This is a genomic window from Pauljensenia sp. C0170B4, from assembly GCF_056590235.1.
Genome location: NZ_JBWPVS010000008.1, coordinates 1 through 57,671 on the forward strand (window position 1 = coordinate 1; position 57,671 = coordinate 57,671).

At 59.2% G+C, this 57,671-nt stretch carries 57 protein-coding genes and 1 pseudogene (1 of these 58 running past the window's edge); 54 read left to right on the plus strand and 4 right to left on the minus strand.

The window, feature by feature from the left end; translation table 11 throughout:
* Positions 1-407 precede the first annotated feature (407 nt).
* From AC1EJ1_RS09460 to truA, 37 genes and pseudogenes are all read left to right on the plus strand, one after another.
* A complete protein-coding gene (locus AC1EJ1_RS09460; protein WP_285016242.1) occupies positions 408-1,361 on the plus strand; it encodes a cutinase family protein in 954 nt (317 codons plus the stop codon).
* A gap of 3,154 nt (positions 1,362-4,515) precedes the next feature.
* Positions 4,516-4,890 (plus strand): 30S ribosomal protein S12, encoded by a 375-nt coding sequence (gene rpsL / locus AC1EJ1_RS09465; RefSeq protein ID WP_058237858.1) that lies wholly within the window; start codon positions 4,516-4,518, stop codon positions 4,888-4,890.
* Positions 4,890-5,360, plus strand: a complete 471-nt coding sequence (rpsG, locus tag AC1EJ1_RS09470; RefSeq protein WP_058237171.1) for a 30S ribosomal protein S7 — start codon at positions 4,890-4,892, stop codon at positions 5,358-5,360. The genes rpsL and rpsG overlap by 1 nt, the downstream gene beginning before the upstream one ends.
* 149 nt (positions 5,361-5,509) lie before the next feature.
* A complete protein-coding gene (gene fusA / locus AC1EJ1_RS09475) occupies positions 5,510-7,633 on the plus strand; it encodes an elongation factor G (RefSeq protein WP_058237170.1) in 2,124 nt (707 codons plus the stop codon).
* Positions 7,634-7,982: 349 nt separating this feature from the next.
* Positions 7,983-9,173: an elongation factor Tu gene (gene tuf / locus AC1EJ1_RS09480; protein ID WP_058237169.1), complete on the plus strand. Its 1,191-nt coding sequence runs from the start codon at positions 7,983-7,985 to the stop codon at positions 9,171-9,173.
* A gap of 1,770 nt (positions 9,174-10,943) precedes the next feature.
* Positions 10,944-11,252, plus strand: coding sequence for a 30S ribosomal protein S10 (gene rpsJ / locus AC1EJ1_RS09485; RefSeq protein WP_058237857.1), 309 nt, complete (start codon positions 10,944-10,946; stop codon positions 11,250-11,252).
* Between the two features lie 11 nt (positions 11,253-11,263).
* Positions 11,264-11,932 carry a 50S ribosomal protein L3 gene (gene rplC / locus AC1EJ1_RS09490; RefSeq protein WP_058237167.1) on the plus strand — a complete coding sequence of 223 codons (669 nt, stop codon included), beginning with the start codon at positions 11,264-11,266 and terminating at the stop codon, positions 11,930-11,932.
* Position 11,933: 1 nt separating this feature from the next.
* Positions 11,934-12,590 carry a 50S ribosomal protein L4 gene (gene rplD / locus AC1EJ1_RS09495; protein WP_058237856.1) on the plus strand — a complete coding sequence of 219 codons (657 nt, stop codon included), beginning with the start codon at positions 11,934-11,936 and terminating at the stop codon, positions 12,588-12,590.
* Complete coding sequence (gene rplW / locus AC1EJ1_RS09500) at positions 12,587-12,892, plus strand: 50S ribosomal protein L23 (protein WP_058237166.1); 306 nt, start codon at positions 12,587-12,589, stop codon at positions 12,890-12,892. The genes rplD and rplW overlap by 4 nt, the downstream gene beginning before the upstream one ends.
* A gap of 27 nt (positions 12,893-12,919) precedes the next feature.
* Positions 12,920-13,756, plus strand: coding sequence for a 50S ribosomal protein L2 (gene rplB / locus AC1EJ1_RS09505; RefSeq protein WP_058237165.1), 837 nt, complete (start codon positions 12,920-12,922; stop codon positions 13,754-13,756).
* A gap of 15 nt (positions 13,757-13,771) precedes the next feature.
* Entirely contained in the window at positions 13,772-14,053 is a 282-nt protein-coding gene (rpsS, locus tag AC1EJ1_RS09510; RefSeq protein ID WP_058237164.1) for a 30S ribosomal protein S19, read from the plus strand.
* 31 nt (positions 14,054-14,084) lie between these two features.
* Positions 14,085-14,456, plus strand: a complete 372-nt coding sequence (gene rplV, locus AC1EJ1_RS09515; RefSeq protein WP_058237163.1) for a 50S ribosomal protein L22 — start codon at positions 14,085-14,087, stop codon at positions 14,454-14,456.
* Positions 14,456-15,304, plus strand: coding sequence for a 30S ribosomal protein S3 (rpsC, locus tag AC1EJ1_RS09520; protein ID WP_058237162.1), 849 nt, complete (start codon positions 14,456-14,458; stop codon positions 15,302-15,304). Before rplV ends, rpsC begins: the two co-directional genes overlap by 1 nt.
* A gap of 5 nt (positions 15,305-15,309) precedes the next feature.
* Positions 15,310-15,729, plus strand: a complete 420-nt coding sequence (rplP, locus tag AC1EJ1_RS09525) for a 50S ribosomal protein L16 (protein WP_058237161.1) — start codon at positions 15,310-15,312, stop codon at positions 15,727-15,729.
* Positions 15,729-15,962 (plus strand): 50S ribosomal protein L29, encoded by a 234-nt coding sequence (gene rpmC / locus AC1EJ1_RS09530; protein WP_058237160.1) that lies wholly within the window; start codon positions 15,729-15,731, stop codon positions 15,960-15,962. Before rplP ends, rpmC begins: the two co-directional genes overlap by 1 nt.
* A 5-nt stretch (positions 15,963-15,967) precedes the next feature.
* Positions 15,968-16,246 carry a 30S ribosomal protein S17 gene (gene rpsQ / locus AC1EJ1_RS09535; RefSeq protein ID WP_058237159.1) on the plus strand — a complete coding sequence of 93 codons (279 nt, stop codon included), beginning with the start codon at positions 15,968-15,970 and terminating at the stop codon, positions 16,244-16,246.
* Between the two features lie 92 nt (positions 16,247-16,338).
* Positions 16,339-16,707, plus strand: coding sequence for a 50S ribosomal protein L14 (gene rplN / locus AC1EJ1_RS09540; RefSeq protein WP_058237158.1), 369 nt, complete (start codon positions 16,339-16,341; stop codon positions 16,705-16,707).
* Positions 16,707-17,141 (plus strand): 50S ribosomal protein L24, encoded by a 435-nt coding sequence (rplX, locus tag AC1EJ1_RS09545; protein WP_058237157.1) that lies wholly within the window; start codon positions 16,707-16,709, stop codon positions 17,139-17,141. The genes rplN and rplX overlap by 1 nt, the downstream gene beginning before the upstream one ends.
* Before the next feature lie 2 nt (positions 17,142-17,143).
* Positions 17,144-17,689 (plus strand): 50S ribosomal protein L5, encoded by a 546-nt coding sequence (gene rplE, locus AC1EJ1_RS09550; protein WP_070726977.1) that lies wholly within the window; start codon positions 17,144-17,146, stop codon positions 17,687-17,689.
* Positions 17,690-17,691: 2 nt separating this feature from the next.
* Positions 17,692-17,877, plus strand: a complete 186-nt coding sequence (locus tag AC1EJ1_RS09555) for a type Z 30S ribosomal protein S14 (protein WP_058237155.1) — start codon at positions 17,692-17,694, stop codon at positions 17,875-17,877.
* A gap of 64 nt (positions 17,878-17,941) precedes the next feature.
* Entirely contained in the window at positions 17,942-18,340 is a 399-nt protein-coding gene (gene rpsH, locus AC1EJ1_RS09560; RefSeq protein ID WP_058237154.1) for a 30S ribosomal protein S8, read from the plus strand.
* A gap of 15 nt (positions 18,341-18,355) precedes the next feature.
* Positions 18,356-18,892 (plus strand): 50S ribosomal protein L6, encoded by a 537-nt coding sequence (gene rplF, locus AC1EJ1_RS09565; protein WP_285016234.1) that lies wholly within the window; start codon positions 18,356-18,358, stop codon positions 18,890-18,892.
* Positions 18,892-19,263, plus strand: a complete 372-nt coding sequence (gene rplR, locus AC1EJ1_RS09570; RefSeq protein WP_058237152.1) for a 50S ribosomal protein L18 — start codon at positions 18,892-18,894, stop codon at positions 19,261-19,263. The genes rplF and rplR overlap by 1 nt, the downstream gene beginning before the upstream one ends.
* 29 nt (positions 19,264-19,292) lie before the next feature.
* Entirely contained in the window at positions 19,293-19,994 is a 702-nt protein-coding gene (gene rpsE / locus AC1EJ1_RS09575; RefSeq protein ID WP_285016232.1) for a 30S ribosomal protein S5, read from the plus strand.
* Positions 19,994-20,176: a 50S ribosomal protein L30 gene (rpmD, locus tag AC1EJ1_RS09580; protein ID WP_058237150.1), complete on the plus strand. Its 183-nt coding sequence runs from the start codon at positions 19,994-19,996 to the stop codon at positions 20,174-20,176. The genes rpsE and rpmD overlap by 1 nt, the downstream gene beginning before the upstream one ends.
* 2 nt (positions 20,177-20,178) lie before the next feature.
* Entirely contained in the window at positions 20,179-20,664 is a 486-nt protein-coding gene (rplO, locus tag AC1EJ1_RS09585; protein ID WP_058237149.1) for a 50S ribosomal protein L15, read from the plus strand.
* A 234-nt stretch (positions 20,665-20,898) separates the two neighbouring features.
* Positions 20,899-22,191 carry a preprotein translocase subunit SecY gene (gene secY / locus AC1EJ1_RS09590; protein ID WP_058237148.1) on the plus strand — a complete coding sequence of 431 codons (1,293 nt, stop codon included), beginning with the start codon at positions 20,899-20,901 and terminating at the stop codon, positions 22,189-22,191.
* Positions 22,188-22,754: pseudogene (locus AC1EJ1_RS09595) on the plus strand (adenylate kinase); the annotation flags it as partial. The gene secY and the pseudogene AC1EJ1_RS09595, both read left to right, overlap by 4 nt.
* Positions 22,755-23,023: 269 nt before the next feature.
* Positions 23,024-23,875 carry a type I methionyl aminopeptidase gene (gene map, locus AC1EJ1_RS09600; protein WP_285016229.1) on the plus strand — a complete coding sequence of 284 codons (852 nt, stop codon included), beginning with the start codon at positions 23,024-23,026 and terminating at the stop codon, positions 23,873-23,875.
* A 242-nt stretch (positions 23,876-24,117) separates the two neighbouring features.
* On the plus strand, positions 24,118-24,339 hold the full coding sequence (gene infA / locus AC1EJ1_RS09605) for a translation initiation factor IF-1 (RefSeq protein WP_058237146.1): 222 nt from the start codon (positions 24,118-24,120) through the stop codon (positions 24,337-24,339).
* Between the two features lie 41 nt (positions 24,340-24,380).
* Positions 24,381-24,494: a 50S ribosomal protein L36 gene (gene rpmJ, locus AC1EJ1_RS09610; RefSeq protein WP_003790577.1), complete on the plus strand. Its 114-nt coding sequence runs from the start codon at positions 24,381-24,383 to the stop codon at positions 24,492-24,494.
* A 155-nt stretch (positions 24,495-24,649) separates the two neighbouring features.
* On the plus strand, positions 24,650-25,027 hold the full coding sequence (gene rpsM, locus AC1EJ1_RS09615) for a 30S ribosomal protein S13 (RefSeq protein ID WP_058237145.1): 378 nt from the start codon (positions 24,650-24,652) through the stop codon (positions 25,025-25,027).
* Between the two features lie 52 nt (positions 25,028-25,079).
* The gene (rpsK, locus tag AC1EJ1_RS09620; protein ID WP_058237144.1) at positions 25,080-25,487 is read left to right on the plus strand and encodes a 30S ribosomal protein S11; all 408 of its coding nucleotides are present in this window, start codon (positions 25,080-25,082) and stop codon (positions 25,485-25,487) included.
* Between the two features lie 161 nt (positions 25,488-25,648).
* Positions 25,649-26,650, plus strand: a complete 1,002-nt coding sequence (locus tag AC1EJ1_RS09625; RefSeq protein ID WP_058237143.1) for a DNA-directed RNA polymerase subunit alpha — start codon at positions 25,649-25,651, stop codon at positions 26,648-26,650.
* Between the two features lie 84 nt (positions 26,651-26,734).
* Positions 26,735-27,310, plus strand: coding sequence for a 50S ribosomal protein L17 (rplQ, locus tag AC1EJ1_RS09630; RefSeq protein ID WP_285016210.1), 576 nt, complete (start codon positions 26,735-26,737; stop codon positions 27,308-27,310).
* Positions 27,311-27,743: 433 nt separating this feature from the next.
* A complete protein-coding gene (locus AC1EJ1_RS09635) occupies positions 27,744-28,493 on the plus strand; it encodes an ROK family protein (RefSeq protein WP_058237141.1) in 750 nt (249 codons plus the stop codon).
* Positions 28,481-29,386, plus strand: a complete 906-nt coding sequence (gene truA, locus AC1EJ1_RS09640) for a tRNA pseudouridine(38-40) synthase TruA (protein WP_480295751.1) — start codon at positions 28,481-28,483, stop codon at positions 29,384-29,386. Before AC1EJ1_RS09635 ends, truA begins: the two co-directional genes overlap by 13 nt.
* A gap of 112 nt (positions 29,387-29,498) precedes the next feature.
* On the opposite strand, the gene AC1EJ1_RS09645 is transcribed toward truA, so the two are convergent.
* On the minus strand, positions 29,499-30,536 hold the full coding sequence (locus AC1EJ1_RS09645) for a LacI family DNA-binding transcriptional regulator (protein WP_092648780.1): 1,038 nt from the start codon (positions 30,534-30,536) through the stop codon (positions 29,499-29,501).
* Positions 30,537-31,073: 537 nt separating this feature from the next.
* Here AC1EJ1_RS09645 and AC1EJ1_RS09650 point away from each other — a divergent pair.
* The 3 genes from AC1EJ1_RS09650 to AC1EJ1_RS09660 all read left to right on the plus strand — a co-directional run bounded on the left by AC1EJ1_RS09650 (position 31,074) and on the right by AC1EJ1_RS09660 (position 34,458).
* Complete coding sequence (locus AC1EJ1_RS09650; RefSeq protein ID WP_480295752.1) at positions 31,074-32,471, plus strand: extracellular solute-binding protein; 1,398 nt, start codon at positions 31,074-31,076, stop codon at positions 32,469-32,471.
* A gap of 131 nt (positions 32,472-32,602) precedes the next feature.
* Positions 32,603-33,517: a carbohydrate ABC transporter permease gene (locus tag AC1EJ1_RS09655; protein ID WP_058237137.1), complete on the plus strand. Its 915-nt coding sequence runs from the start codon at positions 32,603-32,605 to the stop codon at positions 33,515-33,517.
* Positions 33,517-34,458, plus strand: coding sequence for a carbohydrate ABC transporter permease (locus tag AC1EJ1_RS09660; RefSeq protein ID WP_480295753.1), 942 nt, complete (start codon positions 33,517-33,519; stop codon positions 34,456-34,458). The genes AC1EJ1_RS09655 and AC1EJ1_RS09660 overlap by 1 nt, the downstream gene beginning before the upstream one ends.
* A 728-nt stretch (positions 34,459-35,186) precedes the next feature.
* Here the strand turns inward: AC1EJ1_RS09660 and AC1EJ1_RS09665 are convergent.
* The gene (locus AC1EJ1_RS09665; RefSeq protein ID WP_480295754.1) at positions 35,187-38,429 is read right to left on the minus strand and encodes a cadherin-like beta sandwich domain-containing protein; all 3,243 of its coding nucleotides are present in this window, start codon (positions 38,427-38,429) and stop codon (positions 35,187-35,189) included.
* A 486-nt stretch (positions 38,430-38,915) separates the two neighbouring features.
* Here AC1EJ1_RS09665 and rplM point away from each other — a divergent pair, with 486 nt between their 5' ends.
* The 3 genes from rplM (at position 38,916) to glmM (ending at position 41,657) form a co-directional block, all read left to right on the plus strand.
* Positions 38,916-39,359 (plus strand): 50S ribosomal protein L13, encoded by a 444-nt coding sequence (rplM, locus tag AC1EJ1_RS09670; RefSeq protein WP_058237133.1) that lies wholly within the window; start codon positions 38,916-38,918, stop codon positions 39,357-39,359.
* Positions 39,360-39,402: 43 nt separating this feature from the next.
* Positions 39,403-39,894: a 30S ribosomal protein S9 gene (rpsI, locus tag AC1EJ1_RS09675; RefSeq protein WP_058237132.1), complete on the plus strand. Its 492-nt coding sequence runs from the start codon at positions 39,403-39,405 to the stop codon at positions 39,892-39,894.
* 413 nt (positions 39,895-40,307) lie between these two features.
* Positions 40,308-41,657: a phosphoglucosamine mutase gene (gene glmM, locus AC1EJ1_RS09680; RefSeq protein ID WP_480295755.1), complete on the plus strand. Its 1,350-nt coding sequence runs from the start codon at positions 40,308-40,310 to the stop codon at positions 41,655-41,657.
* 531 nt (positions 41,658-42,188) lie between these two features.
* Here glmM and coaA read toward each other — a convergent pair.
* Positions 42,189-43,142: a type I pantothenate kinase gene (gene coaA / locus AC1EJ1_RS09685; RefSeq protein ID WP_070726995.1), complete on the minus strand. Its 954-nt coding sequence runs from the start codon at positions 43,140-43,142 to the stop codon at positions 42,189-42,191.
* 308 nt (positions 43,143-43,450) lie between these two features.
* Here coaA and glmS point away from each other — a divergent pair, with 308 nt between their 5' ends.
* The 11 genes from glmS to tsaD all read left to right on the plus strand — a co-directional run bounded on the left by glmS (position 43,451) and on the right by tsaD (position 57,463).
* Entirely contained in the window at positions 43,451-45,424 is a 1,974-nt protein-coding gene (gene glmS, locus AC1EJ1_RS09690; protein WP_480295766.1) for a glutamine--fructose-6-phosphate transaminase (isomerizing), read from the plus strand.
* Positions 45,424-47,220: an NAD(P)H-hydrate epimerase gene (locus tag AC1EJ1_RS09695; RefSeq protein ID WP_480295756.1), complete on the plus strand. Its 1,797-nt coding sequence runs from the start codon at positions 45,424-45,426 to the stop codon at positions 47,218-47,220. Before glmS ends, AC1EJ1_RS09695 begins: the two co-directional genes overlap by 1 nt.
* Before the next feature lie 75 nt (positions 47,221-47,295).
* The gene (gene alr, locus AC1EJ1_RS09700; protein WP_480295757.1) at positions 47,296-48,591 is read left to right on the plus strand and encodes an alanine racemase; all 1,296 of its coding nucleotides are present in this window, start codon (positions 47,296-47,298) and stop codon (positions 48,589-48,591) included.
* Between the two features lie 15 nt (positions 48,592-48,606).
* Complete coding sequence (gene tsaE / locus AC1EJ1_RS09705; protein WP_480295758.1) at positions 48,607-49,305, plus strand: tRNA (adenosine(37)-N6)-threonylcarbamoyltransferase complex ATPase subunit type 1 TsaE; 699 nt, start codon at positions 48,607-48,609, stop codon at positions 49,303-49,305.
* Entirely contained in the window at positions 49,298-49,993 is a 696-nt protein-coding gene (tsaB, locus tag AC1EJ1_RS09710) for a tRNA (adenosine(37)-N6)-threonylcarbamoyltransferase complex dimerization subunit type 1 TsaB (RefSeq protein WP_480295759.1), read from the plus strand. The genes tsaE and tsaB overlap by 8 nt, the downstream gene beginning before the upstream one ends.
* Complete coding sequence (rimI, locus tag AC1EJ1_RS09715; RefSeq protein WP_227469332.1) at positions 49,994-50,527, plus strand: ribosomal protein S18-alanine N-acetyltransferase; 534 nt, start codon at positions 49,994-49,996, stop codon at positions 50,525-50,527.
* A 199-nt stretch (positions 50,528-50,726) separates the two neighbouring features.
* Entirely contained in the window at positions 50,727-51,428 is a 702-nt protein-coding gene (locus AC1EJ1_RS09720; protein ID WP_058237127.1) for a succinate dehydrogenase cytochrome b subunit, read from the plus strand.
* 21 nt (positions 51,429-51,449) lie between these two features.
* Positions 51,450-53,429 (plus strand): fumarate reductase/succinate dehydrogenase flavoprotein subunit, encoded by a 1,980-nt coding sequence (locus AC1EJ1_RS09725; RefSeq protein WP_058237126.1) that lies wholly within the window; start codon positions 51,450-51,452, stop codon positions 53,427-53,429.
* Positions 53,426-54,169, plus strand: coding sequence for a succinate dehydrogenase/fumarate reductase iron-sulfur subunit (locus tag AC1EJ1_RS09730; RefSeq protein ID WP_058237125.1), 744 nt, complete (start codon positions 53,426-53,428; stop codon positions 54,167-54,169). Before AC1EJ1_RS09725 ends, AC1EJ1_RS09730 begins: the two co-directional genes overlap by 4 nt.
* 685 nt (positions 54,170-54,854) lie before the next feature.
* On the plus strand, positions 54,855-56,273 hold the full coding sequence (locus tag AC1EJ1_RS09735) for a D-alanyl-D-alanine carboxypeptidase family protein (protein WP_480295760.1): 1,419 nt from the start codon (positions 54,855-54,857) through the stop codon (positions 56,271-56,273).
* Between the two features lie 77 nt (positions 56,274-56,350).
* Entirely contained in the window at positions 56,351-57,463 is a 1,113-nt protein-coding gene (gene tsaD / locus AC1EJ1_RS09740; protein WP_227469331.1) for a tRNA (adenosine(37)-N6)-threonylcarbamoyltransferase complex transferase subunit TsaD, read from the plus strand.
* A 60-nt stretch (positions 57,464-57,523) separates the two neighbouring features.
* Here the strand turns inward: tsaD and AC1EJ1_RS09745 are convergent, their stop codons facing one another.
* A protein-coding gene (locus tag AC1EJ1_RS09745; protein ID WP_070726989.1) for a glutamate--cysteine ligase crosses the window boundary here: on the minus strand, positions 57,524-57,671 show its 3' end. The gene runs 1,061 nt beyond the window's last position; only the last 148 of its 1,209 coding nucleotides appear in the window; the start codon falls outside the window, past its right edge; the stop codon is at positions 57,524-57,526.

Sequence of the window (57,671 nt, forward strand, 5' to 3'; positions counted from 1 at the left end):
TCGTGTCATGTGCACCACACTACGGAACAGTACTGCTGCCCGTACAGACCCAATTCATAATTGTGGATCAAACTCTTTCTGCACCCACCTGTCGACCTGGAAGCCTCTCACTGGATTCATCACGGCTCTACCTCCCGTGAGGTTACTCCTGACCAGTGCAAATGCCTCGTCCGTGGGTGCGATTGCCGGTGACCTGCCCTTCAGATCGACAGACGGGGAAAGAGGGAAGGAGAGGGAGAAGGAAAGTACAGATCTGCCGACGATTCCCAGAATATGGATCGTCAAAGTCGGCCCGAAACATCGAGAAAACTCACTGATGCCGATCTGGAGCGTACTGCGTGTAGCAGTAGATGGGAGTCTCCCTCGTTAATGGGTAGAATTTGGGTGGAACCGAGAGGGAGTGACGGATGAGAAAGCTCGGACTACCTGCGCTGATTGCTGTGACGGCACTCACTGCAGCCGGGTGTGTGGCCGGTAACAGCCCTGCCGAGCCGGAGCAGTCTCTCGCTCAATCCGCCCTTTCGAATCAGTCAACCTCGTCGAACCAATCGGAAATCGAAACCGACAACCCCATCGAAGCTGCCCCCGACCAGTCCCAATCCAGCCATCCAGCCGAGCAGTCTTTCATGACCACCGGAGAATGCGTGGACGTCGTGGCGATTAATGCGCGTGGAACGAATGAGGAGACCGGCGGCGGTGGCCTCACTGATGCCGTAGCGGGCGAGATCGTTGAGAAATGGTCGAAAGACGCGCGTGCCATTGCGCTGGAATATCCCGCTAGTTTTGACGTTAATGCTTCCGTCGAAGACGGGGTTTTAGCTCTGACCGCGATGCTTGAAGATGGCGCGGCTCGGTGCCCGAATCAGAAATACGTGCTCGTGGGTTATTCGCAGGGCGCGATCGTTGTCGCTGAGACGCTGAGCAAGCCTGAAGACCGGCTGATCATGGGCGATGTCGAGCGACTGAGTGAGCCTGCGCGGAAGGCGATTGCTGCCGTCGAGCTATACGGTGATCCTGGTTTTGTTGGGTCGATGCCGTATAACCGCGGCGACTACGATCCGCGTTTTAACGGGATGTTGCCGCGACACTCGCAGGCTTTAGCTGAATTTGCCACCCGGATTCGTGACTTTTGCGTTGCGGAGGATCTATTTTGCCAGGGGAGCCGGCGCACAGGTATTCAGCGCTCGGCTCATTCGCTCTACTGGACGAACGGCATGCAGGCTGAAGGTGCAGCTCACGCGCTGGAGCGCCTTTACCGGAGGGCCGAGTTGGCTGGAGAGGATATCGGTGCCGAAGGCGCAGCGCCTGAGGAAACTGACAGTGGCGACGCCCAAAGTGGAGGGGCAAATAACGGGCACTAAGAGCGCCGTGATGTGGCCTTTTGGCTCTGACATCGAGTGCCGTGACGCTTCCGAGACCTCTGGCGATTTTGTGTCCGAGGTTTCTTCAGATCTTGGTTGCCACAGTCGCAAAATGGTGCTGTTTCCCTCCCCGCCGCCCTGTCCACCCAAGTGTCGATTTGGCTGCCGTATCCTCCCAATTGACGAGGGTGCCCCACGCATCGTCACTGGCCAGCAGGCATTTGTGGATCGAGATGCGTGGAGAGAACCGTCGGATGGGCCTTGAAATCGACAGTAGGGGAGAGAAGGAGGTGGGAATTGGAGACTATTAACGGCGGAAGAACAGTATCGAGTCTCTGCATTGGCGCAGAGAAGCACATAGAATTGACTACGTTGATCCACTAGTCAAATGGAGGAGACACCGTGATCAAGAAACTCTTCAAGCTCGTTCTTTTTGGCGCTCTCGCAGCGTTCGCCGGCCTCATTGCGATCCAATACGATGGCCCTCGCAACTTCCTGAAAGACCTTGGTGTGCCGCTGTAAGCAACTAATTCGCAGATCGAAGACCTGTCGGATTTGCACGCTTAGTCACGCCGATTAGTCTCTAGGTGCCGAGCTGTACCACCAAGGTAGAGCTCGGCACCTTCATGCAGTTTTCGGCAGTTCTTTCACGAAGCAAGCACATTCAACAGTGCACCACATTCAGGGCATCTGCATTCAACTCGTTGGCACCGATCTCGCGCGGGCGCTCGCGGCCTCCCTCGTCGATTCGGAGAACCAATACGTCGATCAGCGCTTTCCACGCGCGTCCCACGCAACCGGGCTTCGATCCGCGCAGCCGAATGCTCAGGGTGGTGCAAATCGTCCCAAATGAAGCGTTCGAAAACCCAGCCGCGCGCCTCCAAATCTCGCTGCCTCCTGCCCTCAGATTGGTAAGAGTGAGCGATCTGTGAGTGCGACACGCCTCGTTTGCTGCGGCCGTCAAATTCAAGTGCGACCTTCTCGCGCGGAAAAGCAATATCGATGAAGTACACGCTCGCCGGGCGCGCTCCAGCAAGGCTCTCAGCTGGGCGTTGGCGCACTTCAAACTGTGTGCGCACAGCGTGAAGCTTCCGACTGCGAACTATCCACAGCAGCATCGCCTCGCCAATTGATTCGCAGCCCGCATCCGCATGCTGTATGAGCCATCTCGCGCGAGCCACATTGCGATGCCCCCTCGGAAAGCGACTAAGCTGGCGGACCAGAGCAGCTCGCACACGCTCTTCAGCCTTGCGAGACCTGTCCTGATGGTGCTTGTTGAAGTGACTCAGCCGACGCATCCCGTCGCATAGCGTCACGAACGCGTGGCTCGCCGGCATCGTGAGAGCGCACAAAATGAGCGTGTCCTCAAGTGTCGCCACACGTAGCAGCATTCGACGGCGCGACCCCGACACGTCGCTTTCACGCCCGCGGTCGATGCTGGATCCGCGGATTCTGACCGTGCGTATCGGCCCGACAGCTGGTACCTGGTGTCGCATTATTCGGGCAGCTGGGATAGAAATTCTGCTTGCTCCGATGGGGGATCGCCGAGGGTGGCCGCAACGAATCTCAATCCGAGGCAAGGTCGGGGATTCGTTTCCTGGTCTGCCATGCGTAAGGATGTGAACGTCAGGCGAACGGTCCCAGCACCACAGGCCGTGGAGCAAAGCTGCAGATGGGCCTATGAATGTCGCGTGCGGATGCGTCAGACAGGTGGCCGCAATCCGTGCCAAGGCGGCATCATTGCGGATCTTCCACGTTTCACTCTGGGTAGCGCTGGGATCGATGCGCCACGTGACGCCTCGCTTAACGCGCGCGTAGTACTGACCAGTTTGTTTCTTAAGGGCGCTGAGGCGGCGGTGGCGCGAGGTTGTGGCGAGGTGAAGGTGCTCGATGTAGGTGGTCACTCGGATACCTCCTTTCTAAGGGTGCCCAGATGTCGAGCACTGACTGTGTGGCGATAGAGCTGGATGCGTGATGGCTGTGTTGGGCGTGCGGACGGTTATGTCGAGTTGCATGGCTGAAAGAGCATGACATGGGGAAGCGGCGTATGCGGCAATAAGAGCGGCAACTTGTGGATACGGTGGTGGTAGGGGTGATACTTGTGGATAACTCGGCTTGAGCCGGGCGGGTACCCTCGGCCGTGAGGATTCCCTCTGGTCGGTTCGCCTTGGAATATTCCACGATTCCATCGGGACAACTTCTGCAGGGAGGTCGCCGGGCAATCTTTCCGCTTTCCTTCCACTACTCCCTCCCTTCCTTTCTTTCACCCAACTGTCGATCTCGAGGCGCGATTCGACAAGATGTTTTTTAAAACCGCAGGTCAAGAACAGTTTTTATGAAAGGTAGTGCCGAAGATCGTGCTGAAATCGACAGTTGGGTAAGGGTAAGGGTAAGAGTAAGAGTAAGAGGAGCAGGGGCGGAGGAAGGGACGGGGTCGATGGGAAGCCCTCCTTGGAAGGTCGCCCGGCAGTCGTCGTAAGCGGTCTGCCGCGAGGCGTCGGAAGTTCCCGTGACTCCATTCCTAACAATCCACTCCGACCGCGCCTCCGTCCAGAATGCGCCTTAGCTCACGCCGTACACAATTGACGTGCCCGCCGCCCACAAACTAAGCTGAAATGCGGTAACCCGAGTACATCGGGTCACCTGACCGCTTGATCACACGATCTGGCGGCGATGTGACACTGATCGCACCAGTGATCAAGACGCAGCGCCACAACCGGTGATACAAGCATCGGGCTCCACAAGGAGGATACCGAGCGGACGGCCATCGCCCCCTCGCCCTCGTGCCATCGGAGCTCCGGGCGTCATTCTCTGACCGCACGGGCAGCAGGCCCCACAGCCTGGGTGCACAGCAGAACAAGCTGAGCAACACGCTAACCGTCGGACATCATGGCGCGCCGGCCCCTGATGGATCAACGCTGCCCAGTCAGGGGACTTGACAATATCGGGCTGACTGAAGCCAGGGTGCCTGCGCTACGCCGGGCACCACACAAGAAAACGCACGACGATGCGTGGCTTGCCCTCGTCAACCGGCAACGATCCGCCGCCGAACTCACGGCAGCGAAATTCAACCGGACACTGGCCCGACAACGGGGCAGCTGCTGACACAGGCAAACACAGTCATCAGAGTGCACAACGACTGGAGAATTTTTCAGTGCCTACAATCCAGCAGCTCGTCCGCAAAGGGCGCAGCTCCAAGCGCGGCAAAGTGAAGACGCCTGCGCTCAAGGGCTCGCCTCAGCGCCGTGGCGTGTGCACCCGTGTGTACACCGCCACCCCGAAGAAGCCGAACTCTGCGCTGCGCAAGGTTGCCCGTGTGCGCCTTTCGTCAGGCATCGAAGTGACGGCTTACATCCCAGGTGAGGGACACAACCTCCAGGAGCACTCCATCGTGCTCGTCCGCGGTGGTCGTGTGAAGGACCTCCCTGGTGTCCGTTACCGTATTGTCCGCGGATCACTTGATACGCAGGGCGTGCGCAACCGCCAGCAGGCTCGTTCACGTTACGGTGCGAAGAAGGAGAAGAAGTAATGCCTCGTAAAGGCCCAGCTCCCAAGCGCCCGCTTGTCGACGATCCGGTTTACGGTTCCAAGATCGTCTCGCAACTGGTCAACCGTGTTCTGCTCGACGGCAAAAAGTCGTTGGCTGAACGCATCGTGTACGGCGCGCTCGAGACAGTGCGTGAGCGTACCGAGCAGGATCCAGTGGTGGTTCTCAAGCGCGCTCTGGACAACATCCGCCCAGCCCTTGAGGTGCGTTCCCGCCGTGTCGGTGGCGCTACCTACCAGGTTCCGGTTGAGGTTCGCCCGGCCCGCGCCACCACTCTGGCTCTGCGCTGGCTGGTTGACTTCTCGCGTCAACGTCGTGAGAAGACCATGACCGAGCGTCTCGCTAACGAAGTTCTCGATGCGTCCAACGGCCTCGGTGCCGCTGTGAAGCGCCGCGAGGACATGCACAAGATGGCCGAATCGAACCGCGCATTCGCCCATTACCGTTGGTGATTTTTCCATTCCCGAGGGCGGCCTCTGACGCCGCTGACAACCATGCTGCGTGAAATAATACTTTTGCCAGCTGTTTAATCCCCAGCGGGGCTCCGCCCTCGTTAATGGGGATCACCGAAAGAACGCACGACGAAGCGAAGGACAACTCCGTGGCACAAGAAGTGCTAACAGACCTGAGGAAGGTCCGCAATATTGGCATCATGGCTCACATTGATGCCGGCAAGACGACCGTGACTGAACGCATCCTGTTCTACACGGGCATTAACTACAAGATCGGTGAAACGCACGACGGTGCGTCAACCACTGACTGGATGGACCAGGAAAAGGAACGTGGCATCACGATTACCTCGGCTGCCGTGACCTGTTTCTGGAAAGGCAACCAGATCAACATCATCGATACCCCCGGCCACGTGGACTTCACGGTGGAAGTTGAGCGCTCACTGCGTGTGCTCGACGGCGCCGTGGCTGTCTTCGATGGCAAGGAAGGTGTGGAGCCTCAGTCAGAAACCGTGTGGCGTCAGGCCGACAAGTACAACGTCCCACGTATCTGCTTCATCAACAAGATGGACAAGCTGGGCGCCGACTTCTACTACTCGGTGCAGACCATCAAGGATCGCCTCAAAGCGAACCCGATCGTCATGCAGCTGCCCATTGGCGCCGAGGATACCTTCGAAGGCAACGTTGACTTGCTGTCAATGAAGGCTTTCCATTACCCGGCAACTGACGCAGACGGTAAGCCCACCCTTGGTGCCATCGTCGAGGAAGGCGAGATTCCCGCCGACCTGCAGGACAAGGCCGAGGAATACCGTGAGGCTCTGATGGAAGCCGCCGCTGAAGGCAACGACGAGCTCATGGAAGCCTACCTGGAAAACGGCGAACTGACCGTTGACCAGATCAAGGAAGGCGTGCGTGCGCTGACCGTTTCAGGCAAGGCCTTCCCGGTCTACTGCGGTACCGCACTGCGCAACATGGGTGTTCAGCCCGTGCTGGACGGTGTGATCAGCTTCCTGCCCTCACCTCTGGATATCGAATCCGTCAGCGGTTTCGAACCTGGTGATGACTCTGAGGTAGAGAACCTCGTTCGTCATCCCGATGAGAACGAGCCTTTCTCAGCGCTGGCATTCAAGATTGCGGCGCACCCGTTCTACGGCAAGCTGACCTTCATCCGCGTCTACTCCGGCAAGATGGAAGCCGGCTCCCAGATCATGAATTCGACCAAGGGTAAGCGTGAGCGTATCTCCAAGATCTTCCAGATGCACTCCAACAAGGAGAACCCGGTTGATCTGGCGCACGCTGGTCACATCTACGCTGTGATCGGTCTGAAAGACACCACCACCGGCGACACGCTGTGTGACCTGAACGATCAGATTGTTCTGGAGTCGATGACCTTCCCGAAGCCCGTTATTCACGTGGCTGTCGAGCCGAAGTCGAAGGCTGACCAGGAAAAGATGGGCGTCGCCATCCAGAAGCTGGCTGAAGAGGACCCGACCTTCACCGTTGAGCTGGACCAGGAAAGTGGCCAGACCATCATCGGTGGTATGGGCGAGCTTCACCTCGACATCATTGTTGACCGTATGCGTCGCGAATTCAAGGTCGAGGCTAACGTCGGCAAGCCGATGGTCGCCTACCGCGAGACGATCCGTAAGACCGTCGAAAAGTTTGAATACACTCACAAGAAGCAGACCGGTGGTTCGGGTCAGTTCGCCCGCGTCATCATCATGCTGGAGCCGCTGCCGAGCGATTCCGAAGAAGAGTACGTCTTCGAGGACAAAGTCACCGGTGGCCGCGTTCCGCGTGAGTACATCCCCTCTGTAAACGCTGGTATTCAGGAAGCCATGCACTCCGGTGTTCTGGCTGGATACCCGATGGTGGATGTCAAAGCCACGCTTCTTGACGGTGCATACCACGAAGTTGACTCGTCTGAAATGGCGTTCAAGATCGCAGGTTCAATGGCCATGCGTGAAGCCGCCAAGAAGGCGAAGCCGGTTCTTCTTGAGCCGATTATGGCCGTCGAGGTGCGTACGCCTGATGAATATCTGGGCGACGTGATCGGCGACCTGAACTCTCGTCGTGGTGCCATCCAGTCAATGGATGAGCAGCATGGTGTGCGTGTTGTTCGCGCGCAAGTTCCGCTGTCGGAAATGTTCGGATACGTTGGCGACCTGCGGTCCAAGACCCAGGGACGCGCCGTGTACTCGATGCAGTTCGACAGCTACGCCGAGGTTCCTCGTAGCGTTTCAGAGGAAATCGTCGGAAAGTCTCGGGGCGAGTGAGTCCCACGGGGTCGGATCAACCCCGATCGGTGTACCGTAGTGCTATTGCCTGTTGCACTGCGTGATTGCACTGGTCAGATCGGTCAGCGGTGGGGGACCTCGCAGTAGCGGGGGTCCCGCGCCGGAACCGATCGGTCGAGACCGGAGCGTCAGTGCAGCGCAAGACGGATAGCGCCGGGATTCCGGTGAGCGAGGTGGCGGGGATCACTGTCAAGGGGCAGTGTGAAAGCTGCAGCGCAGATCCGCACTCCAATTCAATAGAAACCCTGTAGGATCTCACGCCCTGTGGGTGTTAAGCTAACACCTAGCCATAGGCTGAGAACATCTACCCGAGTCCAGGAGGACACAAGTGGCGAAGGCCAAGTTCGAGCGCACCAAGCCGCACGTCAACATCGGTACCATCGGACACGTTGACCACGGCAAGACGACGCTGACAGCAGCAATTACCAAAGTTCTGCACGACAAGTACCCGGAACTGAACGAGTACACGCCGTTCGAGAACGTCGACAACGCTCCTGAAGAGCGCGATCGTGGCATCACGATTAACGTCTCCCACGTGGAGTACCAGACCGAGAAGCGTCACTACGCACACGTTGACGCCCCCGGTCACGCTGACTACATCAAGAACATGATCACCGGTGCAGCCCAGATGGACGGCGCAATTCTGGTGGTCGCAGCAACCGACGGCCCGATGGCTCAGACCCGCGAGCACGTTCTGCTTGCCCGTCAGGTCGGCGTCCCCACCATCCTTGTTGCTCTGAACAAGAGCGATGCCGTGGATGATGAGGAAATGCTGGAGCTCGTTGAGGAAGAATGCCGCGACCTGCTCAACTCTCAGGACTTCGATGGCGACAACGCCCCGATCATCCGCGTCTCGGCACTCAAGGCTCTTGAGGGCGACGAGAAGTGGACGAAGGCAATCGAAGAGCTCATGGATGCAGTGGACGAGTACGTCCCGACCCCTGAGCGCGATCTCGACAAGCCGTTCCTGATGCCGATCGAGGACGTCTTCACCATCACCGGCCGTGGCACCGTTGTGACCGGCCGTGTCGAGCGTGGCAAGCTGGCTCTGAACTCTGAAGTCGAGATCCTCGGCATCCGCCCGACCCAGAAGACCACCGTCACCGGTATCGAAATGTTCCACAAGTCCATGGATGAAGCATGGGCAGGCGAGAACTGCGGTCTGTTGCTGCGTGGCACGAAGCGCGAAGATGTCGAGCGCGGCCAGGTTGTGGCCGTCCCCGGCTCCATCACGCCTCATACGAACTTCAAGGGCCAGGTTTACATCCTGAAGAAGGACGAAGGCGGCCGTCACAAGCCGTTCTTCTCCAACTACCGTCCTCAGTTCTACTTCCGTACCACGGACGTCACCGGCGTCATCACGCTGCCCGAGGGCACCGAGATGGTTATGCCTGGCGACACCACAGAAATCACCGTCGAACTGATTCACCCCATCGCAATGGAGCCCGGCCTGGGCTTCGCTATCCGCGAGGGTGGCCACACCGTTGGTTCAGGTCGTGTGACCGAAATCGATAAGTGATTCGGTAGCTGGGTGCAGTTGGCATTGAGCCGACTGTAACTGGCGCTGGCACTCGCGAGGTTCCCCGTTTGGGCCGTTTGAGTCGGTATTGACGAGGGCGCCTGGCGGTGAGCCGAATGAGCTGAGATGGGCTTGGTGGCATCGAAAGATGCTTCCAAGCCCATCTTTTTTGTGCTGCTGTATCTTCTTGCCGTTTCTGTCTTTTTGCGTGCTCTGTTTCAAAGCGCGCCCATTCCTTTGGCGCCCTCTGGCCTGAAGCGTGTTCTGCCTTTTGGTAGCGCCGCCCTTTTCTCGTGCTCTGTCTTTTGGCGGCTCCGGCTCCTAGCTGTAGTCCGTCTCTTAGCCTGCTCCGGCCTTTAGCGTTCTCCGCCCTTTTGTCGGCCCAGTGTGATTCGTGCTTCCCATTGTCTGACCGTGAGATCAATAGCCAAGGGGCGTGTATATGCTTTCTGTCGCTATTACGCGGCGATGGCGCTGTATGCTCCAACGAATTCGGGTCTGGCACCTTTTCGCGCTCCGAACTGTTCCGGCCCCATCTCTTCTTGCGTTCCGAACTGTTCCGGCCTGAGCCGTTCTACTTTGAACTGTTCCGCCTCGAGCTTTTTGCTCCTAGCTGTCTATCTGCCTGTTTCCCACCGGTTGTTTACCCAACTGTCGATCTCGGCAGCATTCCGTTTGAGTAAACGAAGGTGAATTTGCTGTGACCTGCACCGATGCAGTCGCGCCAAGGGATGTCCTTCCATAGATGTCCTTGAGATCGACAGATGGGTAGAGGCGGGGAAAGGGCAGTGCTGGAAAGAAGTCTCTGCAGAGATTAGGAGTGAAGGCGCGGTGGCGCCGCAAGAACTCCTCCGATCGGCTACGCGAACAATCTTGTAGGTATGCCTATGTGCTAGACCTAACATCTATTGTTTGCGAATGCTTCTCGAAGGAGTTCCGAAAAAACTTCGAACACGGATACTCCGCAGATCTTTTCGTTAAGACTTCCCTCCCTCTACCCGAGTGTCGATTTGAAGGCTGAAAGTTCCGGTCCTGCTTCCCTAGCAGGCCCTTGACCAGCTGTGTTGCGTGGAAGTCTCAGCGGAGAATCGTCGATTCGACCCTCAGATCGACAGTTGGGAACTGGGGGATAGGGCAAGTGGGAGACAGGACTAAGTGGGGAGGGCTCGAGGAAAGAGGGGATCGATCAAAAGAAGGGCCCGAGCGGAAGAAGGGGCTATGGGGGGGTGAGGGGACCAAGTGGGGAACGGGCATGAGGTGGAGATGGGAGCAAGTGAGCGCTGAGAATTGAATGGACGAGCACATTGTGGAAGGGCAGACTGCCGAGTGACAGGCTGCAGAGAGACAGGGTGAGGTAAAAGGATGGCACGCGGGCAGAGTGCGGATGGACAGGCTGGGGTAGCTGAGGGGGTGCACCAGCGATAGTGATACTGGCGACAATTCTTGGCAGCAGGGTGACAGAATGTGCCTCCGTGGGCCCGTAGCAAGGCATAAAAGCTGGATAGCAGGCTAGTTGTCAGGTGATTCACACCGGTTTTTGCCTGAGCGGACTTGAACCAACGAGGGGTTTTCTGTCAAACTAATCAGGTTGCCCCGCGAGGGTGGGGCTCATCCAGACCAAAATCTGGCCGGGCTTTATAGCCCGAGTTCTTTAGATAAGACAACGGTCCGTCCCTCACCCGAGGGAAACCGCGTACGAATGTGTCGCGAATTGCGACACGCCCGAATGCGGGGACCGGTGACGAAGCTGTACGAGAAGAGGTAGACGGCATGGCGGGACAGAAGATCCGCATCCGGCTTAAGTCCTATGACCACGAGGTCATCGACAGCTCCGCGCGCAAGATTGTGGAGACCGTGCAACGCGCGGGCGCCACGGTCGTGGGCCCGGTGCCACTGCCGACCGAAAAGAACGTGTTCGTCGTCATTCGGTCGCCCCACAAATACAAGGACAGCCGCGAGCACTTTGAGATGCGCACACACAAGCGGCTCATCGACATCATCGACCCGACTCCGAAGGCCGTCGACTCGCTTATGCGTCTTGACTTGCCTGCGGACGTCAATATTGAGATCAAGCTCTGAGGACATCTGCAATGACAACTGATACCAAGCAGAAGGCCAGCACGCCCATGACGGCGCTGTTGGGCCGCAAGCTCGGCATGACCCAGGTATGGGACGCCGAAGGGCGTCTTGTCCCGCTCACTGTCGTGCAGGTCGGCACCAACGTCGTCACACAGGTGCGTACCGAAGAGGTTGACGGTTACTCTGCGATTCAAATCGGTTACGGCAAGATTGACCCCCGCAAGGTGACAAAGCCTCTCGCGGGACACTTTGCCAAGGCAGGCGTGGAACCACGTCGCCACCTAGCCGAAGTTCGCACAACCGAGGCCGATAACTACGCAGCGGGGCAGGAACTCGACGCAACCGTGTTTGAAGCGGGACAGCATGTTGACGTTTCCGGAAACACCAAGGGCAAGGGATTTGCCGGTGTGATGAAGCGTCACGGCTTTGCAGGCGTGGGAGCCTCTCACGGCGCCCACCGCAATCACCGCAAGCCAGGCTCCATTGGTGCCTGTGCAACACCTGGTCGCATTTTTAAGGGACAGCGCATGGCCGGCCGTATGGGCAATGCGCGCCGCACAATTCAGAATCTGACGATCCAGGCTGTGGACGCCGAAAAGGGCCTCCTGCTCATTAGCGGCGCAATCCCCGGCCCGAAGAACGGTATCGTCCTGGTTCGCACGTCCGTGAAGGGTGCGTGACATGACTGATAACCAAACCACGCGCACGATCGATGTGCTCGACCGTGAGGGCAAGAAGGTCGACACGATCGACCTGCCCGGTGAAATTTTCGACGTGCCGGCGAACATTCCGCTGATGCATCAAGTCGTCGTGGCGCAGCTTGCTGCGGCCCGACAGGGAACACACGCGACCAAGACCCGTGGCATGGTTTCCGGCGGCGGCAAGAAGCCGTACCGCCAGAAGGGAACCGGTAACGCTCGTCAGGGCTCCATCCGCGCACCGCAGTTCACCGGTGGCGGAGTGGTTCACGGACCTCAGCCGCGTAACTACGCACAACGCACCCCGAAGAAAATGAAGGTCGGCGCTCTGCGCTGCGCACTGTCCGATCGCGCTCGTAACGATCGCATTCACGTTGTGACTTCATTGTTCGAGGGCGACAAGCCGTCCACCAAGACAGCTCTGAAAGCTCTGCGGACAATCGTTGCTGGCAACGACAACGTCCTGGTGGTCCTTGAACGCGGTGAAGATCTGACGGCACTGAGCCTGCGCAACCTGCAGGAAACTCACATTCTGTGGGTTGATCAGCTCAACACCTATGACGTCCTCGACAACGACGATGTCATCTTCACCAAGGGCGCCCTCGAGACTTTCCTCGGTACTAAGGAGGAGACCAAGTGAGCGCACTCGAATCCACCAAGAACCCGCGCGACATCATCTTGAAGCCTGTCGTGACTGAGAAGTCATCGATCCTGATGGATCAGGGCAAGTACACATTTGAAGTTGATCCTCGCGCCAACAAGACCGAGATCAAGATTGCTGTCGAGGCAATCTTTGGTGTCAAGGTTGCCTCTGTCGCGACCCAGAACCGTAAGGGTAAGGAATACCGGACCCGCAACGGAATCGGAAAGCGCAAGGACGTCAAGCGAGCAATCGTGACCGTTCGCGAAGGCACCATCGACATCTTCGGCGATCAGGCCTGAAGGCAGCCGGAGAGGTAGAGGAACATTATGGGAATCCGCAAATACAAGCCCACAACGCCGGGCCGTCGCGGCTCAAGTGTGTCGGACTTTGCTGAAATCACGCGTTCTACACCAGAAAAGTCGCTGCTGCGTCCGCTGAGCAAGACCGGTGGTCGTAACGCGCACGGCCGCGTGACCTCGCGTCACCGCGGTGGTGGCCACAAGCGCGCCTACCGCGTGATCGACTTCCGTCGCCATGACAAGGACGGCATCCCCGCCGTTGTGGCTCACATCGAATACGATCCGAACCGCACCTCGCGCATCGCACTGCTGCACTACGAGGACGGAGCCAAGCGTTACATCCTGGCACCGGCCAACCTGTATCAGGGTGACCGCGTGGAAGCAGGCCCACAGGCTGATATCAAGCCAGGTAACTGCCTGCCGCTGCGTAACATCCCTCTCGGTACCGTCGTGCACGCAGTTGAGCTGCAGCCCGGTGGTGGCGCGCAAATCGCGCGTTCCGCTGGAGCGTCTGTGCAGCTCGTTGCCAAAGAAGGCCGCTTCGCGCAACTGCGTATGCCTTCCGGTGAAATCCGCAACGTTGATGCTGCATGCCGTGCAACTGTTGGCGAGGTCGGCAACTCCGATCACTCCAACATCAATTGGGGTAAAGCAGGCCGTATGCGTTGGAAGGGCAAGCGCCCCCACGTTCGCGGTGTTGTGATGAACCCGGTCGACCACCCGCATGGTGGTGGTGAGGGCCGTACCTCTGGTGGTCGCCATCCGGTGTCACCGTGGGGCAAGCCCGAGGGCCGTACCCGTCGTCCGAACAAGGCCAGCGACAAGCTTATCGTGCGCCGTCGCCGGACCGGCAAGAAGCGCTGATAAGGAGCTGAAAATATGCCGCGTAGTTTGAAGAAGGGCCCCTTCGTCGACGACCACCTGCTCAAGAAAGTCGACAAGGCCAACGAAACCAATTCAAAAGCCGTCATCAAGACATGGTCACGCCGCTCAGTGATCACCCCAGACTTCCTGGGCCTCACATTTGCGGTGCATGACGGCCGCAAGCACGTCCCGGTGTTCGTCACCGAGGCGATGGTGGGTCACAAGTTGGGAGAATTCGCTCCCACTCGTACCTTCCGAGGCCATGACAAGGACGATCGCAAAGGACGTCGGCGCTGAGCCGGCCCTAGGGAAGAAAAGGCAGGATTTCATGGAAGCCAAGGCGCAGGCGCGTTACGTTCGCGTCACGCCCCAGAAGGCACGCCGCGTGGTGAACGAAGTTCGCAACAAGCGTGTCCTGGAGGCAGCCGACATTCTGCGGTTCGCTCCGCAGGCCGTCGCAACCGATGTCCAGAAGGTGCTTCACAGCGCTGTCGCCAACTCCAAATTCAAGGCTGAGCTGGCAGGGGAGGCTTTTGACGAAGCCGACCTGCTGGTCCTCGAAGCCTTTGTGGACGAAGGCCCGACTATGAAGCGTTTCCGCCCCCGCGCACAAGGACGCGCCGGACGGATCCTCAAGCGCACCAGCCACATCACCATTGTGGTGGGCACCAAGGACGACAAGCAGAAGGGAGACCAGTAATGGGGCAGAAGGTTAACCCAACCGGGTTCCGTCTGGGAATCACCACCGATCACCGGTCCCGCTGGTTCTCCGACTCAACCACCAAAGGCCAGAGCTACGCAGATTACGTAGCCGAAGACGTCGCCATTCGTCGCGCTTTGTCTGAAAGCCTTGAGCGCGCCGGCATTTCGAAAGTTGACATCGAGCGCACCCGCGACCGCGTGCGCGTCGACCTGCATACCGCGCGTCCCGGCATTGTGATCGGACGTCGTGGCGTCGAGGCAGATCGCCTGCGTCAATCTCTCGAGAAGCTGACTGGCAAGCAGGTCCAGCTCAACATCCTCGAGGTTCGCAACCCCGATCTGGACGCACAGCTGGTTGCTCAGGGCATCGCCGAGCAACTCGCAGCACGTGTCTCGTTCCGTCGCGCCATGCGTAAGGGCATTCAGTCCGCACAGCGTGCAGGCGCCAAGGGTATTCGTGTCCAGGTGTCCGGCCGTCTGGGTGGAGCCGAAATGTCTCGCTCCGAGTTCTACCGTGAAGGCCGTGTGCCGTTGCACACCCTGCGCGCGAACATCGACTACGGCTTCTTTGAAGCTCGTACCACCTTCGGTCGCATTGGCGTCAAGGTGTGGATCTACAAGGGCGACATGACCGAGCGCGAATTTGCTCGCCAGCAGGCTGAGCAGCAGAACCGCGGCGGACGCCGCGGTGATCGTCGCGGACCCCGTCGCGGCGGCCGTGGAGGCCAGGGACGCGGTGGACGTCAGCGCAACCAGGAACGCGCAAGCGAAAACACGCAGCCAGAAAAGGCTCAGACTGAGCCCCAGGCCGAACAGCCGGCTGCCGATCAAGGAACGGAGGCCTGAGTCTTATGCTCATTCCCCGTCGGACCAAGTTCCGCAAGCAGCATCGTCCACACCGCACTGGTGTGGCTAAAGGCGGCACCGAGCTGGCCTTCGGCGACTACGGCATCCAGGCTCTTGAAGGCGCCTATGTCACGAACCGTCAAATCGAGGCAGCTCGTATCGCGGTGACCCGTCACGTGAAGCGTGGCGGCAAGGTGTGGATCAACATCTTCCCTGACCGCCCGCTGACCAAGAAGCCCGCAGAAACCCGTATGGGTTCCGGTAAAGGCGCTCCTGAATGGTGGGTCGCCCCCGTCAAGCCGGGCCGCATTATGTTCGAACTGGGCGGCGTTTCCGAGGAGCTCGCTCGCGAAGCTCTGAGCCGTGCCCAGCACAAACTTCCAATGAAGACCCGATTTGTGGTCCGAGAGGGTGGTGAACTCTGATGGCCGACAAAGGTCTGACGACCGCCGACCTGGATGCAATGGACGCAGCACAGCTGTCCAAGGAGCTCGAGAAAGCTAAGGCTGAACTGTTCAACCTGCGCTTTTCCCAAGCCGTCGGTTCTCTCGAGGACCATGGACGCATGAAGGTAGTTCGTCGCAACATTGCCCGGATCTACACCATTAGCCGTGAGCGGGAGCTCGGCTTCCGCACAGCCCCCACTACGAAGGAGTGAGTCGCATGTCCGAGACCACTAATGAGGCTGTCGCACGTAATTTCCGTAAGGTTCGTCGTGGCTACGTGACCAGCGACAAGATGGATAAAACCGTCGTCGTTGAGCTCGAAGACCGCATGAAGCACGCACTTTACGGCAAAGTCATGCGTAAGAGGAAAAAGGTTAAGGCCCACGACGAGAACAACGAGTGCCACGTCGGTGACCTCGTTCGCATCATGGAGACCCGCCCGCTGTCAGCCACCAAGCGCTGGCGCGTCGCGGAGATCATCGAAAAGGCGAAGTAATTCGTCCTCATAGACCATCATCCGTTCGGTCAGGCTCTAGTGGCGCAACCGCGCTGCGATGAGAACCGGCACGACGACAGGAGTCACACACAATGATCCAGCAGGAGTCGCGACTGAAAGTCGCTGATAACACAGGTGCAAAGGAGATCCTGACCATCCGTGTTCTCGGCGGTTCGGGTCGACGCTACGCCGGAATTGGCGACACGATTGTCGCCACCGTCAAAGACGCTATCCCAGGCGGCAACGTCAAGAAGGGCGAAGTCGTTAAGGCGGTCGTCGTACGTACGCGTAAGGAAACGCGTCGTTCCGACGGTTCCTACATTCGATTCGATGAAAATGCCGCAGTGATTCTCAACAGCAATGGGGAGCCACGCGGGACGCGTATTTTCGGACCTGTCGGCAGGGAACTGCGCGACAGGAAGTTCATGCGCATCATTTCACTTGCCCCGGAGGTGCTCTGATGGCAGCGAAGATTCGTAAAGGCGACCTCGTCGAGGTTGTCCGTGGACGCACGTCAGACGAGGCCAAGCTCGCCAAGCGCAACGAGCGCCGCGAAGCTGAGGGCCTTGAACCCCTCAAGCCAGGTGACAAGGGCCGCCAGGGTCGCGTCATCAAGGTGTTCCCGAAGGAACAGAAGGTCCTGGTCGAGGGTGTCAACCTGAAGACACGTCATGTGCGCCAGGGACAGTCCCAGAACTCAAGTGGCGGCATTGAAACAGTGGAAGCACCGATTTCACTGTCCAAGGTCGCTCTGGTTGATCCCGACACAAAGCAGCGCGTTCGCGTGGGCTTCAGGGAAGACCAGGTTGAGCGTGACGGTCGTACCCGCACCGTGCGTGTTCGCGTGACCCGTGGTCGCGTGGCAGCAGGTATCGAGCAGGGCAAGGAGATCTGATCATGGCCCCGCGTCTGAAAGAAAAGTACAACTCAGAGATTCGTCAAGCGCTGCGTGACGAGTTCAAGCATAGCAACGTCATGGAGGTGGGCGGTCTCACCAAGATCGTCGTCAACATGGGCGTTGGTGAAGCCGCTCGTGACTCGAAGGCACTTGAAGGAGCACTGCGCGACTTGACGGCAATCACCGGCCAGAAGCCTGTGACGACCAAGGCCAAGAAGTCCATCGCACAGTTCAAACTGCGTGAAGGCCAGCCCATCGGCGCACACGTCACCTTGCGTGGCGATCGCATGTGGGAGTTCCTTGACCGTCTTCTGTCGACCGCTCTGCCCCGTATCCGCGACTTCCGCGGACTGTCATCGAAGCAATTTGACGGCAACGGCAATTACACCTTCGGTCTGTCGGAACAGTCCATGTTCCACGAGATCGATCAGGACAGCATCGACCGCGTGCGCGGCATGGACATCACAATCGTGACCTCAGCCCGCACCGATGAGGAGGGCCGTGCACTGCTACGTCACCTCGGCTTCCCCTTTAAGGAGGACTGACCATGGCTAAGACGTCTCTCAAGATCAAAGCCGCGCGCGCCCCGAAGTTCGGTGTCCGTGGCTACACCCGGTGCAGCCGGTGCGGACGCCCGCGCTCGGTCTACCGCAAGTTCGGACTGTGTCGAGTCTGCCTGCGTGAGCTCGCCCTTCGTGGCGAACTCCCAGGCGTGACAAAGAGCAGCTGGTAAGCACTACGTCGTAGGTCCCGGGGACCCCGGTGGAAACCGCGACGAGGAAGGGGAATTAGTCCCCATGACAATGACTGATCCCATCGCAGACATGCTGACGCGTCTGCGTAACGCAAACTCGGCTCAGCACGAGTCGGTCTCCATGCCGTACTCCAAGCTGAAGGCCGCCATTGCGAACATCCTGGTGGAAGAGGGCTACATTGCCTCGACCTCCGTCGAGGATGCTCGCGTTGGCAAAACACTGATCCTCAATCTCAAGTACGGCTCCAAGCGTGAGCGTGCAATTGAAGGTCTGCAACGCGTGTCCAAGCCAGGCCTGCGCGTTTATGCGAAGTCGACGAACTTGCCGAAGGTCCGCGGCGGACTGGGTGTGGCTATTCTGTCCACATCTTCTGGTCTGCTGACTGACCGTCAGGCATCCGACAAGGGTGTAGGTGGGGAAGTCCTCGCCTACGTCTGGTGAGAGGGGGAACCGACAATGTCACGAATCGGTAAGAGCCCAATCACAATCCCGTCGGGAGTTGACGTCGACATCAAGAGCGCCACAGTCACGGTGAAAGGCCCCAAGGGCGAGCTGAGCCATGAGCTTCCTCATCTGATCTCAGCACGCGTCGAGGACGGCCAGATTATCGTCGAGCGTGCGGATGACGGCCGCGAAGCCCGTTCACTGCACGGACTGAGCCGTTCACTGATCAACAACATGGTTGTGGGCGTGACCCAGGGCTTCAGCAAACAGCTCGAGATCACCGGCACCGGTTACCGCGTAGTCGCCAAGGGCAAGGACTTGGAATTCTCGCTGGGATTCTCCCACACCGTTCCGTTCAAGGCCCCTGAAGGCATTGACTTCACGGTTGACTCACAAACGAAGTTCACGGTCTCAGGCATCGACAAGCAACTCGTCGGTGAAACTGCAGCGCGGATTCGTAAGATCAAGAAGCCTGAACCGTACAAGGGCAAGGGTATTCACTACGTGGGTGAAACGATCCGCCGCAAGGTCGGAAAGGCTGGTAAGTGATGGGCTACTCCGTCAAAGGCAAAGGCAAAGTTGTTGCGCGTAAGCGTCGCCATCAGCGTCTTCGCAAGAAGATCAGCGGCACTGCCGAGTGCCCGCGCTTGGTCGTGACCCGTTCGAACCGCCACATGGTCGCACAGGTCATCGACGATACGGTTGGCAACACCCTCGTGTCCGCTTCCACGATGGAAGACGAATTTGCTTCGGCAGAAGGCTCGAAGGTGGACAAGGCTCACCGTGTAGGCGAACTGATCGCAGAGCGCGCCAAAGCTGCTGGCATCTCCGCAGTGGTCTTCGACCGCGCAGGATACAAGTATCACGGCCGCGTCGCGGCTGTCGCAGAGGCCGCCCGTGAGGGCGGATTGAACCTCTGAAAGCGACTGAGGGAAAGAGAGATCAACTGATGGCTGCAGCGCAGCGAAGCAGAAACGGTCAGGAATCCTCCGGGCGCAACGAACGTGACAGCGAGCGTCGCGATCGCCGCCAGGGGCGTAACACTGACCGTCGCGACAACCGTCGCAACGAAGACAAGAACCAATACATCGAGCGTGTCGTCACGATCAACCGCGTATCCAAGGTGGTCAAGGGTGGACGTCGCTTCAGCTTCACCGCTCTGGTAGTGGTGGGCGATGGCGAAGGCACCGTCGGCGTCGGCTACGGAAAGGCCAAGGAAGTTCCCCAGGCTATTTCCAAGGGCGTTGAAGAAGCTAAGAAGTCCTTCTTCCACGTGCCCATGATCCGCCGCACGATCACTCACCTGGTCCAGGGCGAAGATGCAGCCGGAATCGTGCTGCTGCGTCCCGCTACACCAGGTACCGGCGTTATTGCCGGCGGCCCTGTGCGCGCCGTCCTCGAGGCAGCTGGCGTACAGGACGTGCTGACCAAGTCGCTCGGATCCGACAATGCACTTAACATCGTCCGAGCAACGGTGGCAGCTCTGAAGCAGCTGGAAACACCTGAAGCAGTGGCCGCACGTCGTGGACTTCCGGTGGAGCGTGTTGCTCCGTCCGGCATGTTGCGCGCACAGGCAGAAGGCGAAGCGGAAAAGAAAGCTCAGGCCGAGCAGAGGGAAGCCGCCAAAGCCTCCGCAGGGGTGAGTGAATAATGGCAAAACTCAAGATCACGCAGGTTCGATCAACGATCGGCGCCAAGCAGAACATGAAAGAGACCATGCGTACCCTTGGGCTGCGCAAGATCCGCCAAAGCGTTGTGCGTGAGGATTCCGAGTCAGTTCGCGGAATGATCAACACAGTGCGACACCTGATTACAGTGGAGGAGGCTGACTGATCATGGCGAAATCAACGTCGAACAAGACGACTGAGGAAGCCCCCGCAGGCATCCTCAAGCTGCACGACCTGCGTCCCGCCAGGGGAGCCAATAAGGCCAAGATCCGTGTGGGTCGTGGTGAAGGCTCCAAGGGTAAAACCGCCGGCCGCGGCACGAAGGGCACCAAGGCCCGCCGTTCCGTCCCAGTTGGCTTCGAGGGCGGCGCCAAGCCGATTCACGTGCGTCTTCCTCAGCTGCGCGGATTCAAGAATCCGTTCCGCGTGGAATACCAGGTGGTTAACGTCGGCAAGCTGCAGGAACTGTTCCCCGAGGGCGGCTCCGTTTCATCGGAAGACCTGGCTCAAAAGGGAGCTGTTCGTGACGGACACCCGGTCAAGGTCCTCGGAGGCGGAGAAGTGACCAGCGCATTCACCCTGGATGTGGATGCATGCTCACAATCGGCTCAGGACAAGATCACGCAGGCTGGTGGCACCGTCACGGTGCGATAAGTCTGAAACACGGTGGGGGTGGTTTGTTAGCCAAACCACCCCCATAGTGTCGCAGGTCGATCACATGGGCGCAGATGGCGCGTCATCGGGTCGCCCTCGGCAATGAACTAACGAAAAACCGCGGTGTAGCCAATCCAATTGACGTGAGACGTGCTAACTCGGGTAGGCTAGGCACGGTGAGTAAAGTTGTGATTGCGTCAAGCTGTCACACCATCAACCTAGGAAGAGGAAGCCGTGTTAAGTGCCTTCACACAGGCGTTCCGCACTCCTGACCTGCGTCGGAAGTTGCTGTTCTCCTTGATGATCATGGCGGTATTCCGCCTCGGAGCATTTATCCCGACCCCAGGCGTCAACACTGTCAACGTGCAGAAGTGCCTGGCAACTCAGGAAGAAGGATCCCTGCTCGGGCTCGTCGACCTGTTCTCAGGCGGCGCGTTGCTCCAGCTGTCGATCTTCGCGCTCGGCATCATGCCGTACATTACGGCGTCGATCATCGTCCAGCTTCTGCGAGTTGTCATTCCTCGGTTCGATGACCTGCACAAGGAAGGTCAGACGGGTCAGGCCAAGCTCACGCAATACACGCGGTACGGCACAATCTTCCTCGGCGTACTGCAGTCGACCACCATGGTGTACATGGCGCGCTCGGGCAACATGTTCCCCGGCTGCCAGCACGACATCATAGCTGACCGGTCCATCCCCATGTACCTCGTGATGATCGTTACTATGACCGCGGGTACCGCCGTCATCATGTGGCTGGGTGAATTGATCACTGAGCGTGGCATCGGCAATGGCATGTCACTGCTGATCTTCACGTCGATCACCGCTCGTATGCCTGCTCAGTTGTTCTCGATCGGACAAGGTGGCGGCTGGGGCAAAGTTGCCGCAATTGTCGGCATGATTCTCGTAGTCGCACTTGCCATTGTCTACATCGAGCAATCACAGCGCCGAATCCCCGTTCAGTACGCCAAGCGCATGATCGGCCGCCGCATGTACGGCGGTTCCTCGACATACATCCCGCTGAAGATCAATATGTCGGGCGTTATCCCCGTCATCTTCGCGTCATCGATCCTGGCTATGCCGGTGATGATGGCGAACTTTGGCTCACCAGAATCGACGTGGGTGCAGTGGGTGCGTTCAAACTTCAACCACCAGTCATGGCTCTACCTCGTGCTGTACGCCCTGATGATCCTCGGCTTCGCATTCTTCTACACTTCCATCACCTTCAACCCGGACGAGGTTGCCGACAACATGAAACGCTACGGCGGTTTCATCGTGGGGTACCGTGCTGGACGCCCGACCGCTGAATTCCTGCGTTACGTCATGAACCGCATTACCACGGCGGGTGCGTTCTACCTGATGATTGTCGCCCTTGTACCGTCGCTGATGATGATCCCACTCGGTCTGCAGAATGGACAGATGCCGTTCGGTGGTACCACGCTGCTGATTATGGTCGGCGTCGGCCTGCAGACCGTGAAAGAAATCAACACTCAGCTCGAACAACATCATTACGAGGGATTCCTTCGATGACAGCTATTATCCTGCTCGGTCCTCCTGGAGCGGGCAAAGGAACTCAAGCAAGCATAATTGCATGCAAACTCGGCATCCCGGCCATTTCAACAGGGGAAATTTTCCGCGCCAACATTGCCGAACAGACGGAACTCGGCATCCTCGCACAGTCCTACATGGATCGCGGCGAACTTGTTCCCGACTCGGTCATCAACCCGATGGTGCATGCTCGCCTGAAGGCGCCTGATGCCGCTGAGGGCTTCCTGCTCGATGGCTATCCGCGCACTGTTGAGCAGGCACATGCTTTGCGTGACACGCTCGCTGACCTGGGAACCGAACTTGACGTGGTGATCGAGCTTCAGGCGGATGAAGATCAGGTTGTGCACCGCATGCTCAAGCGCGCAACCGAACAGCACCGCTCAGACGACACTGAGCCGGTTATCCGTCATCGCCTGGCGGTTTACCATACGCAAACTGAGCCGGTCGCCACGTACTATGTCGATCAGGATCTGCTCGAAGCAGTCGATGCGAACGGGTCGGTCGAAGAAGTCAGCGAACGCATTTTTGCCATTCTCGATTCACTGAACGGTGCCGGCTCCGGGAGCGGTGCTGACTCAGCGGACGGTGCCGGCGCGGATGAGGTGACGGGCGGCCAGGCCACCCTCGACGATCCTCGTGATCCGTGGTTCGAAGCCCACCAAAACGGTGAAGGAGAGTGCTGCGGGGCGGAAGAATTCCCCGAAGATGACCCAGCCGAGGCTTCGGAGCCTGCCAGCTCCAGCTCGTCTGACCAGGGCGGCGCTGCTGCCTCGGCAAATGCGGATGCTTCGGTCTCAGAAGGTCGCTGAGGACGATGGGTCACGCGCGTATTGAGCTGAAAACCAGGGATCAGATTCTGCAGATGCGTCGCGCAGGTTTGATCGTGGCGGATATCCACGCAGCACTGCGCCGCGCGGCTCAACCAGGCGTCACATTGACGGAACTGGACCGCATCAGTGCCGAAGTGATTTCCCAGGCGGGAGCGACCTCGAATTTCCTGAACTACTTCGGTTACCCGGCGACGGTCTGTATCAGCGTCAATGACACTGTTGTGCACGGCATTCCGAATGATGATGTCCTGCGCAACGGCGACATCGTCTCCTTCGACTGCGGAGCCTACGTGACGCACCACGGCCGTGGCTGGCACGGTGATGCTGCGTTTTCCATGATTGTGGGCGATGAACAGGCCGCATCTCAGCGCCGGCGTGAACTCAACGAAGTGACGCGCGCTGCTATGTGGCGTGCGATCGCAGCGTTGGCTTCTGCTCGCCGCGTCAGCGCGGTGGGACAAGCTGTTGAAGACACCTGCGAGGATTACCGGGACAAGTTCGGGTGGGAAGCACAGATCGTTGAAGAATTCGGCGGACACGGCATCGGAACGGCGATGCATCAACCGCCCGACGTGTTGAACTACCGTGCGACCGGGATCAGCCCGCGTCTGAAGCCAGGTATGGTGCTGGCGGTCGAACCCATCCTCGTGTCGGGCAATCCTGCGACGCGCACCGAAGCTGACGGGTGGACCGTGCACACGCTGGATCACAGCGATGCCGCGCACTGGGAGCACTCCGTTGCCATCATGGAGGAGGGCATTTCAGTTCTGACTGCGCCAGACGGTGGGGTAGAGGGCCTGGCTCATTACGGAGTAACCCCCATTTCACTGGACTGATACACGCAGCCTGCGTATTTCTGATTGCTGTGTGATCGGCGCTCCAGGCGTCGCCCTCGTCAATATGGAAGGCAACTCGAGACCGGCGCGTGAGGGATATCCCACTGAATGGGCTTCACCGGCGTTGCATCCTCCTCTAGAATGGACAGTCGGGCTGACTTTCTTGCCGATTGGCGAGGGAAACGCCCGCCACGGTTTCGGCCGTGAGCCCTACTGACAAACGTAGAGGATAGACGGAGGACATGGCGAAGAAAGACGGAGTTATTGAGGTCGAAGGCACCGTTATTGAGGCGTTGCCGAACGCGATGTTTCGTGTTGAGCTCACCAACGGTCACGAAGTTCTGGGATACATCTCAGGAAAGATGCGTCAGCACTACATTCGTATCCTGCCTGAAGACCGCGTAGTCGTCGAGCTCAGCCCGTATGACCTTGAAAAGGGTCGAATCGTCTACCGATACAAGTAAACCGACACAACAAGCGTCGCCTGGCGACGTGGAGGTGCACCATGAAGGTCAAGCCTAGTGTCAAGAAGATCTGTGACAAGTGCAAGGTGATTCGTCGCCACGGCAACGTCATGGTTATTTGCGACAACCCCAGGCACAAGCAGCGTCAAGGCTGAAAGCCGTAGCTGCTCAGTGGTAGTGAGCCACTGGCGGGCGATTTGCCCACAGCACACCGTCGACCGCGCAAGCGGGACCCCTGGTTCGGAGGCCGGGGCTGATTGATGGATCAGAGACGGGGTGACGACCTCCGAAAACCATGTGGAGAAAAGTCATGGCACGTATTGCCGGCGTTGACCTCCCCCGTGAAAAGCGGATGGAGATTGCGCTTACTTACATTTACGGTGTGGGACGCACCCGCGCCAAGGAAACACTTGAAGCAACCGGGGTCAGCCCCGACCTTCGCGTACGCGACGCCAGTGAAGAAGATATGGTCAAGCTGCGCGACTACATCGAGGCCAACTTTAAGGTCGAAGGCGACTTGCGTCGTGAGGTCCAAGCCGATATCCGCCGCAAGATCGAGATCGGATGCTACCAGGGCATGCGCCACCGTTTTGGCCTGCCTGTTCATGGTCAGCGGACGAAGACAAATGCGCGTACCCGTAAAGGACCCAAGCGCACCGTGGCTGGCAAGAAGAAAGCCACCAAGTAACTCATAGAGCTGGGTGATGAAACCTGGCCCCTCGACTTCAAAAGGAAAATCAATGGCTGTCAAGTCTACTCGCTCATCTTCGGCGCGTAAGCCGCGTCGTAAAGAGCGCAAGAACGTCACGCACGGCAAGGCGTTCATCAAGTCGACGTTCAATAACACGATCGTCTCCATCACCGATCCCACCGGCGCTGTCCTGTCATGGTCATCGTCCGGTCAGGTCGGTTTCAAGGGCTCACGTAAGTCCACCCCGTTCGCCGCTCAGCTTGCCGCTGAGGCTGCAGCACGTCGCGCGCAGGAACAGGGCATGAAGAAGGTTGACGTTTTCGTCAAGGGCCCGGGCTCCGGCCGCGAAACGGCGATTCGTTCGCTGCAGGCCGCTGGTCTTGAGGTTGGATCCATTCAGGATGTCACTCCGCAGGCTCACAACGGTGCACGTCCCCCGAAACGTCGCCGCGTCTGAAAGACCCGTGTGAGGGACGAGGGCGACCCGTCCGCGTCCCACGTCACGATGTTCCCACACAAGTGGGAACCATCTGCACCCTGTTTTTTCCGTCACTGTTCGCGTGACGGGACCACAAATCCGACATCATATAGCGGTTGTCGGAAAGAAAGGACCAAGACGTGCTCATTGCAGAACGCCCCATCCTCTCAGAGGAGAAGGTGAGCGATTACCGCTCCCGTTTCACTCTTGAGCCACTCGAGCCTGGGTTTGGATACACACTGGGTAACTCCCTGCGCCGTACATTGCTGTCGTCCATTCCGGGCGCAGCGGTCACCTCGATCCGCATTGACGGTGTGCCACACGAATTCCACACGGTGGAAGGCGTGAAGGAAGACGTCGCTGAGATCATCCTGAACATCAAAGACATCGTTTTGTCCTCTGAAGAGGATGAGCCTGTCGTGATGTACCTGCGCAAGGCTGGCCCCGGTGAGGTCGTCGCAGGGGATATTACTCCTCCTGCAGGCGTGGAAATCCACAACCCTGACCTTCATCTGGCAACGCTCAATGAGAAGGGCAAGCTCGAGATTGAACTGACGGTTGAGCGTGGCCGTGGCTACGTTTCCGCTGCTCAGAACAAGGATCCGCAAGCTGAGATCTCCCGCATCCCGATCGATTCGATCTACTCGCCGGTGCTTAAAGTGACATACAAGGTGGAGGCCACCCGTGTCGAGCAACGCACCGACTTTGATCGTCTGATCATCGATGTGGAAACCAAGCCAGCTATCAGTCCGCGCGATGCTCTCGCGTCAGCCGGAAGCACCCTGGTGGAGCTCTTCGGCCTCATGCGTGAACTGAACGAGGAAGCAGAAGGCATCGAAGTGGGCCCATCGACTACCGATGAGACCCTTGCGCAAGACCTGGCCTTGCCGATCGAAAGCCTGAACCTGCAGTCCCGTTCGTACAACGCGCTGCGTCGACGCGGCATCCTCACCGTGGGTGAACTCGTTGCCCACTCTGAGGCTGACCTGCTGGATATCCGCAACTTCGGAACCAAGTCCATCGAGGAGATCAAGGAAGCCTTGGCATCCTTGGGTATGACCCTCAAGGATGCAGTCATGCCTGAACGCGCCGGCGGAGAAGACGCCGGAAACGTTCAGTTCAGTGACGACCAGTCTTTCTGATCGAATCCACTTTGCGTCCGTGCCGCCTCCAGCGGCCGTCATCGATGGACGAGGACGCCCAAACAAACTGTGTAGGAGAAACTCATGCCCACCCCTAAGAAGGGCCCACGTTTGGGTGGCAGCCCAGCGCACCAGAAGCTGCTGTTGGCTAACCTTGCTGCTCAACTGATCGAACACCGTGCGATCACCACGACCGAGGCCAAGGCCCGCGCGCTGCAGCCGTACGTTGAAAAGCTGGTCACTAAGGCAAAGCGCGGCGACATTCACGCTCGCCGTACGGTTGCCCGCAAGATCCCGAACAAGGATGTCCTGTACATGCTGTTCGACGAGGTCGTTCCGGCCATGGATCCAGAGCGCAACGGTGGCTACACCCGCATCACCAAGCTGGGGCCGCGCCGCGGCGACAATGCTCCGATGGCTCGTATTGAGCTTGTCATGGAGAAAGTCGAGAAGAAGGCTGTCGTTGCCGACGCTGAGCGTACCGCTTCGAAGGCTGCTGCAAAGTCCGGTAAGGATTCCAAGGCGACCGACAAGGCTGACGAAAAGGCCGAGACCGAAGCTGAAGCAGCAGAAACAGCCGAGCCGGCTGCTGACGAAGCCGCTTCACAGGAGTCAGCTGACGACAAAGCTGAAACCGAAGCTGAGGAAGCTGCCAAGTAGTCATGCACCGTCGTGACCTGCTGATCTGACTGGCACTGCGCTGATTGAGCGGTGACCAGTCCAGCGGATGGCTGATCGGAAGCTGGGTAAACCCCGTGTGGGTTTACCCAGCTTCCGTGTATTCGCGCGGTTGGTGTGCCGGCCGTGTCGGATGCTCTTTAGGTGGAGCCCGTGTGCACTCGCCCCTCGTTCCCCAACTGTCGATCTCACTGGGGTCGCGCAGCACGAACCCGACCCGAAATTGCTGTGACCAGCACGGATGTGTTGCAGGCCAGTCGGTGACCCCGCGGAGTTCACGCGAGTTCGACAGTTGGGGACATGCAGGGGAGGGGCAGAGCCGCGGATGGGTCGCCCTCGTCAATGAACAAGAAGCTGGCGGGGGCGGACAGCTCGTTGGAAACCCGAGGTGAGAGCAAGCCATTATGCTAAGAACATGTCTGAAGAGATGACCCTCGCTGTCGACTGCGGCGGGGGCGGAATCAAAGCCTCAGTGCTCGACTCGCGCGGAACGCTGACCGCATCGCCGGTGCGCACGCCCACGCCCTACCCGCTCCCTCCCGAACTGCTCGTCAAGACCACACAGGACCTTGCCGCGCAACTGCCTGCCGCCACGCGCGTCACGATGGGAATGCCTGGCATGCTGCGCCACGGAGTGGTCATCACGACTCCGCACTACATCACGCGTGACGGCCCGCGATCCCGCATCCTGCCTGAACTGGTCGAGCAATGGGCCAACTTCGACATGGGACGGGCACTTGAAGCTGCTCTGGGTATGCCGACACTGGTGCTCAACGACGCTGAAGTGGCCGGCGCAGGTGTCATCACGGGCACAGGCCTCGAAATGATCGTGACCCTGGGGACCGGGCTGGGAAACGCGGTTTTCGATTCAGGTGTGCTCGCGCCGCACGTGGAAGTATCGCAGGGATTTGTGCGATGGGGACTGACCTATGACGACTACATTGGCGAGCATGAACGCCTCCGGCTGGGGGACGCGCACTGGTCTCGACGAGTGCGCCGAGTGATCGACGGCCTGCGCCCGATGTACGTGTGGGATCGTCTGTACCTGGGTGGTGGAAACTCGAAACGCGTCACGGCGATGAACCGGGCCAAACTCGGTGACGACGTGGTGATCGTTCCCAATGACGCCGGCATCATCGGCGGTGTTCGCGCATGGACACTGTGAGGGCGCGGCTTGACCTGGCATACGACGGCACCTTCTTCCACGGCTGGGCCGCACAGCCCGGACTACGCACCGTGGAAGGTGAACTGGTTCGAGCCCTGTCGCTGATCGCCCGCCAGGAAGTGGCGGTGACTGTGGCGGGACGCACCGATGCGGGAGTGCACGCAGATCATCAGGTGGCTCACGTCGACCTGCCGGCGCAGGTGTGGGACAGCCTTCCGGGAAGGTCCTCGCGCACACCCGAAGATGCGCTGGTTGACCGTCTGGCCTCTCTGCTTACCCGCGCGCACGGTGACTTCATGAAGGCGCACGGGCTGGTGTCGCCGAGAGGGTACTGCGACGTTGCGCTTCTGAGTTCTCAGCGCGTGCCGGAAACCTTCGATGCGCGTTTCAGCGCTGTGGGGCGTCACTATGTGTACCGGCTGCTTGACCAGCGCGCGGGCAGTGACCCCTTTTCCGGGCGACGCATCTGGACGGTTCCTGCACGCCAGACGCTTGATTTGGAAGCCATGGCTGAAGCTGCTGCCAGCGTCATCGGTGAGCATGATTTTCTGTCCTTTTGTAAGCCGCGTGAGGGCGCGACCACGATCCGTACGCTCCGCCAGCTGGACGTCGTGACAGCGGGGGAAACGTCGCCGATCCTGGTGCGCGTCCATGCTGACGCTTTTTGCCACTCAATGGTGCGATCCCTGGTGGGAGCACTGATTGACGTGGGGACAGGCCGCCGCTCGCCGGCGTGGATGAGACATCTGCTGGATGAGCGTTCGCGTGAGGCAGCCGCTCCGCTGGCTCCGGCGCATGGCTTGACTTTGGCGCACGTGGACTATCCGCCTGCCGATCAGTGGGCACAGCGCGCGCAGCAGACCCGCGCGGTCCGCTCTTTGGGCTGCTGCTAGGTGGACTGTTTTGCTGCCGTGTTGCAGATGACCGGCTTCGTTGAGATTCAGGATGGACGAGGGCGGCTCGGGCTTCCTGAGTCGGGCCCGTCGGAGTGGAGGATGGTGGTGCCTAATTTTTGTGAATGCGCTTGGCACTGGTGCGCCACGTGGGTGTGGTACTGACGCGCGTGTGGTGAGGCTCGCGAGCTGTGTGCTCAGCTTTGGGCGTTGAAATCGAGTCGATGAGCTGGCTGACAGCGGTTGCCGTCATGTCCTGCAGTGGCCACATCACCGTGGTCAGGCCCATGGAATTGTCTTCGTGCGCATTGTGATCGCCGAAGCCGATGATGGACAGATCGTTGGGGACATGCTTACCCAGGTCGCGTGCAGCGGAGAAGACGCCCGGTGCCTGTGTGTCATCAGCGCACCATACTGAATCAATGTCGGGGTGGGCGGTGAGCATGCGCATGCAGGCCTCGTACGAGTCGTGAGCACTCCAGGTGGGCAGGGAAAGAAACTCTGCGCGGTCCTGGAAATGCTCGAGGACAGGTACCTGACGGAAGTGGTTGATGTTGGGGCCTGCAAGGTACAGGGCCCGTGACGTGTCCGTGGCGTCGAGGTCGCTGAGGATTTCCCGGACTCCTGTTCCTTCATCAATGCTGACGAGGCCCACTCCGCCGAAATGGTTCGAGGTTTCAATCATCGACATCCACATCACTGGAATGTCGAGCTGGCTGAGCAGGGGACCAACGAACTGCTGGGTGGAGGTGGTCTCGCAGATTGCACCTGCCAGTTGAATATCGGAGAGCACCGATTGAATGAAACGGCGGTTGGCGGCATCGCCCTCAGGTTGGAAGAGCGGCAGAAGAAGGTAGCCGCGACGTTGAACCTCAATCATGGCTGTGGTCAGTACTTTGTGGACGACCGGCACGAACGGGTCTTCCGGCAGTTCAGCCATGATCAAAGCGATGATGTTGGTGGATCCTCGCCTCAGTGATCGTGCCGCAGCGTTGGGGACGTAGTTCATTTCACGGGCGACGTTCGTGACGTGCTCGATCGTAGCTGGTGCAATCTTGACTTCGTGCCCGTGGCCGTTGAGTATAAGAGAGACGGTGGATGGTGCGACGCCTGCTTTCCGAGCGACATCAGCCCGAGTTGTCCGTGTCATGGTGAATTCCTTCAAGAAAAAGTACCGCGAAGTCAGCCAGAGCGACGCAGCTCTGAGCGGTAACACAGTAACTATATCGTGTTAGTTCTGGAAAAGATATTTGGGTATTGGCCCTTTCGTGGATGTGCTGTATGAAGCTGGATTGACGTGGCCTGGCCGGAGTGTGGACTATCGTCTGGATACGCAGGGCGTCGATGCGTACAGCTGGCCGAACGCGCGGGAATTGCATCTGATTTTGAAATGCCAGAGTGTGTGGTGTGAGGTTTCTTACATTTGAGATCGACGGTGAGAAACGGTGGGTGGGTGCGGGGTGTGCCGCGCACGATATTTCCGATCGAAAACGTGCGGAAACGTGATGAGCGTTAAAGTCTGACGTACCGGTTTTGTCGCCGGTCGTAATCAAAGTGAGATCTCTGGTGTTAGTGAAAACCGTAAAAATGTCTTATTCTTTCACTGTCACCTAACACGAGATAGTTAGAGAGACGTCAACCGGCACGCAGCCGGCTGGCTTTCTTCTCGACCAATGGAGGTCTTTAAATGAGATTGACACGAGCAACACGCGGCGCCCTTGGGGTGCTTGCCGTTTCATGCTTGTCATTAACAGCGTGTGGAGGCGGAGCTGAAGAGAGCGGAACATCATCAGCCAGTGGCATCCCAACGCCCGACGTTGCCTGCGACATTCCAGAAGGCAACGTTGACGGCAGCGTTGTTGACACTTCGAAAGTGGAAGGCGAAATCACCTTCCAGACACAGGGCCTGCAAACCGATTTCGCCGACTTCTTCCAAGCCAAGATCAAGGAATTCGAAGAGGCAAACCCGGGGACCACCATCAACTGGACCGACCAGGGCGGAGGTACAGACTTCGACCAGGCCATCACATCCCAGGCAACAAACTGCAAGATGGCAGACGTCGTCAACGTGGCATCGTCATCCATCCTGGCGCTGTCCAAAGCCAATTTGCTGATGGACTTTGACGTCAAAGCACCCCAGATCGGTGACAAGTTCGTTGAAACCATCTGGAACTCAACGAACCTCGGCGCTCAGGATTATCACACCGCGCTGCCCTGGTACTTCGGCCCCTACATCACCACATACAACAAGGACGTCTTCCAACGTTCCGGACTGGATCCGGAAAAGGCGCCCTCGACAATGGACGACCTGCTGGACGCGGCAGCCAAGGTGGGGGCAGCCGGAAACGGCGACTATGGCATCTACGGATCACCAGACTGGTACCTGGTTGCGCAGCTGCATGGAATGGGCGTGCAACTGCTCAACGATGACCACACTGAGTTCGACTTCGCAGATAATGCAGATGCAGTCCGATACGTCACCAAGATGGCGGAACTGTACAAGACCAACGCCATCCCGAAAGACTCCCTGACCGGCGAGCCCGACCCGTCCAAGGCCTATTCCAATGGAAACCTCGCATTCGGCACTCCGAACGCCTCGTTCCTGAAATCCATTAAAGACAACAACCCGCAGGTCTACGAAGCAACAGGTGTCGGCCCGTTCCCAACAAACGAAGGTATCAAACCTGTCTATGAAGGCCAGTACGTCGGCATCTCCGTGACCACCCAGAACGCGCCGCTGGCGATGAAATGGGCCGAGTTCATCACGAACGCCGAAAACGAATACGCCTGGGCACATGACGGTGGAGCAATCGTCTTCCCGGCTGCTACCGAGGCACTCGACAAGATCATGGAAAACCCGCCGGAGGTTGCACAGGATCCTGTCTTCAAGGCTGCATACGAACAGGCCGCAAATGCCGCTAAAGACGCAGAAGCATACTTGGACGTCTTCTACGTCACCGGTTCAGTTCAGAAAGCGCTGGTCGACAACGTCAACCAGGCCATCCGCGGCGAAGTCAGCCCAGAGGATGCACTGAAGACTGCGCAAGAACAAATGAACCAGCTGCTGGACGATCTGAACTCCTAATTATCCGGAACCAGCGAAGCGTGTGTGGGCTTATTCAGGTCATCACATGACCACCATGAATAAGCCCACACCGCCTGACGCGGTCCACTTTTACGAACGAAGCGTACCCAGAGTGATGGAGGATAGCACTCATGGCGACTCAGAAGAAGACAAGCGCGCGTAGTCTCAATGGCGCAGCACGGTTCCGAAAATGGTGGGTGCCGTGGCTGTGGGTCACAATCCCCGTGCTGTGTATTATCACTTTCTATATCTACCCATTCATCAACACGGTCGTGACGTCCTTCACCAAGACGAAACCACTTGGCAGGCTCGGACGCTTCAACGGAATTGACAATTACGCGCACATTTTCTCCGACCCGGTGTTCTGGGAAGCCACACGCAACTCCGTGATCTACGCGCTGTGCGTTGTTCCCCTGATGGTGCTGCTGCCGCTGCTGCTGGCACTGCTTGTGCGCCAACACGTGCCGGGAATCGGCTTCTTCCGTGCCATCTACTACGTGCCGGCGATCTGCTCGCTTGTCGTCATCTCACTGGCGTGGCGATACATCCTGGACCAGAAAGGCCCGCTGAACTCTTTTTTCGAAGGTATCGGGCTGATCCAGTCGCCCATTCCCTTCCTGTCCAACGAGTGGCTGATCCTCATCTGCGCAATGATCATCACCTTGTGGCAGGGGTTGCCGTACTACATGATCCTGTATCTGGCTGCATTAACCAACGTTGATCAGTCCTTATACGAAGCAGCCGAAATTGACGGTGCAGGCAGCGTCCGCCGCTTCCTGACGGTCACCGTGCCGGGCGTGCGGGTCATGATGTACCTGGTCGGTGTCCTGTCGACGATCGGATCACTGAAAATCTTCACCGAGGTATATCTGCTGGGCGGAACGAACTCGCCCACACAGACCCTGACCATGTATATCCGTAACCGAATCATGGACCCAACGTTTGGATCACTGGGACAAGGCGACGCCGCTTCGGTGTTCCTTTTCCTGATCACATTCGGATTCATCATTGCCTCACAGAGGCTGCAGAACAAGGCGGAAGCATAATGACTCATTCACCCACGCACGCACCTGTCGCGACTGCGCCTCACACCAGCAAACTCAGCGAGTACCGCCACCGCCGCAAACTTGAACGCCAGGGCCGCCAGGTCGCATCCCGGCAAATACGCGGGTGGCGCCTCGTTGGACGCTACGCGGTCCTCATCATTGTGGCGTGCCTGCTGGTCGGCCCACTCTTGCTGCCTCTGCTTGTCGCATTCAAAGCCCCAGGTGAGCCCGTCTTCGGCCAGGGGGCAACGCTCTTTCCGCAGGACTGGTCGCTGGAATCCTTTGCGCGCCTGTTTGAGCGCACCAACATTTTGCTGTCCATCCGTAACTCGGCAATTGTGGCAGCGCTGCTGGTGACATCCAACATGGTGCTCTCATGCCTGGGCGGCTACATGTTGTCCAGGCGCGGATGGACAGGGCGAAACATCATGTACTTCGTGGTGTTGTCGGCAATGATCTTTCCGCTTGAATCCATCATGCTGTCGCTGTTCTCAATGATGGTGCACGTCGGACTGTACGATCATCTGCTGGGAGTGTGGCTGCCAATTCTTATTGGCCCATTCCAGATCCTTCTGATGCGCGCGGCCTTCATGGGAATCCCAGACGAGATCGAAGACGCAGCACTGATCGATGGTGCAGGCGAGTTGCGTCGTTTCTGGACGATCTTTCTGCCCCAGGTTCGCGGCACCCTAACGGTTGTCGGCCTGACAAGCTTTATCGGCGCGTGGTCTGACTTCCTGCTGCCACTGATCATGCTGCCCAGCCCGAAGAATCAGACACTCATGGTGACCCTGTCAGCCATTCAGAATTCCCCGCAGGGCACGAGCTACCAGTTGGTTCTGGCCGGAGCGGTCGTCGCCCTCGTGCCGGTCGTTGTGGTCTTCATGTTTTCTCAGAAGTACTTTTTCCGCGGCATTGAAGCAGGCGGCCTAAAGTTCTGATCTGCATCTGACCCGGTTCGTCCCGGAAGGGATGCTGCGGCGGACGCGGATCTGCCGGGCTCGTTGAGCAAGCCGGTTCGCACTCAAGCTGCACGTGAATCACAGGTTCACGTGCAGCTTCTTCTTTCCGCCACGATCGAGGCAGCCCGCGCGTGGGCGACGACATCTGCGGCCCTTCGTGCGAGCCTTTGCGATACGTCGTGTTGAGTGTTCCCCGGGGTGTGCGGGCACGGACTTTCCTGCGCCGCCCCATGTGTCGTTTACGACGAACCATGGACGAGGGCGACTACGGTCGCAATTGGCTGGCCTGCATGAATGCTCCGAGGGGTCTCCCGCTGTCGGGCGAGCGCGCCTCGAGATCGACAGGAGGGGCACATGGATGGTACGGGCGGTCAGCGTCGCATCTGCAGCACGCTTCTTCCCGCTCCCCAGGTTCGAATTCGGCGGCGCTACGCTGTGCTGCAACAGCATGGGGCCAGTATCGTCGCTGGTCAGCGCGTAGGTGGCAGTGCCTACCCTGCTGCAGGCGCGTCGAGTTCGAACCTGGGGGGATGAAAGAAATGGGGGAGAAGGGCGAGAGAGGAAAAGCAACCATGGGTGCCGCACGGCGCATGGATACGACGAAACACGGGGCGAAAGAAGGCCCTCGTTTAAGAAGAGGTGCTTCCTTAAACGGGGGCCTGACCGTTCACAGTCGAAGCCGAAGACGGCCCCGATGTGCGGCCAACCTATCGTCTGACAGCAAAGGAACGCCTGCGTGCAGCGTAGATGCTGACCGCTCCTGCCCCGAGAACCATCAGAGAAAACGGAATCACCTGTGCTGATGCACCCGAGTGCGCCAGGAAGCTCCCTGAATTGGTGCTCGATTTGCGCTGTTGATCGGACGACACGCCGGTGGTCGCAGGAAGGGATTGCGCAGAGCCATCGCTTTGTGATGACTGGGCTCTCTGGCTGTCAGCAGACTGAGGATCGGTCTGCGTGCCCTGGTTGGCAGTCGGAGACTCGCCGACCCAGTACAACAGGCGAGCCTGACCGCCACCGATATTGGACAGCGTCACCGTTAAATCAGAATCTGCGCTGCGAGACTGCGTCAATGGCGCGGGCTGAGCTTCAAAAGTGTTCGGATCAACCATCATGAGTTTCGCGTTGTCAAAAGGTTTCTCCACATGCAGTGTGACGTCCTGAGCGGTTTGCGCATATGAGCCGTCATCGGTTCGGGTGCTCAAGCCGTAAGAAGGCCAACGCGTTGTGCCGGTCAGAGCATTGACCACCATGAAAGCGCGCGGATCCTGAGTGGTCTTGCCAAAGATCTCCTCGGTCTTCGCGGCATCAAGCCCGGGCAGCTTCTCAAAGTAACCGACCACAACATCGCCCGGTTTACCGTCATTGACCGTTCCGGTATTGGTGACGTCCATTCCGGTGATGCCAACCGCCTTATTGGCGGCCTTGCCGTCGCCCTCGCCAAATGCTCCCAGTGCGTAACCCGATACGTTGGGTGCCTGAGGACGGTCCGCGTACTCACCGGCGTTGATGCCAACGTATGTTGAGTTCAGAGCAACTGCGTACTTGCCCAGCCCAGTCAGGTCCTTGAAAATTCTGCTGAATTCGTAGAAGGAGCGGGTAGGCGCGCCATCCTGATCGATGATCGAGGAGCGATCGTAGCCGTTGTATTCCATACGGAACAGCCCAAACCACTTTTGACCGGTGGCAAGACCGAGCGAAGGGACGACGGCTTTTTGAGACTCGGACACGTTGGCGTCCCAGTTGTAGTCCAGATACTGGCCGTACAGGATCGGGCTCGTACCGTCACCAGTAAGACCGGCGAGGGCGGCCTGACGCTGAGTCTTCCACATATTGTTGCCCAGCATGTCGTGAACAACGCTCGAGGGTGCCGACCCCCAGTTGGATCCGTAGTAATAGGTATCCCACGACAGCAGATCAGGCTGAGCGTTTTGCACGTAATACTCCATGTTTGCCGGCTGGCCCCAGTCAGCTGCGTTGTACTGGTTGGAGTGCACGACGGCTCCCGGGATGTTCTCTTTTGACCATTCGAACCATCGGCCGAATGCGTCAGACTCGGCGTGGCTGAAGCCGCCCTCGTCACCGTACTGAATGTCGATCAGGGTGTCGGCGTAGGGCTTCATCGCATCGGTGAGGAAAATGTGAGGCTCGCCGGCGTCCTGAATGCCGTTGCCGCCAGCTGGAGCCTTGGCGAATGCCCAGGGGGTTCCCTCGCCAATCTGTTCCATCACGGGAGTGTTGAACAAAGGCATGTCATAGAACATCGGGAATGCGCCGCCGGTCAGACGTGATTCGCGTGCGTCGAATGCGCCGCGACCGTAGCCTTCGGAGGGAATCCAGGCTGGCAGCATCACGCCGTATTGCAGCGCCAGAGTCTGAGCGCGGTTCACGCCCCACTTTCCGTCGCCGGGGTCAAAACCGCGATAAATGTCAGAGTGCTCGTTGGGTGCAATCTCGGGAGGCGTATGACCGGCGGGCAGACCCCACACCTCGGCTTCGTACACCGACATGCCTGTTGCCTGGTTACCGGGATTTCCTGGCTGCTGCTGCGGCTCAGTAGCGGTGTTGAGCCACACGCGGATGTGTTTTGCCTGGTGGTACTGGTTGAAGTCCCAGTACCACAGTCCGCCAGAATCACGGGTCAGTGAGGCATGCGTGATGATGGTCTGCCACGGGGCGCCGTCATCGGCTTGAACAGCAATCGCAACGGAAGAGCCGCCGTGCCAGCCGGGCGCATTGGCGGGCATCTGCGGCCAGCCCCATGCGCTCACGCGGTGCACGTAGCGCGGCTGGTCAAGATCGAGTTGGAAACCAGTGGTGTTGTCGCTCCACTCGTCGCTCTTCTTCAGAGGGGAAACTGTCCACCCGGTGGCCATGTTCTGATCGGTCAGCGCACTGATTTCCGCTTCACTGCCTCCATTGATGGTGGCGGCGGCATCGATCAGGACATTCCCGCGGAAATCGGTGTTGTGTTTCGTGACGTTGACAACGTAGGTAGCGCGTTGCCCTCCTGCTGTGATGGTCGCCGTGAAGGCGTTCATGCCTTCGCGCACCACGAGGTTGGATACGCGTCCGTCGCTGTCCGCCGGTAAACCGTTAACGCTGACGGAAGCAGTGGGATCAGCAGGACGGACGCGGATTGAAATCTGATCCGTGTGATAGTAGGCGTGTGCGATGTATGTATGAGTGGCCGGATCGAATGTGACAGGTTCGCCTGGCTCCCCAAAGGGAAGCTGGTCAACGAAGAAATCGGCGGCAAGGTTGTCACCGCTTCCTTCGCCCGGATCAGTGAACTGAGGCTGGCAGGGGATCAACTTGAGATCGGATCCTGACATGCCTTTCTTGTCCTCTGCCACTGCGCGCAGACCCACCAATGAAAAGGCCTGTGCTTTCGTGGGCGGAAATGAAATGGTCTGGGGATCGTTGACTCCTTTGAGTGCTCCGCGTGACAGGAGTGTGCCTGCCTCCATGGTGGAACTGTCCAGTCCCTGTTTCCAGGCGTTGAAGGCTTCGTCACCGCCTTGCCGCGGATTTGTCGGGGCAGATTCGAATGAATACAGCTGGAATGAACCGGGCGCATTTCCGGCTCCTTCGACTGCGCCATATGTGGGGCGCGCAGTGTATTGAACGCCGCACAGCTCCTGGTCAGGTCTGGGATTGGCGAAGGCCAGTGCGTGTGGGAAGTCTTCCTCGGTGCCTTTCCACTGGGATGTCCAAAATGACACGTCCTGGGCAGCTTTCCCTGAATCGTCATCTACCAGTGCAGATATCGGCCCGTTTGGAGCAACTTCGCCCTGAGTTTCTTCAGACGTTGCCCACAACATGGTGGGATGATACGGAGCCAGCGATGAGTCCGGGGCAGCGTATGTCGGCACTGATCCCACCACACTGATTCCCGCGCACAAGGCAGGCACCGTGAAAAGGGCGGCGATCCGATGCGTCTTTGCCATAACGGTCTTCCTTAAATCGGTGAATAAAAACGCATATCAGGCTCAGCACAGAACCTGATACAAATCACTACGCAAACGGTCACAACCACTGTGCTCGTCACGTAGGCCACAATACTAACACGTGTCAGTTGTGGTGGGTAATCCCGATGGACAGTGCGCCACCGTCAGCCAAGACCATTGGTGTGGCAGCAGTGTGCGCCGCCGGCCGCCCTCGTCGGGCACGAAAATCTGAACGAAGCGCGCGCCGGGCAACGCGGTGGGCCACGTGCAATGAGGAATTGCCCACAGTGAGGGAATAACTTTGACCAGGGTGCCTCCAGGTCGATAGACTTAACGACGCTGTGCGTTAGCGCTACTTGGGGCTTTTCCCACTCGCCCGGTATGTGCCAACGACTCGCGCGAACCGAATCGCAATGCGAGCAAGCGTTCCACCAATAAGTGGTGGTGATGTTTGCTCTTAGATCGAAAGAATTGAAGGTTACGCCCGTGCGCACCTATTCACCCAAGCCGGGGGACACTGAGAAGAAGTGGTACGTCATTGACGCTACCGGTGTCGTCCTTGGTCGTTTGGCGTCTCAAGTCGCCGCCCTCCTTCGTGGGAAGCATAAGCCGACGTTCGCTCCGCATATGGATCAAGGCGATTACGTCGTCGTCATCAACGCGGACAAAGTCGTGCTGACTGGTAACAAGCTGGACCAGAAGATGGCCTACCATCACTCGGGTTATCCGGGTGGCCTGCGGGCTACCAGCTACCGCCAAATGCTTGCCGAACATCCGGAGCGCGTCGTGGAAATTGCCGTTAAAGGCATGCTTCCTCACAACTCACTCGGCCGTCAGCAACTGCGCAAGCTGCATGTGTACGCAGGCAGCGAGCATCCGCATGCCGGCCAGACGCCAGAGAAATTCGAAATCACCCAGGTCGCCCAGTGAGCGCGTCGCGCTTCTGAGCCCACGAACTGCACTGAGGAGAACTGTGGCTGACACCACGCAGATCGAAGAGCTGGACGAAGAAACCGTCCCCAGCTCATACACAACTGAAACCGCAACAGCACCTCAAGGCGCTGGCCAATCCGTGACCGCACCTGGCGCGGGACTTGGTCGCCGCAAGGAAGCTGTTGCTCGAGTCCGTCTGATTCCCGGCACCGGCCAGTGGAAGGTCAACGGACGCACACTGGAGGACTACTTCCCGAATAAGCTGCACCAGCAGCTCGTGAAGTCTCCTTTCACACTGCTCGACCTTGACGGCCGTTTCGACGTCATCGCCCGCATCAACGGCGGTGGCATCTCCGGCCAGGCAGGCGCTCTGCGACTGGGCATTGCGCGTGCTCTCAACGAGATCGACCGCGAAGCAAACCGTCCGGCTTTGAAGAAGGCTGGCTTCCTGACCCGTGACGCACGCGCCACGGAGCGTAAGAAGGCCGGCTTGAAGAAGGCCCGTAAGGCGCCTCAGTACTCGAAGCGTTAATCGGTTTTCTTTCCTGCTGATCGGGTTCGAGGGGGTCCGCGCGAGTCGCCGTTTAATCGGGTGCGTGAAGCGATCCGAAGGAACCTGAGCTGGCTCGGTGCACGTGCATGGTGCGAGCGTTGAAGATGAAACGTGTAGCGCAAGGCACGGAGCTGAGCCAGTGAGCACAAAGTCATCACCGAAGGGGTGAGGTGGGCACGAGAGTGCCTGTCTCACCCCTTTCGTGCTGGTTCCGAATGGCTCGTGAGCAACTGTGCAAAAAGTTCGAATATCGCGGGCAAACTCGAACAGGACCGTAAATCAACCAGAGGTTCGCGTCGCGACGGATTAGGCTGTGTGCAGATAATGCTCGTGCGGTGGCCCAGCAAGAAGTGAGCTGCCGCCCGTGAAAAGAACGAAACAGGAGCAATGTGATGCCGCGACTATTTGGAACTGATGGGGTGCGCGGGCTGGCCAACGGCGAGCTCACCGCACAGCTTGCTTTGGAACTGGGTGAAGCAGCGGCTCGGCATATTGCTGGTGGTCCGAAGAAAAATGGCGACAAGCCTCGAGCGATAATTGGCCGTGATACGCGTATTTCCGGCGAATTCCTCGATCATGCAATTTCGGCTGGCTTGGCGGCATCAGGTATGGACGTCACGCGCATTGGCGTGGTGTCCACGCCGACAGTGGCACATCTGACAGCGGCAGAAAATGTTGACCTCGGCGTCATGATTTCCGCCTCACACAATCCCATGCCGGATAACGGCATTAAGTTTTTTGCCCGGGGCGGCTTCAAACTGGCTGACTCGGTCGAAGACGGCATTGAGAAACTTCTCGGCGCGGACTGGGATCGCCCAACAGGCGCTGCAGTCGGTGAGGTCCACTACGACGATGATTGGGCCAAGCACTCCTACATTGAGCACCTCGTCACCTCTGTCGGCTCTGATCTGCATGGCGTGCGAATCGCAGTGGACTGCGCGAATGGCGGCGCCTCTGACATCGGGCCACAGGCCCTGCGTGAGGCCGGCGCCGACGTCGTGGTCATGAACTCATCACCTGACGGGCGCAACATTAACGATAACTGCGGTTCAACGCATCCCGAGCAGATTCAGGCGGTGACCGTTGCATCAGGTGCGGACTTCGGCGTCGCCTATGATGGCGATGCTGACAGATGTCTAGCCATTGATCGCCGTGGCAATTTGATTGACGGCGACAAGATAATGGGCGCCCTTGCCCTCGCCATGCACGAGGCGGGCGAACTTGACCACGACACACTGGTCGTCACCATCATGTCGAACCTTGGCCTGAAACTTGCAATGGAGAAAGCTGGTATCACCACTGTTCAGACGGCAGTGGGTGACCGCTATGTCCTCGAAGCAATGATTGAGGGCGGGTTCGCGTTGGGTGGTGAGCAGTCCGGACATGTCATCGCGCGCCATCATGCCACGACGGGGGATGGTGTTTTGACGTCAATGTTGCTGGCTCGCCTCGTGCATGAAAGCGGTCGCGATCTGGCTGATCTGACCGCGCCGATCGAACGCTTGCCACAGACTTTGATCAACGTGTCCGGCGTGGACAAGGCTCGCCTCCATGACGATCAGGCGTTGGCCGACGAGGTTGCCGTTGCTGAGAAGACGTTGGGGGAGACGGGTCGCGTGGTGATGCGCCCATCCGGTACCGAACCGCTCGTCCGTGTCATGGTTGAAGCGGCCAGTGAGGATGAGGCTGACAGGATTGCGCAGCACCTGGCCGATGTGGTGCGTGATCGCCTCGCACTGTAGACGGCCCTGAGTTGTAGCGGTCTTCAGGCCTGGGGGAGCAGCTGGTTGTGCGGTGCTGGAGCGAGAGCACTGGTTCTGCTGCCTTAGGCTGACTAAGCTGGACTAACTGCGCTGGAGAATCGGTGGTCGTCTGACCGTAATGAACTGGAGGTGCGGGGGTAGCCGTGCCAGATTCGTAGCGCTGCCACTTCGGGCGCTGCATCACGCGCTAGCCATCTGCGCATCGGGGCGCGTCTGAGTGCCGTCAGTGGCGCAGCCTCATTTCTTACCGCTGTCCCTGTCTGCCTCGCCCGCCCCGTCCCCCAGGTTCGAATTCGGCGCCCGTCTTATTGCCGAGGGTGACTTGCCTCGGCGCTGAACTGCATCAATAGCTGCAGTATCTGTCCGTGCCTGGCCAAATGCGTGCCGAGTTCGAACCTGGGGGAAGGACAGGTGGATGAACGCACGTTGAGTTCGAACCTGGGGAACTGGGGGAGGACGGTGCGGATGGTAGAGCTCGACTGGCTCAGATCCTAACCGGAGCGAGGGGTGCTATTCCTTGCGCAGATGAAGGGATTCGACCCGGTGATCGGCGCCCTTGGTGAAAATCAGCGTGGCGCGTTCGCGTGTCGGCAAAATGTTCTCGTACAGGTTCGGCAAGTTGATAGCGTGCCACACCATCCGAGCAGTGGCCTCTGCTTCAGAATCACTCAAGCCCGCATAGGTCCGGAAGAAGGAATCCTCACGTTGGAAGGAGGTCGAGCGAAGCTGCGCGAATCGGTCGACGTACCACTGCTCAATGTCATCCTCACGCGCGTCCACGTAGATGGAGAAATCAAAGTAGTCTGATACCGCTAAACCGAGGCCGCCAGGATGGGTACGAGGCGGCTGTAACACGTTCAGCCCTTCAACGATCAAGACTTCCGGATGCTCGATCGTGGTGAACTTATCGGGACGAATATCGTATGTGACATGCGAATAAACAGGAACCTGCAGAGGGGAAATGCCCGCCTTCACCGACGCGACAAAGTTCAGCAGTGCTCCGCGGTCGTACGATTCAGGGAATCCCTTACGTGCCAGGATTCCTCGCTCTTCCAAGACCGCGTTGGGCAAAAGGAAGCCATCTGTGGCCACCAGGTCGACCCGAGGCGTGTGCGGTGATCGCGACAACAGGAGCTGCAACAGGCGAGCAACAGTGGATTTGCCAACCGCAACCGACCCAGCGATACCGATGACGAAAGGTGTCACAGGCGCATCCTCTTCGAGGAAGTCGGCCCGTGCGCGTGCCCGCAGATACCGTCCTTGTATGTAGACCTGCAACAGCGCGCACAACGGCCGGTAAATGGCGTCAACCTCGTTCATGTCGATGGGATCGCCCAAGGATGCCAGCTGTGAGATGTCCTCGTCGGTTAGCGGCAGGGGCGTGCGCGCGGCCAGTTTTTTCCAGTGCTCACGGCTAAACGATGAAAATGGGCCTTGTGCTCGGGCGGACTCGTCATTAAAGATCACGGCGCCATTGTCCCCTAATACAGCGGTCCAATGCAGGGATTTGACGTGAATGTGGCGGTCTGTGAGCAATCTTGGATGCGCTGGTCGCGTGGCTCCGATCACGAGGACCCGATGGTCATGCCCCGCGAGCGCTCACAACTGCCTGTCCCCTTGCGTCCGTCTTGCACCCACATACCTGACGGCCAGCTGGAGCAAGACGACGCGGGCCGATCCCCACTGCCATGCATCCCGCTCATGGCACGCGAGTCGACGCCACGGGCGTCAAAAACTCCCGATCGCCCCCTGCGTGTGTTGAAATGTCTAATATGTGTGGAATTGTTGGATACGTGGGGGAAGTACCCTCCCAGCGCCCGCTTGACGTTGTCATGAAGGGCCTGGCAAATCTGGAATACCGCGGGTACGACTCAGCTGGAGTCGCACTCGGATCGGCCGACCGGCCCAAACCCACAGTCATCCGCGCGGTCGGAAAATTGTCCCAGTTGCGTGCGCAGATTGACAGTCAGCGTCCCGACGATGCTATTGAGGCGATCGGCCACACCCGCTGGGCAACACATGGCCAGCCGAGCGTTGCCAACGCACACCCGCATACATCCGCGGATGGGGAAGTCGCCCTCGTCCATAACGGAATTATCGAAAACGCCGACGCATTACGAACGCAGCTTGCCGCAGCGGGCGAAACCTTTGAATCCGACACCGACACCGAAGTTGTCGCGCACCTCATCGGGCGTCTGTACTCCGGATTGTCCATTGACGAGGGAGGTGTCGGCACCTCGGCTGACCGCGTGGCAAGTACATCCACCGCGCCGCGCTGGTCGGAAGATCTGACAGGCGTACCGGCAGAACAACGCGATGGTGCGCAACGCCTCGTCGGCGCCATGCGCGCTGCAACTGAGCAGATCAGCGGCACGTTCACTTTGCTGGCGATCTGTGATGATGCACCGGGCGTGATCGTGGCGGCACGACGCTCATCGCCTCTGGTGATCGGACTCGGTGAAGGGGAGAACTTCCTCGGCTCCGACGTGCTTGCTTTCAGCGAATTCACTACTGATGTCATCGAAGTGGGGCAGGACCAGCTCGCCCTTGTCACCGCGCAGCACGTGACGATTATTGACCAGGATGGCGCTGTTACCGAGCCGAAGAAGCTGGAAGGTGACTACTCGCGTCGACCGGTGACAAAAGAAGGCTTTGGCACGTTCATGGAAAAGGAAATCCATGAAGAACCCGGAGCGGTTGAGCAGACACTGGCCGGGCGGATGGATGCCTCAGGCAAACTGTCGTTGGACGAACTGCGCATTCCGGAAAGCGTACTGCGCAGCGTGGACAAGATGATCATTGTTGCCTGTGGCAGTGCTGCTCACGCCGGGCAGGTGGCGCGATATGCGATCGAGCATTGGTGCCGCATCCCCGTGGAAGTCGAGCTGGCTCACGAGTTCCGTTATCGCGACCCGGTTGTGTCCGAAAAGACGCTTGTTGTCGCCATTTCTCAGTCGGGGGAAACGATGGATACCATCATGGCGATTCGTCACGCCCGCGAGCAGGGCGCCCGCGTGATCGCACTGGTCAACACGCCTGGCTCCACGATTTCTCGTGAATCAGACGCTGTGCTGCTGACACATGCCGGCCCGGAGATCGCGGTTGCCTCCACGAAGGCGTACACCGCGCAGATCGCAGCGACGTATATTTTGGGGCTGTATCTGGCGCAGGTGCGCGGCAACAAGTACCCCGATGAAATCGCAGATTACATGGACAAGCTCTCTGCGATTCCCTCGAAAATCAGCACGATCATCAGCGGCTGGGACCAGATTCGCGACGTTGCGCGTTCGTTGACCGATGTCGAATCGATGATCTATCTGGGCCGCCACGTCGGTTTCCCCACCGCCCTTGAAGGTGCGCTGAAACTGAAGGAACTGTGCTACATCCACGCCGAAGGGTTCGCCGCCGGCGAGCTCAAACATGGCCCGATTTCACTGATTGAAGATGGGCAGATCGTGGTGGTGGTTCTGCCCACGCCTCGCCGCCCCGAACTGCACCGCAAAGTGGTCTCCAATATTCAGGAGGTGCGCGCTCGCGGCGCTCGGACATTGGTGGTGGCCGAGCAAGATGACCATTCGGCTGACGAATGTGCAGATGTGATCTTCCGGATCCCGCCCGCTCCCACGTTGTACGCACCACTTCTGACGGTGATCCCACTCCAGATTTTGGCCTGTGAACTGGCAGGCGCGAAGGGGCTGGATGTCGATCAGCCGCGCAACCTGGCCAAGTCAGTGACCGTTGAATGATGCATGACGCTGATGACGTGACAGCCTATACACCTGAGGTTGTGCGCGAAGCTGAAGCGGTGCATGTGGATCGTGCCTGCCGCGAGGATGACCCCGACCGGCTCATGCGCAAGGCAGCTCGCGGCGTGGCTGATGCAGTGCTGGAGATGTGTCCGGCTGACGGGGCAACGGTGCGGGTCACAGCGTTGGTTGGCGGCGGAGACAACGGTGGAGATGCCCTGTATGCCCTGTCTTATGTGGCCTTGTCAGAAAGCGTTGGCGCGGCGGTCGCCCTCGTCATATCGGACCACCCACACCCTCGTGCCCTTGAAACAGCACGCCAGGCCGGTGCGCGCATAATTTCCGCATCGATGGACGAGGGGGACCTATGCGCGGATCTACCGCCAACCGACATCTGGATCGACGGGTTGTGCGGAACGGGACTGAAGGGTGCGTTGCGCGAACCGCTCGCTCGACTCGTGGACGCCGTCAATGAACAGGTGCAGAAAACTGGTGCGCTCGTCGTGGCGGTGGATGTGCCAACAGGGGTGGGGAGCGCTGATGGAGCGTGTCCGACCCATGCAGTTCATGCGACGCGAACTGTCACGATGGGTGCGCTGAAGACTCCACTGGTACTGCCTCCTGCGTGCTACCGCGCAGGAAGTATTGACGTGGTGGATCTGGGCCTTGCCGCTGATCTGGAACAAGCTGGCAGTGGCGGCAGGGGACTTGCTGGGGACCTTTCGCAAGCCGATAGGGCTGCTCGGCCTGACGAGTACACTCAAGGCGAATTCGATGCCCGACCACACGCGACGGTGCGTGTGCTGACATGCGCGGATGCTCGAAGATGTATGCGCGCCCCTGGCCGCCTCGATCACAAGTACACACGCGGTGTTGTGAGCATCTGCAGCGGATCCGAAACCTACCCGGGGGCCGGAGTGCTCGCCGTCAGCGGCGCACATGGCGTGGGTGTTGGGATGATTCGCCTTGATTCGACCGCCTCGGTGCGTACCCTTGCCCTGATGAGGTTTCCCGACATCGTGTGCGGCACCGGATGCGCGCAGTCAGTAGTTGTCGGATGCGGAATCGATGACGAGCGCTTGAGCCATGCCCGAGATGTCATCATCGATGCTTTGGACCACCACCTGCCGACGGTCATTGACGCGTCAGCATTGTCTCTGGTGGTGGAGCTGAGTGAGACATGTGACATGTCCTCAGCAGTGCTCACACCCCATGCGGGGGAGGCAGCGACATTGCTTGATGCGCTGACTGACCGTTCGCCCAGCCGTACTGACATCGACTCCTGCCCTGCTCATTGGGCAGCTGAGCTGGCGCGCGCGAGTGGGGCGACCGTCGTTCTCAAAGGCGCAACAACGGTAATCTGTGCGATTGACGAGGGCGGTCTACCGCTGCTTGCGGTCAACGCTGAATCGTGTGGCTGGACCGGTGTGGCCGGCTCAGGAGATGTTCTGGCTGGCGTGATCGGTGCAGTGCTGGCTAATCCCCAGTGTGCGGTCGATACAGCGGCTCGCCGCGTAGGAGCAGTGGGCGCTGCGGTGTGGCTGCACGCGCAGGCAGGGATCCAAGCAAGCGGTGCGCGCAGCACGCGTACCAGTCCATCCGACACGCGCAGCGATGCCGAGGACGTCGCTAAACTCCACGAGGCCAAGAACCCGAGCAGACCGATCGGCCAGGACCGCGCACACCATGGGGTGATCAGCACATTCGGTGGGGGACATCCAATCGGTGCAGCCGATATTGCTGCGTCAATCAGCCCCCTCGTCGGCACTGTACTGCAACGGACGACGGCCTCGTGAACAGCTCTTATAACGCAGCGCACAGTCGCGTGAATATGTACCGGCGACCAGCAGTGCAATACTAAAGGCGTGTTGTTGAACGAATCAGTCGGTGAATGTGACTCCATCGCAGTGGAAGAGTACCCCTCCCGCGCTGTCATCGACCTGGGTGCCATCGAGCATAACGCTGCCGTTTTGCGCCAGGATGGTCCCACGTGTCAACACATGGCGATCGTGAAGGCAGATGCCTACGGGCACGGGCTCGCTCAGGTCACATTGGCAGCAGCCCGCGTTGGATTCACCTGGTTTGGCTCAGCCCAGCTGGCAGAGGCGCGGCGCGTGCGAGCCGTCCTCGACCGGGCAGGATACTCGCGCGACGACGTCCATATTCTGACGTGGCTCGGCCCCAGCGACACCACGTGGCGCGGCGCGATAGATGATGACATTGACGTGTCCGTGTCGGTAGTGTCCACACTCGCCCGCCTAGCAGCCAGTGCCCGGGAGGCCGGCAAGACTGCGCGCGTCCACGTCAAGATCGACACCGGAATGTCCCGAGCCGGAGCCACCCTGTCAACACTGCCGGCCCTGGCGTCAGCATTGGCGATGAGTGTCCAGGACCAGACGGTTGATGTCGTTGCAGCCTGGACACATCTGGCTCGCGCCGATGAAGACTCCCCGGAAGGACTGAGCGCCACTGCCACTCAGCTGGACCGCTTCGACGCCGGCCTGGAGATTCTGGCCGACGCCGGGATCCACCCACGTATCCGCCACGTCGGTGCAACCTCCGCGATCCTGTGGCATGAGCGCGCATGCTTCGACATGGTGCGCGACGGTATCGGCCTGTATGGTCTGAGCCCCAACCCCGCTCAGCGCACCGCTCGCGACCTCCACTTCAGGCCTGCCATGCGCCTGGAAGCAAACCTCGAGATGATCAAGATTGTCGAGGGGGATCAGGCCGTCTCCTATGGAGGTACATGGACAACACCTGGGCCACGATGGCTCGGTTTAGTGCCGATCGGCTACGGCGATGGAGTACCTCGCGCGGCTTCGAATGCGGGGCCAGTCAGCGTGATTACCCCGACGGGCACCATCCGTACCCACGCGGTCGGCCGGATCTGCATGGACCAGTTCATGATCGACCTTGGACCGGTGAGCGACGCTGAAAACGCCCAGCCTGGCGAACAAGGACCCGATCTTGGCCAATACCATGAGCCACCCGCACCGGTTGGCAGTCGAGTCATTCTGTTTGGAAACCCGGATGATCCCGACACGCCGGACGTTCCACTTGCCGACGAGTGGGCTCAGGTTGCAGACACCATCAACTATGAAATCGTGACGCGTATCGGGCCGCGTGTACCCCGCGTGTATATCCCGGCCACTGCACGCCCATAACGAAAGATCGTGGAGATGACTCAGGTTCAGGAATCGACAATTCACGTCACCAGCGCCGACCATACGCGAGCCATTGGCAAAGCGTTGGCCAGCACACTGCGCGCAGGCGACGTCATCATGCTCAACGGCCCATTGGGTGCGGGAAAAACCACGCTGACGCAGGGGATTGGGCAGGGACTGAATGTGCGTGGCCACGTCACGTCTCCGACATTTACCGTCAGCCGTATCCACCCGCCGTTGGACGAGGGCGGGCTCGCCCTCGTCCATGCTGATGCCTACCGCATCACCGACCTGGATGATCTGGAAACCGTAGACTTGGACTCCACTACGCACGACACGGTCACGGTTATCGAGTGGGGCGAAGGCAAGACCGAGCAGTTGTCGGATGATCGGCTGGAAATCGTGATCGAACGCGCCGAAGGAACCGCTGCCGGCGGTGACGATGAGGGCACAGATGCTCACTTAGGCCGTCACACAGACGCTCACGCCGGCGGTCAGGCCGGTGAGGCAGATATCCACGCCGACGCTCAGACGCATCACGACGTGATCAATCTGGAAGATATCGACAGTGGCGAACGCACGCTGACCTTCATTTTGCATGGAACCCGCTGGGCTGGCGTACTCGATGACCTGGATGAAAAGGCTCGGGCGCTCGCAGGACTGGACGCGCCCACCACTGACTTACACGACGAAGTAGGATCCCACCGTGACTGACCTTTGTATTGACACCTCCGGCGCTACCACCATCGCGCTTGTCCGCGAGGGTGAACCAACGCTGTATGCCTCCAATGACTCTGCTCGCCACCATGCCGAATCCATTGCGCCACTCATCTACCAGGTGCTAGCCGAAGCAGGTATCGAAGGGCCTTTAAACTCGGATGATATCGATGCCGCTATCGTGGGAACCGGTCCGGCACCCTTCACAGGTTTGCGAGCCGGCTTGGTCAGTGCACGCACCATTGCGCGCGCAGCCGGCATCCCGCTGTACGGCGTGTGCTCCCTGGACATGATTGCCCGAGCCGGCCTGGACCTTTTGCCACCAGATCAGCGTGTGATCGTGGCGACGGATGCTCGCCGTCATGAAATGTACTGGGCACAGTACGAAGCTCAAGGTCCCGACGATGTAGCCACCATCACCGAGCCGACGGTGGGGCCAGTGCGCACGTTGGCGAACGAACTGCAGGCCAGCGCCTCCATGCTGGTGACCACCGGAACACTTCCGTCTTTCGCTGAGGAAGCTCTTTCAGCCGTCCAGACAGTGCCTGTGACTCCCTTCGATGTGTCCGTGGCCAGCCGAATTGTCCGCTCCCGCCTCGAACGCGGCTTAGAGGACACACTGGACACGCAACCCCTGTACCTGCGCCGCCCCGACATCCACGGACAGCGTCCCGAACGCATGTAAATGGCCAATTCGCCTGACAGTGCGCCCGCGCACGACACCAGTGAGCAGGTCCCCCTCGTCAATTTTCGACCCATGGGCGAGGGCGACGCTGCCATCATGGAAACCCTCGAACGCGACATTTTTGCCGAAGACCCGTGGACCAGCACCATGATCGAACAGGAACTGCGTGCACCCGGACGGTTGTACCTGCTCGCTCAGGCTGGCGGATCTGAGAAGTCTGCGGCGGAACCCGTGGGATACGGCGGAGTGCGGATTGGTCCTGACGCCGACATCATGACGATCGGTGTGACCCGCGCGTGGCGCGGCCGAGGGATTGGGCGCGAACTGCTCAATCGGCTCATGGAGGGCGCCTGGTCGGCTGGTGCTGAACGAATTTTCCTGGAAGTACGTTCGTCGAACGTCGCTGCCCAGCGCCTTTATGAGAATGCAGGGTTCGATGCAATGGGACGAGTCCCTCGCTACTTCCATCACCCGCTCGAAGATGCCATCACGATGCGCGCACTCGCCGCTAACCGGGACTTCCGTCATATTTGAAAGTTATGGGTTGCCTAATTGCGTGGTTCGCAGTGGGCGCCACACGGTCGCTGCTGTGGTGACAACGCGGAAACGGCCGGTAGCGCGAGGCGACGCAGGCGCGAAAATAAGCCAAAAACGTCCTCCTCAAGGTAGGAAGGGCGGAAAAATGGGTGGCGGTTTGGGCGTGATGGCCGTGTCAGGTCGATAGGCTAAAGCCATGGCCACGAAAACTGTTGTGACGAAGAAGCGACATGCGTGGACCACGTCAGTGTTCATGAAACAACTGATGGCGGTCTCCGGTCTGGTCTTCGTAATATTCTTGCTGTTCCACTCGTACGGCAACCTGAAAATGTTCCTCGGTCAAGAGGCGTACGATCACTACGCCCACTGGCTGAAGGGTGAAGCGTTCGTTCCAATCTTCCCTTACGGCGGATTTATCTGGGTATTCCGCGCTGCAATGATCCTCTTCCTGGTCATTCACGTTGCATCCGCCGCTCACGTCTGGCTGCGTTCACGCCGAGCACGCCCCACACGCTACGTCGTCAAGAAAGACGCGGCAGTTGCGTATGCGGCACGCACCATGCGCGTGACGGCAGTATTGCTGCTGATCGGCATCGTCTTCCACATCCTGCATTTCACGATGGGTGTGGTGCGCACCGGCTTCGCCCTCGAGAGCACGCCTTATGAGCGAATGGTTGCGACCTTCCAGAATCCGTTGATGGTATTGGTGTATGTCGTGTTCGTAGGCGCTGCCTGCCTGCACGTCAGCCACGGCTTCTGGTCGGCATTTCAAACCCTGGGGTGGGTGCGCTCCAACACCCGCAAAGTCATGGTGATTCTGTCAGGGCTCATTGGCGGCCTCATCTTTGTCATGTTCATGGCTCCTCCGGTTGCCATCGCGGTTGGCATGATCTCCTAGTAGGTAAGGCACAGATACAAAATGAGTGAGACATTAATAGCAGGCTTGTATCGCGAGGGCGACGCCATTGCCGACACGAAAGCGCCTCTGGACGTGCCCTTGTCACAATGCTGGGAGCAGCGGAAATTCTCCGCAGCCCTCGTCAACCCTGCAAACCGACGCAAACTCCACGTCATCATCGTGGGAACCGGTCTGGCGGGCGGCGCCGCTGCCGCGTCGCTGGGCGAAATGGGCTACCACGTCGACGTGTTCTTCTATCAGGATTCCGCCCGTCGAGCACACTCCATTGCTGCTCAGGGTGGCATCAACGCGGCAAAGAACTACCGCAACGACAACGACTCGGTTTACCGGCTCTTCTACGACACGGTCAAGGGTGGTGACTACCGCGCCCGTGAAACAAACGTGTATCGACTGGCAGAAGTCAGCGCCAACATCATTGACCAGTGTGTCGCGCAGGGCGTGCCGTTCGCACGCGAGTACGGCGGTCTTCTGGACAACCGCTCCTTCGGTGGTGTGCAGGTATCCCGTACGTTCTACGCACGTGGCCAGACAGGTCAGCAGCTGCTGATCGGTGCCTACCAGGCGCTGGAGCGTCAGGTTGCGGCAGGAACCGTCATCGAGCACTCACGTCATGAAATGGTCGAACTGATCGTCTCTGACGGCAAGGCTCGCGGCATCGTCGCTCGCGATATGACCACCGGCGAGCTGGAACCGTACGTGGCTGACGCAGTCGTGTTGGCGACCGGCGGATACGGCAACGTGTTCTTCCTGTCAACCAACGCAATGGGCTGCAATGCAACCGCCATCTGGCGTGCACACCGTAAGGGCGCATACTTCGCGAACCCGTGCTTCACGCAGATCCACCCGACCTGTATTCCTCAGCATGGCGATCAGCAATCCAAGCTGACACTGATGAGTGAATCCCTGCGAAACGACGGTCGCATCTGGGTGCCGAAAAAGAAGGAAGACTGCAAGAAGGATCCTCGCGAGATTCCGGAGGAAGATCGCGACTACTACCTCGAACGCATCTACCCCTCATTCGGTAACCTCGTTCCCCGCGATATCGCGTCGCGCCAGGCGAAGAACATGTGCGACGAAGGTCGCGGTGTCGGACCTGAGATCCAAGGCGTGGCCCGTGGCGTGTACCTGGACTTTTCAGAAGCCATCGAGCGTATGGGGCGCGAAGCCGTCAGCGCCAAGTACGGCAACCTGTTCGACATGTACGAGCGCATCACCGGTGACAACCCGTACGACGTTCCGATGCGTATTTACCCGGCAGTGCACTACACCATGGGCGGCCTGTGGGTTGACTACGACCTCGAGTCGAACCTCGATGGTCTGTACGTGGCAGGTGAAGCGAACTTCTCCGACCACGGTGCTAACCGACTGGGTGCATCGGCACTGATGCAGGGCTTGTCAGATGGCTACTTCGTTCTGCCCAACACCATCAACGACTACCTGGCGCACGCTTTCGGCCTGCCGAAGCTTGACGAGGCCAGCCCGGACGTTGTGGCAGCGATGAAGGAAGCACAGGACAAGATCGATCGCCTGATGGCAGTGGGAGGCAACCGCTCGGTGGACTCCTTCCACAAGGAACTCGGCCACATCATGTGGGAATACTGCGGCATGGAGCGTACTGAGGAAGGCCTGCGCAAGGCGATCGATATGATCCGTAAGTTGCGCCAGGACTTCTGGGCAAACGTGCGTGTGCCCGGACGGTCAGTCGGAGAACTCAACCAGTCCCTGGAGCGCGCCGGTCGCGTCGCTGACTTCATGGAGCTGGGCGAGCTCATGTGCGTGGATGCGTTGCACCGCGAGGAATCGTGTGGCGGCCACTTCCGCGCAGAGTCCCAGACACCCGAGGGCGAGGCACTTCGTCACGACGACAAGTTCCTGTACGTCGCCGCTTGGGAGTGGACCGGTGAGGGGCAGCCCCCAATCCTGCACAAGGAAGATCTGATCTACAACAACATCGAGCTGAAACAGCGGAGCTACAAGTGAACCTGACATTAAGAATCTGGCGCCAAAACGGGCCCGAGGACCCCGGTGCCATGCACGAGTACGAAGTCCGCGGAGTATCCGAGGAATCCTCATTCCTCGAAATGCTCGACATTCTCAACGAAGAACTCTTCGAACGCGGGGAAGAACCGATTGCATTTGACTCGGACTGCCGTGAAGGCATCTGCGGTCAGTGCGGCCTGGTCATCAACGGCATCGCTCACGGACCCGAGGTGACGACCACATGTCAGCTGCACATGCGTCACTTCAACGATGGCGACACCATCACCATCGAGCCGTGGCGTGCCAACGGTTTCCCGGTTATTCGCGACCTGGTCGTGAACCGTTCTGCTTTCGACCGCATCATCCAGGCTGGCGGCTACATTTCCGTCAACACGGGTGCTGCGCCGGATGCGCACGCCACGCCGATCCCGAAGCAGGATGCAGACAAGGCGTTCGAAGCTGCTGCCTGCATTGGCTGCGGTGCGTGTGTGGCTGCATGCCCGAATGCATCGGCCATGTTGTTCACCTCCGCGAAGGTCACGCACTTGAACCTGCTGCCGCAAGGTAAGCCGGAGAACCTCAAGCGCGTCAACGCGATGCTTAACCAGATGGACGCTGAAGGCTTTGGCGCTTGCACCAACATCGGCGAGTGCGCGGCTGTCTGCCCGAAGCAGATCCCGTTGGATGTGATCTCCACGCTGAACCGTCAGCTCGGAAAGGCACTGTTCAAAGGGTTGTAAACTTCGAGGACCTGTCACCCATGGGGCAGTAGCCCCGACAGGTGCCAGAGTCTTGCAGTTGGGGGCGGGAGCCAAGTGAAAACTTGGCTCCCGCCCTTCATGCTGCCGCCCTCGACCCTGTCACCTACGCTGACGCTGCTGTCTGTGCTTTCCCTTCTGTGCGCGCAAAGCCTGCGTGACCTCGGACCCAACTATGCTGCTGGGTCCAACCATGCTGCCGAACCCAACCCTGCTGCGTCAGTGCCGCACCCTCCCGTACCCCGAGGTTCGAATTCGGCGCGGTTTGAATCGGTGTGATCGAAGCAGGAAGCTTGTGACCTGCGCTTTTATCGTGATCAGCCTCGTCGAGTCGCCCTCGTCGATGCCGAATTCGAACCTGGGGGACTGGGACGGGACTGAGACGGGACTGGGTCAGGCCTGGGACGGGACTGGGGTGAGATGCGACTGGGTCGGGATGGGTACGAACGCTGGCATTTGTTCTGGACTGGCTCTAGAACAGGGGGACGTGTAATTGGGCTTGGGGCCCTAGGACTTGGACGGGGGCAGGGCTCGGGGCTTGTGTCTGGGGCTTGAGGCGCGGGTGGATGCGGTTCGTCACCGGGTGGTGTCGCGGCCGCAGGGAACACGCATAATACAATCGACGCATTGGCAGTGCCGGTGACGCATGCGAACGGAGGTGTTGGCGATGCCGATATTCCTATCAGCGGGCGGGCGCCAACACACACGCATCGGCAGGAAAGCGCGGCGCCCTTTACCTGATCCGCTTGCACTTCGCACCGATCCGAAGACCGCCGCCGGTACGACCAGCGCTGCCGACCCTGACGGTTCTTCCAGCATCACCAGCGCAACAAGCGCGGACAGTGCCGAGGGAGGTGAGGAACTCCGAGGTAGCACAGACTCCGAGATGCCGGCCTCCTATCCGCCGCAACCTTGGGATGACCCGACCTGTGAACGGCCTGGTTCATTTCCCCTTCGGCCTGTCTCACCTAAAGAAAGCGATTCGACCGGCAGTGACAGTGCGTACGCGGATCACAAACGCTTCCCGGCGCACACTTCCCATTCGGCAGGTGCAACCATCGCAACGGTGACGACACGCGTGGGAATTTGCCTGCTGGCCAGCATCCTTGTCGCGGTAGCGTTGGCATGGGACAGTCCCACCATCAGTGCGCTGCGTGCACAGGTGGAAAACACGCTAGCAGCCGCGAGCCAGTCGGCCAGTGACGATAACGTCGAGCCGGCGCGAGCAGTCGACGTGACAGCCAACCAGTCGCAATCGGCTGAAAACATGCCCATCGCGCACGACCCGTTCGACCACCCTGCAGTGGCTACAACTGCTGCGAGCTGGCAGGTGATGGATGCCCAAACCGGCGACCTGATCGCGGCCGAACAGATTGATCGCGCCGTCAGTGCTGCCAGTACTCAGAAGCTCTTCACCGTTGAATACGCCGTGAGTAGGCTCTCCCTCGACGATGTTCTCAGTGTCGATGAGGAAACACTTTTGATGCCGCCCGACAACTCCTCACTCGCTGGAATCATGCCGGGCGAGTACACGTTGCGCGAACTGCTCACGGGGTTGCTGCTGCCCTCAGGCAATGACGCGGCATATGCAATAGCCGTGGGAACCGGCCGCGACCTGCTCAATAATGAAAAGGCTGCGCCACAGGACGCCCTCGCTGCCTACGTCGAGGGGCTGGCGCAATTCCTAGCGGACCACGGCTACAACGATACGCACATCTCCGAGCCCTCAGGTCTGAACACCGTTGACCGATCGACTGTGCGGGACGTTTCGCGCGTGGTGACCGCACTCATGACCAAACAGTGGTTCCGCGATATTGTCGCAATGCCCACAGCGTCAGTTCAGACCTCCACGGGCGAGTATCAATGGAAAAACACGAACTACTTCCTGGACCCCGACAAGCCGCAGTACGATCCGCATGTGTACGGAGTCAAAACCGGCTCAATCCCGGACCTGTTCAACATCGTCACCGCCTATCGAGCAGATAGTTCCGACGAGTATCTTCTTTTCGTCTACGGGTCAGCCACGGATGAGGACCGATACGCGGATACGAGGCTGCTCATTGACACTTTCATCACCGACAAATAGAGCTTCGTCGGCCACCCTCGTCGCTGTTGAGGTGTGCAAAATCGTCATCAGGGCGCGCAGGGACTACAATCGCGTCTGTGACTGGCGAATCTGAACCCCTCATTCTTGGAATCGAATCGACATGCGACGAAACCGGTGTGGCACTGGTACGCGGAACTGAGCTGCTGATCGACCGCACCGCCACATCGATGGACGAATACGCTCGGTACGGCGGAATCATCCCCGAAATTGCGTCACGCGCACACCTGGAATCTTTCATTCCGACCCTCGACAGTGCATTGCACGAGGGAGGCGCCTCGCTATCCGATGTAGATGCCATTGCCGTCAGTGCAGGTCCAGGACTGGTTGGATCTCTGACAGTGGGAATCTGCGCGGCAAAATCGCTGGCATTGGCACTCGATAAGCCACTGTACGGAGTCAACCATGTCATCGGGCATATGGCGGTAGACGGGCTGGCTGAAGGTCCCCTTCCGGAGCGCTTTATCGGTCTTGTTGTCTCGGGCGGACACTCCAACATCCTGCTCGTCGAGAACTGGGTCGATGGCGTGCGTGAACTCGGAGGCACACTGGACGACGCTGCAGGTGAGGCTTTTGACAAGGTTGGCCGTCTGCTCGGGCTGCCCTACCCTGGAGGGCCGCACGTGGATCGCCTGTCTCAGCAAGGAGACCGCGACGCCATTCGTTTCCCACGAGGCCTCCACGCCGTTAAAGACAAGGACCGTTACCGCTACGACTTCAGTTTCTCAGGGTTGAAGACCGCAGTCGCCCGATACGTCGAGGGAGAGAAGGCTCGCGGCGCTGAGCTTCGGGCAGAAGATATCTGTGCCGGCTTTTCCGAAGCGGTCAATGACTCGCTGACCGCCAAAACGGTGAGGGCATGCCTCGATACGGGGTGCGACACCATTGTGATCGGCGGAGGTTTCTCAGCCAACTCGCGGCTTCGCCAGCTGATCCAGGAGCGCGCCGAGGGCGCAGGGCTAACTGTGCGTATGCCTCCCATGCGTTTTTGCACTGACAACGGGGCGCAGATCGCGGCACTGGGAGCTCGTCTCGTTGCCGGTGGTGCGGCGCCATCGGACTGGGACTTTTCACCGGATTCTGCGATGCCGTTGACTCAGACGTGGATGGCGCCGACAAACGCCGACATGGCAGTGGTCTCCGAGTACGAATGTTGTTCACCTAACCGGTGATGCGAGGCAGAAGGTCGCCCTCGGCAATGCTGACAGCAGCACGCCGAGAGGCGAAAAACACTACTTCTTGGAGTCTCGGTCCGTGCTCGGAGCACCCTTGGAGCGGGTGTTGAGGAACTCGAGCGGGTTAAGCGGGCGGCCGGCACGCATCTCGGCGAGCAGCAGCTCGGTGACCGCTTCGCGAGAGTTGTGCCGTGCATTCTCAGCG

Coding starts and splice junctions, on each gene's coding strand:
- AC1EJ1_RS09460 (WP_285016242.1), top strand. CDS start 408: ATGAGAAAGCTCGGACTACCTGCGCTGATTGCTGTGACGGCACTCACT.
- rpsG (WP_058237171.1), top strand. CDS start 4,890: ATGCCTCGTAAAGGCCCAGCTCCCAAGCGCCCGCTTGTCGACGATCCG.
- rpsJ (WP_058237857.1), top strand. CDS start 10,944: ATGGCGGGACAGAAGATCCGCATCCGGCTTAAGTCCTATGACCACGAG.
- rplC (WP_058237167.1), top strand. CDS start 11,264: ATGACAACTGATACCAAGCAGAAGGCCAGCACGCCCATGACGGCGCTG.
- rplD (WP_058237856.1), top strand. CDS start 11,934: ATGACTGATAACCAAACCACGCGCACGATCGATGTGCTCGACCGTGAG.
- rplB (WP_058237165.1), top strand. CDS start 12,920: ATGGGAATCCGCAAATACAAGCCCACAACGCCGGGCCGTCGCGGCTCA.
- rpsS (WP_058237164.1), top strand. CDS start 13,772: ATGCCGCGTAGTTTGAAGAAGGGCCCCTTCGTCGACGACCACCTGCTC.
- rplV (WP_058237163.1), top strand. CDS start 14,085: ATGGAAGCCAAGGCGCAGGCGCGTTACGTTCGCGTCACGCCCCAGAAG.
- rpsC (WP_058237162.1), top strand. CDS start 14,456: ATGGGGCAGAAGGTTAACCCAACCGGGTTCCGTCTGGGAATCACCACC.
- rplP (WP_058237161.1), top strand. CDS start 15,310: ATGCTCATTCCCCGTCGGACCAAGTTCCGCAAGCAGCATCGTCCACAC.
- rpmC (WP_058237160.1), top strand. CDS start 15,729: ATGGCCGACAAAGGTCTGACGACCGCCGACCTGGATGCAATGGACGCA.
- rpsQ (WP_058237159.1), top strand. CDS start 15,968: ATGTCCGAGACCACTAATGAGGCTGTCGCACGTAATTTCCGTAAGGTT.
- rplN (WP_058237158.1), top strand. CDS start 16,339: ATGATCCAGCAGGAGTCGCGACTGAAAGTCGCTGATAACACAGGTGCA.
- rplX (WP_058237157.1), top strand. CDS start 16,707: ATGGCAGCGAAGATTCGTAAAGGCGACCTCGTCGAGGTTGTCCGTGGA.
- rplE (WP_070726977.1), top strand. CDS start 17,144: ATGGCCCCGCGTCTGAAAGAAAAGTACAACTCAGAGATTCGTCAAGCG.
- AC1EJ1_RS09555 (WP_058237155.1), top strand. CDS start 17,692: ATGGCTAAGACGTCTCTCAAGATCAAAGCCGCGCGCGCCCCGAAGTTC.
- rpsH (WP_058237154.1), top strand. CDS start 17,942: ATGACAATGACTGATCCCATCGCAGACATGCTGACGCGTCTGCGTAAC.
- rplF (WP_285016234.1), top strand. CDS start 18,356: ATGTCACGAATCGGTAAGAGCCCAATCACAATCCCGTCGGGAGTTGAC.
- rplR (WP_058237152.1), top strand. CDS start 18,892: ATGGGCTACTCCGTCAAAGGCAAAGGCAAAGTTGTTGCGCGTAAGCGT.
- rpsE (WP_285016232.1), top strand. CDS start 19,293: ATGGCTGCAGCGCAGCGAAGCAGAAACGGTCAGGAATCCTCCGGGCGC.
- rpmD (WP_058237150.1), top strand. CDS start 19,994: ATGGCAAAACTCAAGATCACGCAGGTTCGATCAACGATCGGCGCCAAG.
- rplO (WP_058237149.1), top strand. CDS start 20,179: ATGGCGAAATCAACGTCGAACAAGACGACTGAGGAAGCCCCCGCAGGC.
- map (WP_285016229.1), top strand. CDS start 23,024: ATGGGTCACGCGCGTATTGAGCTGAAAACCAGGGATCAGATTCTGCAG.
- infA (WP_058237146.1), top strand. CDS start 24,118: ATGGCGAAGAAAGACGGAGTTATTGAGGTCGAAGGCACCGTTATTGAG.
- rpmJ (WP_003790577.1), top strand. CDS start 24,381: ATGAAGGTCAAGCCTAGTGTCAAGAAGATCTGTGACAAGTGCAAGGTG.
- rpsM (WP_058237145.1), top strand. CDS start 24,650: ATGGCACGTATTGCCGGCGTTGACCTCCCCCGTGAAAAGCGGATGGAG.
- rpsK (WP_058237144.1), top strand. CDS start 25,080: ATGGCTGTCAAGTCTACTCGCTCATCTTCGGCGCGTAAGCCGCGTCGT.
- rplQ (WP_285016210.1), top strand. CDS start 26,735: ATGCCCACCCCTAAGAAGGGCCCACGTTTGGGTGGCAGCCCAGCGCAC.
- AC1EJ1_RS09635 (WP_058237141.1), top strand. CDS start 27,744: ATGTCTGAAGAGATGACCCTCGCTGTCGACTGCGGCGGGGGCGGAATC.
- truA (WP_480295751.1), top strand. CDS start 28,481: ATGGACACTGTGAGGGCGCGGCTTGACCTGGCATACGACGGCACCTTC.
- AC1EJ1_RS09645 (WP_092648780.1), bottom strand. CDS start 30,536: ATGACACGGACAACTCGGGCTGATGTCGCTCGGAAAGCAGGCGTCGCA.
- AC1EJ1_RS09650 (WP_480295752.1), top strand. CDS start 31,074: ATGAGATTGACACGAGCAACACGCGGCGCCCTTGGGGTGCTTGCCGTT.
- AC1EJ1_RS09655 (WP_058237137.1), top strand. CDS start 32,603: ATGGCGACTCAGAAGAAGACAAGCGCGCGTAGTCTCAATGGCGCAGCA.
- AC1EJ1_RS09660 (WP_480295753.1), top strand. CDS start 33,517: ATGACTCATTCACCCACGCACGCACCTGTCGCGACTGCGCCTCACACC.
- AC1EJ1_RS09665 (WP_480295754.1), bottom strand. CDS start 38,429: ATGGCAAAGACGCATCGGATCGCCGCCCTTTTCACGGTGCCTGCCTTG.
- glmM (WP_480295755.1), top strand. CDS start 40,308: ATGCCGCGACTATTTGGAACTGATGGGGTGCGCGGGCTGGCCAACGGC.
- glmS (WP_480295766.1), top strand. CDS start 43,451: ATGTGTGGAATTGTTGGATACGTGGGGGAAGTACCCTCCCAGCGCCCG.
- AC1EJ1_RS09695 (WP_480295756.1), top strand. CDS start 45,424: ATGCATGACGCTGATGACGTGACAGCCTATACACCTGAGGTTGTGCGC.
- tsaE (WP_480295758.1), top strand. CDS start 48,607: ATGACTCAGGTTCAGGAATCGACAATTCACGTCACCAGCGCCGACCAT.
- rimI (WP_227469332.1), top strand. CDS start 49,994: ATGGCCAATTCGCCTGACAGTGCGCCCGCGCACGACACCAGTGAGCAG.
- AC1EJ1_RS09720 (WP_058237127.1), top strand. CDS start 50,727: ATGGCCACGAAAACTGTTGTGACGAAGAAGCGACATGCGTGGACCACG.
- AC1EJ1_RS09725 (WP_058237126.1), top strand. CDS start 51,450: ATGAGTGAGACATTAATAGCAGGCTTGTATCGCGAGGGCGACGCCATT.
- AC1EJ1_RS09735 (WP_480295760.1), top strand. CDS start 54,855: ATGCCGATATTCCTATCAGCGGGCGGGCGCCAACACACACGCATCGGC.